The following is a 53757-nucleotide window of genomic DNA, read 5'->3' as shown; positions in this document are numbered from 1 at the left end:
AAAGTTCAATCTTTTGGGGCGCATCGTGTTGCCAATTTGCCAATTCCAACTTCAAATCCTCTGTATTTTTAGCGATAGATTGGACAAATAAATCTAAAAATTTCTTAATTTGCACACTTAATGCTTTATAATCTTTAACTAATTGCGTATCTGAATTTTGCAACTCTAAACGAAGCTTTTCTATGGGAAGTATCATCACCTCTTTGGTTATTTCAATGGATTTAGTCCCCAAAAGACGCTTCTCTTTTTGCGAAAAGCTAAAGGGTTTTTTCTCTAGCGCATTAAAGATTCTTTGCGCTAGTGTATCAAGCCATAAATCCAAGCTAATATACAAATCATTGAATATTTTTTGCTCTTTTTCTTGAGAGATTCCACAACTCGCAATATAGTGTTGCAAATTTCTCTGTAAAGTTTTTTTCAACATCAAATAACATTGGTTAATTTTATGATATTGCAAATGCAATAAAATGTGCATTTCACGCAATTTTTTAAGTGTGCTATAAGATTTAGCCAAATTTGCCTTAGGCTTAATGGTTGTATTTAAAAAATCAAAAATCAAAGGCATATTAGAATCTTGCATAAGTTTTACTGCATTTTGAGTGCTCAAAGAAAGGGTTTCTTGCTGAATCTTTCTTTCTAGCTCTTGATAAGTTTTACCCAAAGAATCTAATACATTTTGAGGGCTTTGAGAATCCTCACAAGCTTCATTAGAAACCTTTAATGCGAAGGCTTGAAGTGTTTGCGCAAAATCCAAAAGCGTGGTTTCAAAAAATTTCTGCGGAGTATTCAATCTTGCCTTTAACGCTAATTTCGCAGAAATAGGAATCACTGCAGAAAAAATCCCCTCAAACGCACTCTTAGCATATTCCAAGCTTGTTTGCACTTCTGTTTCATCTTTTAACCTATCTTTTTGATTCAAAACACAGAGGCTCTTTTGCGCAAAATGCGTAATAAACTCTTTAAGCAGTGCTTTTTCGCTATTTTTTCCAGCATTATCAATAAGCGTAAGCCAAATAATACCATCTACATTCTCCAAAATCTTAAGAGTGGTGCGTGTATCGTCTGAATTTTGAGAATTAAAACCCGGTGTATCTAAAAAATTAATTTCTTTTAATAATAAAATTGGGGCATAGAGACAAAAATAATTAATATTTTGAGAATTTTCACGCGATAGCTTGTGCAAAAAATCTATATTTTGCAACACTTTGCGCCCGTCTTTATAGAGAATCTCCAAAATATAATCCTCGCCATAGCAAATCTTGCACACCTTTGAAGTAATGGGGGTAACACCTGTTGGTAAAATATCCTGCCCTAAAAGTGCGTTCAAAAAAGTGCTTTTACCGCTTGAAAACTGCCCAACAATTGCAATCTGCATAGGTTCAACTTCTTTTTGCTGTAAATATTCAAAAAAACTTAACGTGTAATCGTTTGGATTCAAATGATTCTGACAACTCAAAATCAACTTTTGAGTGGGAGATTTTTGCGCAATTTTTGATTTTAAGTTTTCGCATTCTTTGATATATTGCTTAAGCATCGCTAACTCCTTTGGTAGCATAATCTTGCAAGGCACTAAAACACTGCAAAGATTCCTCCAAATCCTTTTCATACCGCATCAATAATGCTTCCTTTTGCGTTTTTTCTTCTGCGCTTTGTCGTGAGTTATGTAAAGCATTTTCTAAAATCTTGGCTTTATGTTCTAAATCCGAATTTAAAGTCCTCTCCAAATCCTCAAGTAATTTTTTAAAATTATCTGTTAATTTGGATTCTAAAACTTTGCTTTGCGCAATAAGGATTTCAAAAAACTCTAAAAATCCGTCCCTAAAGTCTAAATCCAATGCGTTCTTTAGTTCATTTTTTTGATTTTTGCCAAATTTTCGCACCGATTTTTCAATCCGATTAAGAATCTTGAGTGCAGTTTTTTTCAAAATGCTTTCATCAAAATAGAGATGAAAATTGCCCAAAGCACTAGAATCTTTTTCTTGTGGCTCTATTAATGCTTCAAACTGACTTTGTATTTGCGTGATTTTCTTATCTAAACTCTGTGTGCAAAAACGCAAAATATCACTCAAAAAATCTTTCAACCCCAAATCCAAGATTCTTTGCAATCTTTCATAGCTTGGCGTTTTACCTTTCTCATAATCATAAACAATATCGGCGAAAATCCGCTCACTTAAAAGGTTTTGCGAGTTTTCTAGCTTCTGATTCAATTCCTTTTGCAATGTGGCAAGATAATCTTGCAATTGTTTTGTTGCCCCATTAAAAGATTTTTTAGTTTCCTCAAATTGAACGAGGCTTTGCTCTTGTTGCAATTTCGCCTCTTGAATCAATCGTTGAATTTCACTCTCTTGAGAAAAAAGCAGACTTTTTTCTAAGGCACAAGCAGATTGAATCTTTTGAAACACTCTTATAAACCCTTGCGCACCCAAAAAGACTAAATCTTTTGCCTTTGTGCTATTGTTGCCTAGCAAAGTTTGATCAAGATAATTCACCAACGCATTAAAATTAGAGGATTCTAAACTAAACCCCAATTCTCGCGCTTTTTTTGGATTGGTCTGACAAAGCAATGCAGGATAACTTGCAAGAGCAATAAAATCAAGTCGTTGTAATAAAAGTCCTGCACTCTGCTTTGGCATACTTTGAATTAAACGCGACTCAATACTTTCTTTTGTGTAACTAAGGGCTGATTCTAAGTCTTTTTTCTCCAATAAATCTGCGTGTGTAAGCAGAATCAAAATCCTTGAAATATTTGCATTTTGTAAGGTGTTTAAAATAAAATCCACATCAATTTGTGTCGCACTTTGAGCAGCATTCATTGCGTGTATTAGCAAATCACAATCCAAAATATAGCTTTTTGTAATCTCTTCTCTCTGCACAATGGGGTCATCAAGTCCCGGAGTATCTACAATCTCAACTTTATTTTCTAAAAACTTCAGAGGGGTAAAAAGCGTAGTTTCTTTGATGAGATTGCATAATTTGCTTGGGTGGTTTGCTGAAGTGTATTTAGGTAATTCTTGCAGGGAAATTGCAAGGCTTTGTGTAGAATCTTGCACATATTTTTCTAGGGATTCCTTAAATTCCGCATTTGCCATAAGCTCACAAAGGACAGAATCCTCCATTGTGGATTTTAAATCCTCCCATTCTACTTTATTCCAAAAACTCACACGCGCACTAGGTACTTTGGAGTATTTAAGAAGTGTTAAACTTGCAGTTTCTGGAATCGTAGAGCTACCTAAAATCTCCTGTCCTAAAAGCGCGTTTAAAAGAGTGCTTTTCCCCGCACTTAAAACTCCCGTGATTCCAATAGAAAAATGCTGATTGCTAAGCTTATCCAATAAAGATTCCAACTCCTCTAAGCTTGGATTAAGATTTAATAAGTTTTGGGCGCACATTGTCTTTAAAACCTCTTTCCTTTTCTCCAACAACTGCAAACCATTCGCTAAAAAATCTTCCAAAAAATCCTTGTCAAAAGTTAATTTTTTGTCCTCTTTGGTTAAACTAGATTCCTTGATTTCTTGATGAATGATAAAATCTAAATGAATTTTTATTTGTTCAAAAAATTCACCTTTAGCAATCCCGTGTTGCTCTAACAAATCAAAATTTTCCAAAACTTTTTTTAATAAGTTTTGTATGAATTTTGGTTCTTTTAAAAAGGCTTTATGGATATTCAAAAGTAGAGTATATTGCACTTGCAAGATTCCTTTAAAACTCAAGGTTTTACAATATTTTTCACATAGATTTTGAAGTACGGGGCTTTGCCAAAATATATTAAATGTATGGCTATCAAGACTTAAGAAAATTGCTACAATCTCACTTGCACGCTCACTATCCAAAATATGCAGATTCCCTAATGGCACAATTTCTTTAAAAGTTGATTCAAAATATTCGCCTAATCCATTCATTTTACCTCCTTAAAAATCAAACGCATTTTATAAAAAATAAAAGCACTTAAAAACAAGATTCCACTTAAAAACAAACAAAGCACTTCCCAACCAAAGTGATTATAAAGATAGCTTGGCATTGTTGTCCCAATCGTACCTCCCGTGTAATAAAACGCAAGATACAAGCCATTGGTGATTCCCTTTTTCTCAACAGAAATAGAATTAACAAATGCCGATAGCACGGAATGCACGATAAACATTCCAACACAAATAACAAATACCGCAAAAAATAACCACCAAAAATTCTTGACTAACATTATCAAAGGTGCGATTCCAAAAATGATAAAACCAACAATAATTGCCTTTAAATCACCGCCTACAAATCTTTTAATACGTTCTACTAAAAGAGCGGTAATAATACCAATAATATACCCAAGATACAAAAAGCCAATTTGCGCTGGGGTAATCTCTGGATTGAGAGCTTTGATTTCAAAAGGCATAAAATTTAATGCGCCTTGAAAACAAAACAATACCAAAAAAGCCCCCATATACAAAATAGCGTATCGTTTATCTTTGAGCAATTCTAAAATAATCTTGGGAGTAATTTTCGCATTAGTCATTTGTGAGCTTTGAGGAATCCTAAAAGAGAGAATCGCAACAATTAAAGTTGTGATTCCAAGTGCGGCAAAAGTGAATTGCCACGAAGAAATAGAAGTAATAAATCCACCACCTACGCGCGATAATACGCCCCCAAACACGGTCGCTGCAACATAAATGCTGACATATTTTTGTATGTTTTGCGCATCAAGACGCATAAGTGTGGTTAAAGTCGCCGTCAAAGCCGCTGGAATTACCAATGCTTCAAGAAGCCTCAGAGATAAAAAAGTCTCATAATCTCTAGCAAAGCAGAGTAAGCACTGAAAAACTCCAATCAAGCACAGGGAGCTAAACAACACCTTTCTTGTATCAAATTTTTCTAGCAAATACCCATAAACTATTGGGGCAAAAGCAAGTGCAAGTAAGACAACTGAAGTAAAAAGTGTAACTTGTGCAATAGAGATTCCAAACTCTTCCATAAAAAGAGGCTGCATAGGCTGTGTAATATAAAGGCTAGAAATTGTTACCATAGCACTTAACATTACAACAAATAAAATATAATTTTTCACTCTTTTGGATTCCTAAAAATTTTTATAAAATTCTAAGGTAAATTTGCTTATTAGATTTTGAAAAGATAACGCTTTGAAGCCTGAAAGCATTTAAAGAGGAGTAGTTTATTGCGGAGTGTTTCGCTTTCTCTCACAAAACAGAATCCTCCTCTTAAAATCAATCCAAAGAGTAAAGAATCTTATAATAAAGCTTCTATTTTTTGTTCTAAATCTTTGATTTTACTTTTGTATTTTTCACTCTCTACGCGATACTGGGAATTTCTTTGCTTGAGGGCTTTTACCTCATTTCTTAAGGAAGTAATTTCATCGGTTAAAATATCAATATTTCCTAATGCCCTTTGAAGTTGTAATTGGTGTTTGCGGATTAAAATTTCAGCCTCTTGCAATGTAAGCTTCATCACAGCACTATTTTTTTCCTCTTTTTGTGCAATGCTTTTATAGAAGAAAGTTTTAACTACCATAAAGAGAACAAATAAAATAAATGCTGTTACAAACAACCATTTCGTGAATTGTGCTTCCATTTTATTTCCTTAAAATTATAATTTTCCTATGCGACAAGTGTGCCTACCACCTTCAAATACGCCTTCACAAAAACTTTTTAAAATCCATTCCACCATACCCTCACCCACAATACGCGCACCTAAACATAGCACATTGGCGTCATTATGCGCACGGCTCATTGCCGCACTATAAGGCTCATTACATAGTGCTGCACGAATACCTTTATGACGATTAGCAGCAATACTCATTCCAATTCCGCTTCCACAAATCAAAATTCCAAAATTTTTATCATTTTTCAAAACATTTTCACATAAAATATTCGCAAAATCTGGATAATCCACGCGGTTAGAATCCTTTGGTCCCAAATCCTCTACACTATGCCCCATTTTCTCTAATGTTTCAACCACAAAAGCCTTTAATGTAAATCCCGCGTGATCACTTGCAACAAAGAACGTCATCAAACTTCTCCTACAATAATAAATTAATAATTATCTGCACAGGTGCAAAAATAATATGCGATAAAGGTGTACTTAAGACAATCATCAATAAAACCATACCCACCATTGGAGGTACTCTATCAAACAACCTAGCAAAAAAATCACTCCTAAACATTAAACCAAGGTAAGCAAGGGCATTAGAACCATCTAAAGGAGGAATTGGAATCAAATTAAACACACCTAACACGACATTATAAATCAACAATTGCAAACAAAAATAAAGGACGAGCAAGGCAATAAAGTTTGGATTAGAAAAATATTCAAAAAAACCTCCAAAAATTCCACCATTAAAAAGATAAATCAATAAAGCGGCAAAAATTGCAAGAACAAAGTTATAAGCCACACCCGCCACAGAAACAGCAAATGCCCCAAAATAGCCCCCATTATAGATTACGCGGTCCATTCTAACAGGCACAGGTTTCGCCCAACCAAACAAAAAAGGCGCATTAAAAAGAAACAATAAGCTAGGCAAAAGGATAGAACCGACTAAATCAATATGAAGTAGTGGATTTAGCTTCAGGCGTCCTGCGTCTTTAGCTGTTGTATCGCCAAATTTTAACGCAACCAATCCGTGCATAATCTCGTGTCCAATGATTGCAACAAGTAATGCAACCACCATAATAGGAATCTTAAAATTTAGTGGCAAATCAAGCATTAATTGTTTCCTTGCGATTCTAATAAACCAACATTAAGATTTTGCATTTGTGATTCCAAAAATTCTATGCTTCTACCAATGCGATTCCAACGAATCTTAAAATCATCGTCCCAACTAAAATAAATAAACCAAGGCTTACCCACCACATATTTATAAGGAACTGCACCCCAAAAACGCGAATCGTTGGAGTTATTGCGATTATCCCCCATCATAAAAAACTCATCTTCTTTGACTTTTGCATAAAATCCAATCTCACCATTTTGTAACTGCACTTTTTCCATACCAAGCGACTCGCCTTGACTAGATAGAATCTCTAACTGATTAAAAGCATCGGGAAACACATCTAAATATTGCACTCCCAAATGCGATACCAAATAAGGGTCATAATAAAAAATCTTGCCCCTAAATTCTAAAGTATCTGTAGATACATCTTGATAAGCAGAATCGCTACTAAAATGCACCCAAAGCCCCTTGGAAGTATAAAGCACCTCATCACCTCCAACTGCTACATTGCGTTTCACATAATGGATTTTAGGAGCTTGTGGATAACGAAAAATCACAATATCTCCGCGTTTAGGACGCTCCCCTTCTATTAAATGCCCATTGCCATTAAAATCAGGCAATACTTTAAGCTCAATCCAAGGAATCGTGGGTGTTGGGATTCCATAAGCATATTTTTTTACAAATAAATTATCACCAATAAGCATTGTATTTAACATACTTCCACTAGGAATTACAAAAGCTTGTGCAACAAAGAAAATGACACCCAAAACAATAAGAATCGTACCAACCCAGCTATTCACAAAATTATAAAGCTTAGTCCAAATCCTTTTCATTACTCTTCTTTCCTTAAAAATATTTATTGCACATTAGAACGAAGCTTAGCAGATTTTAATGTATTTTGCAACAAAGAAGCAATCGTCATAGGTCCAACTCCTCCGGGCACAGGGGTAATAAACTCACACAAAGGAGCAACATTTTCAAAATCCACATCGCCCACAATTCTACCATCTTGCAATCTTGAGATTCCAATATCCACAACAATCGCACCCTCTTTTACCATATCTTTTGTAATAAGGTTGGGTTTGCCAACTGCCACACACAAAATATCGGCTTCTTTGGTGTGTTTGGCTAAATCTTGCGTATAAATATGGCAAAGCGTAATCGTGGCATTTTCATTCAAAAACAATGCGCCAAGTGGCTTACCAACGATATTACTAGCACCCACAATCACAACATTTTTGCCTTGCAATGGAATCTTATAATACTTCAATAATGTCAAAACTCCCATAGGAGTTGCCGGGACAAAGCTTTCAAGATTTGCAAAAACACGTCCCATATTAAAAGGGTGGAATCCATCAACATCTTTATGGGGTGCAATCGCTTCTAAAACGGCGGTTGTATCAATGTGCTTAGGAAGCGGTAACTGCACTAGGATTCCGTCAATATTCGGGTTTTGGTTTAGCATAGAAATGGTTTGGAGGAGAGATTCTTGCTGAATATTCTCGGGCATTTCGTGCGTGATAGAGTAGATTCCTGTGCGCTTACAAGCCTTTGCTTTCATATTCACATAGCTTTGAGAGGCAGGATCGCTTCCAACTAACATTACTGCTAAGCCCGGAGTAATACCCTTTTGGCTTAGAGATTCCACTTCTTTTTGAATCTCTTTTTCAATATTTTGTGCAAGAGCCTTTCCATCTAAAATCTGCATTCATAATACCCTTTAAAAAATAATTTTGTTATTATAGTAAAAAAAGTTTTTTAAAAGTTTAAGGAATTGCAAGTGCAAAAAGTATTTAAAATGATTTTGGTTTTAGTTAGCAGTTTTCAGATTCTTAATACAGAAGAAAGCTTCATCACAACTTTAGAATATGGCAAAATGCTCTATAACAACCCTCGCGGAATCGGCTGTGTAGAATGCCACGGACATTTTGGCGAAGGACAACAAATTGCAAATTATATCCATAAACGCAAAGGCAAAACTCTACAAGGTGCGCGTATCAATAATTTAAGCTTTGAAAGATTTGAAAATGCACTACAAAAAGGTAGAAAGATTATGCCAAAATATTATCTAACCTCAAGTGAAATAGAAGCAATTTACAAATATTTAGAATCCATTGAAAACACCAAAGCCACAGAATAAACTTTAATCTAATACTGCTTAAAATTGGAATTTTCTTGCAAACTAAAAAATAGAAAAAAGTAGAAAACCTCCCTTAAGATACTTGCGGCACTTAAGCAGTTTGGAGGCTCTGCTGTGTTCCCACCCTGAAGCATTATCCAAGCAGCCCATCGCACAAGTCTCAAGAAAGGCAAGTGGGATTATATTAGGTTTTTGCCAAAAATCAACTTAAGTTGTGCAATACATTAGGTAAGATTTTTTGTTTTTCAATACAATCTTAATGGCGAGATTCTACATTATGGATTGTTGCGTCATTTCATTCCTTGCAATGACGCAGTGGCTAAATTAAAGTGTGCAAGACTATAGATTACTTCATTTTGTTCGCAATGACTGCGCGGGATTCGTCATTGCGAGACTTTGCAGTGGATTCGTGCAATCCAACTTAGAACTTCCACTTAGATTAAACCTTGTAAAATTCTCTATACCATTGAATAAAGTTTTTGATTCCCTCTTGAATGCTTGTATTTGGCTTATATCCCAAATCACTAACCAAATCTTCCACATTCGCGTAAGTCGCTGGGACATCACCGGGTTGCAATGGAAGCATATTTTTCTTTGCCACCATTCCAAGTTCTTTTTCAATTGCCTCAATGAAATCCATTAATTTAACCGGATTGTTGTTTCCGATATTATAAATTTTATAAGGTGCTTTGGAGCTATGCGGATTAGGTGCTTTTCCACTCCATTTAGAATCCGATTCTGCATTATGGTCTATTACGCGCACCACACCCTCTACAATATCATCAACATAAGTGAAATCCCTTAGCATTTGCCCGTGATTAAACACATCAATCGCCCTGCCCTCTAAAATCGCCTTTGTAAATAAAAATAACGCCATATCCGGACGCCCCCAAGGACCATAAACCGTGAAGAATCGCAAACCCGTTGTAGGCAAGTTAAATAAATAAGAATAAGTATGTGCCATTAGCTCATTGCTCTTTTTACTTGCCGCATAGAGGCTAATGGGGTGATCCACATTATCGCTTGTGCTAAAAGGCATTTTTTCATTCAACCCATACACAGAGGAGCTAGACGCATAGGCTAAATGCTTGATACCAAACTGCCGACACGCTTCTAAAATATTCACAAACCCTATAATATTACTCTCTACATAGGCATAAGGATTCACCAAAGAATAGCGCACACCCGCTTGTGCTGCAAGATTGCAAACTTTATCAAACTTTTCATTTTCAAAAAGTTTAAAAAGATTCTCCCTGTCCTCCAATTTTAATTGGATAAAACGATAGTTGGGATATTTGCTACTTTGCACCAACGCATTTTCCGCAATGGAATCCTGCGTAATTCCTGCTTCTGCTAATCTCCCATATTTAATACGCACATCATAATAATCATTGATACAATCTAGCCCTACAACTTCATCTCCGCGTTCCAATAAGCGTTTAGCCAAGAATGAGCCGATAAACCCCGCCGTACCTGTTACTAAAATTTTCATTTTAATTCCCTACAAAAGTTTGAAGTAATTTTCTAAAAATACAGCATTAGCGATTCCATTAAATTTATGTCTTCCCAATTCTGCAAGACTCAATTCTATTGCATTCACCACCCAAGAAACTTCACTTATATCAATCATTCCCATATGGTTAATTCTAAAAATCTTACCCTTTAAATGATCTTGCCCACCTGCAATATTGACATTAAATTTTGTTTTTAAAGTTTTGCGCACCAAATCACTTTCCTCATCACAAACACAAGTCATACTCAAAGCCGGAACAGTCGGATAAATCTTAAGTCCTATACTTTCCATTGCCTTATCACAAGCAAGTGAGCGCGCTTTTGTCTGCTTGTAAATCGTATCAAATCCTATGCTTTTTGCCTTTTCCAAAAACGCGCAAAGCCCGATAATAATTGTTGTTGGCGCAGTCCAAGCAGTCGTATTTTTCACTTGATTTTTCAATTCTGTTTTGAGATTAAAATAGAATCCTATATTGCGTTCCTCAATTTTTTCTATTGCTTTTTGACTTAGCCCAATGATACTAAGTCCCGGTGGTAACATAAACGCCTTTTGTGAACCACCAATAAGGGCATCTACACAGCTTACATCTAGCTCCTCTACCCCCATAGCAGTAATCGCATCTACAATCACCATAATATTGGGATTAAATTCCTTGACAGCTTTCGCCAATATTTCATAAGAATGGCGCAAACCACCCGCACTCTCACACGCTTGAATACAAAATGCGTCAATATCGGGGTTTTGTTTCAAAGCCTCCAAGACAGAATCCAAACTTGCCGGTGTATCCCAAGTATTCTTAATTTCTACATTTGGGATTCCAAAGGCTTTTGCAATCTTACCAAACCTTTCCCCAAACTTTCCGCTATTCACACTTAAGAGTTTTTTTGCACACAAAGAAGTAACACAAGCCTCCATTGCTCCTGTTCCAGAGCTTGCAAGCATTAACACTTCAGGCATTTTAATCACTTCTTTTAAAAGTGTGCGGGTTTTTGCAAAAATTGCTTCAAACTCTGGTGTGCGGTGGTGAATGGTAGGCTCACTCATCGCAACACGGACAAATTCTGGCACAGGAGTAGGACCGGGGGTAAAAAGTAACATAGTTTATCCTTAAATTTTAAAAATCCGAGAATTATAACCAAAAATCTATTATATCTCTGCTTTCATTTTGTTATTGCAAGAAAATTTACAAAATTTTCGTAGCATACATTGCGTTAGCAATTTATCTGCACTTGCAAATAGAGCGTTTATTTTTTGCCATTGCAAGATTCTGTATTATGGATTGCTTCGTCGTTGCCTCGCAATGACAAAAGCCAAAGCGTCTGCCACTGCGTCATTACAAAATCTATAATGTGGGACCTTAGAAAAATAAGAATAGAATCTTAAACCAAATTGGATTCTATTCCTTCTTTTATTTGAGGGAGAGTGCGGGAGTCAATAGATTTAATCAGGGATTGGATTTCCTCATTATGCATGTCAGTCGTGTAGATTTTCTCACGCCCGATATAGAACAAAAGTATAGAAAGTTGGAGCAAAGTTAATTTACTTCTCTTACTTAAATTTAGCAATTTCATCTTTTATGCTATTATCCGAGTCTAAAAGGGATTCATAATTTTTCTTACTCTGTTCTATTGCTTCATCAAATTTGAATCCAAGCATAACAATGCGATAAAGATTAGGTTTGTATTTTCTCCAATTATATAGAGTGCTAACATCAATATCTAAATAATATGCCATATCTCGTTTAGTTTTTTTGGTCAAATGTTACCCTTAATTTTATAGCTTTTTTTCTTTCATTTTACATTAAATTTTGTTTATTCAAAACACTTGAAATATTCAATTTAATATTTAAAAAACATTTAATATTTAAATATTCTCTAAGACAAATTAAGGAAAAATACAACCTCAATTTATAAATTACGAGGAGGTATGGTGAGAAAGATTTTATTCACTTTAAGTTTCTTATTTTTGCAGAGTATCGTCTTTGCAAACACTATTGAGGATTATCGCAACGAGTTTTATCAAGAAATGCTTTTGGAATGCAATAATAAAGTTGGACAAGAAAAAGCAATGTGTCAATGTCAAGCAAACATTGCCACAAATGATGTTGTTAATAGCTTAACTGCTAAAGAAAAGGATTGGATAATCAACAATAAGGAATTGTCAGATGAGGTTTATAGAGAATTAGAAAATAAGATATTAATGACTGCAACACAATCTCTTAGCAATATGGATAATGCAATCCAATGTTCAAAATCTATCTATGTTGCGGATTGTGTTACCAATGGAGCATTTGGGTGTAACCATAGCAAGAGTTGTTGTGAATGTATGGTAGATGCGGCATTTGATAGTATGACTTATAAGGAAATGATGGAAACTAATCCAACACCAGAATTACAATCAAAAATACTTCAAGTCTTAAATGCTAATCACGCAAGATGTGTGAAAAATTAAAGGAGAAACAATGACGAGTGAAAGTTTATTCGCAGAGATTCAAAACAGGTTGCCTATAAAAGTGGGTTCTTATAGGAGGACTTTTATTAAAGGGCATAAATACTCTAATCCAATAATGAGTAATGAGGATATTTATAATAAGTTAGCACTTCTAAGCCCAGAGCAGTTACAAAAAGTGCATTATAAGATAAATATCCTTAAAGCGACAAAGCTTAAAAGTCCTGCTTTGGTATTTTGGGTTTATAATTTTTTGCTTGGTGGATTGGGCGTAGCAAGATTTGCCATAGGAGATAAGGCGTGGGGAATCTTTAGGATTGCGCTGACTTGCGTTTCCATAGGGTTTGGGTTATATACTGATCTTTTTTATAGTGAGACAATGGCTCTAGTTAGTCAGCTCTTAGACTGGGTAAATGTTGCGGCTTGGATAATGGATTTGATGATAGTTGGAGTTTTTTTAAGAAATCAGAATCTTGAAAAAGTGAATCAAGCCATAGAGGAGGTAAAAAATGATTCAAATTAATCATTTTATACAGGTTAAAGGTGGGGCGGATATTGGAAAAACTACTACAATCACTCGGTGTTTTTTGGAACTTTTAGAAAATGCCAAGATTAAGGATTTCAGATATATTGAGGGTGGAGATTTCGTAGCTGTGGTGGAGTATAAAGGCAATATCCTTGCGTTTGTCAGTGCGGGAGATATTGAAAGGGAAACAAAGAATTGCTATGAGATTCTTTGTGAAATGTTCCAAAGTGAGATTAAAGTCTGTATTTTTGCTACAAGAACAAAAGGATATGGGGTAGAGTATTGGCAAAAGATTGCAACACAAAATGGCAAGAAAAACTTTGATGAATCTTTAGAGAATCAGTGGTTTAATATATGTAATGAGAATGGAGAACAAGACGGCAAGAAAAAGAAAGAAATTACTACTCATCTACAAGAACAAACCAAGATTCTTGTGAATCTCATAGAACAATACTTGCAAGGAGGCGAACAATGAAAAAATTATTATCTATTGCGATTCTTTTTTGTGGGTTACTATTGAGTGGGTGCTTTGAATCTGCGCCAAAATGCAATGATGAAATAGCGGTTAGTCTTGTGAAAGAGATTTTGCTTGAAGATAAGTGGTTTCTTGTGGAAAATGGTTTAACAAAAGAAACCTTAATGGCAATGGCAATGGACAATTTCACTTTTGAAAAAATAGATATGGCAATGGGGTTAGGCTTTGTAGATTCTTTTAAGGATATTATTGATGTAAGAGATTACTCTCACAAGGCTACTCGCATTTCATTAGTAGATTTTATGACGACAGAAGTTAGCAAACAAAGCAAAAGTTCCTATTGCTCTGCAACATTAGAAATAGAATATCCAAAAATGCCACAAGAAATGAGACAAAAATTTATCAAAGGTATGTTGAAAGGTCCAATCTTTGATGGAGGGAAAGTAACACGAGAGATGGCTTATAGCACAAGATACACTGACGATAAGAAAAAGATTTATGTAGAACTCTTAGATCGTTGATTATGGAATAAGATTCCATAATCACAGAACTTTCTTACAATTCTGTTATTGCGTATTTTTACTCTCGTCATTACGAGACTTCGTCCGAGGTCGTGGTGTGCATTTGCATAAGCAACTCACCCGCTTTGAGCCACAGATCTATAGTCTTAAATTACTTTAAAACTTCCACTTCGTCATTGCGAGAAAATTTGAAAAATTTTCGTGGCAATCTATAATCTTAAACTGAAGTAAAATTATCAAAGGCGAGATTCTGTATTATGGATTGCTTCGGCTTTGCCTCGCAATGACAGAAGTGGGGAACGCAATGACGCGGTGGTTTGCTTTTTGTCCTTGCGAGATTCTGCGTTAGCGGAATCGTGGCAATCTTACTTTAATATTCATTCTGCTAACGCCATACACTCAATCTCCACCAAAGCATTTTTGGGCAATGTTTTGACTGCTACCGTGCTTCTAGCGGGTTTATGCTCTCCGAAAAATTCCGCATAGATTGCATTCACAAGCGCGAAATCCTCCATATTGCTTAAAAAAATCGTTGTTTTAAAAACTTGTTGCAAACTGCTTCCTCCCGCCTTTAAAACTTCGCTAAGGTTGTTTAGCACTTGTCTTGTTTGCGCTTCAATGCCCTCTACTAAGATTCCTTGCGGATTCAATCCAATCTGTCCTGAAGTATAAATCACACCATTTGCCTTAATCGCTTGGGAATAAGGACCAATCGCTTGGGGTGCATTTTGTGTTGCAATAATCTCTAACATTGCAATTCTCCTTTACTTTATTGTTTAAATGTTATAAAATTATAGCCAAATTTAAATTTTAAGGAAAACTTATGAAATCTATTTTGAGATTCCTACTCGCAACTTTTTGCATAAGCACACTTGCAAACGCAGATAACTTTGTTCAAGCTACCGCCCCCGCTGCTGAACCAAAAGTCGTTGTCAAAGTCCCCCCGCTCACACCTTTTGATGAAACTTTGCAAAGAGAAATGCGAAAATACCCTCAAGATTCTATGTTTTTTGTAGATGGCAAAACAGGTAAGATTCTCTCTGTAAATAAAACTCCAAGCGTAAAATCTAGCGGACCAAATCCGGGAAAATTTTATCCAAGAGAGGAAGTTAAACCCAATCAACAAATAGCTCCCTACAAGATACAAGAAGAGCGTATGGATTTATTGTAGGAATTTACAATGGTTGAAGTAGAATTTTTAGGACCGCTTGGCAATCAAACCTTTCAAAGTCAAGCAACAGACTTTCACGCGTTAAAACAAGAATTACAAGCGATTCCAGACTTGAAAGATTGGCTAAAGGATTGTGCCATTGCCTTAAACGATGAAATCGTTACTTCATTGGATACACCGATTAAAAATGGCGATAAAATTGTGCTATTGCCTCCGGTTTGTGGTGGATAAATGCAAACAAACATTGATGGATTAGAAATTTTTGAGGGTGCGCTCCATACTGCGGTAATTTATCAAAATTGGATTGATTCAAGCGCACAGGCGAATTTAGGGGCTAGTGCAATCTTTACCGGAATCGTGCGCTCCGAGAATGGTTGCGAGGGCTTGAGTTTTGATATTTATCCTCCGCTACTAGAGCAATGGTTTTTAAAATGGGCAAAAAAAGCCCTTGAAAGCGAAGTTGTGCTTAAAATGGCGCACAGCAGAGGCGATGTTTTAAACCACCAAAGCTCGTATATGGCAGGAATCTTTAGCTCACAAAGACGCGCAACTTTGGATATTTTTGAGGAATTTATTGAAGATTTCAAGCATCGCGCTCCCATTTGGAAATATGATTTGAAAAACGGGCAAAGAATCTATGCAAAAGAGCGCAGTCATAGACTACCCCATAGCGGAATCCTAAGTGATAACCATTAAATGAAAAACATAGAATCCAAAAAGGTATTTTAAGTGAAAGCCATCGCCTTTACAGGAAATTCCAATAGCGGCAAAACAACCCTTATTGAGAAGTTATCCCTACATCTAAAGGCGCAAAATAAACGCATTGCAATCCTCAAACACGACCCAAAGGATAAGGCAGTTTTAGACACAGAGGGCAAGGATTCTGCGCGTTTTTATCAAACGGGTGCTGATGTTGCAATCTTGGGCGCAACACAAACCACTTTGCGATTCCACCAAGCCTTAAGCATAGAATCGCTTGTGGAGCAATTTGCAGATTATGATTATCTTTTTGTGGAGGGCTTAAAAACCTTGCCACTTCCTAGAATCTGTGTCGCAAGGGATTCCTTTGATACGCGATTCTTGCCCTATATTCAAGCGATTGCCACAGACTCTAGTATTCCCAAAAGCAGCCTAGAATCTCACGCCCTACCCCTTTTAAACCTCAACAATATCTTAGAAATTTTAGAATGGATTGATACAAATATAAAGGAATCTTAAATGGTAGAAACAAGCAAAAAAAAGGCAAAAATCGGTATTTTAACCCTTTCAGATAGGGCAAGTGCGGGAATCTATGAAGATCTTTCAGGCAAGGCAATCCAAGAAACCCTCACGCAATACTTAATCACACCTTTTGAATGTGTTTATCGCGTGATTGAGGACGATTTTAAGAAAATTCAGCAAAACTTAATAGAATTAGCCGATAAGGAACAATGCGATTTGATTGTAACAACAGGCGGGACAGGACCAGCCCCGCGCGATGTAACGCCTGAAGCCACAGAAGCGGTTTGTCAAAAAATGCTTCCGGGATTTGGTGAGCTTATGCGCCAAGTGAGTTTGAAATATGTCCCAACTGCTATTCTTTCGCGCCAAAGTGCCGGAATCCGCAACAAAAGCCTCATTGTCAATCTGCCCGGCAAACCAAAATCTATCCGCGAATGCCTAGACGCTGTTTTTCCTGCGATTCCTTATTGCCTTGATTTAATCGGTGCAAGTTACCTAGAAACAAACGCGGAGATTATCAAGGCATTCCGCCCAAAGGCATAATGGCGTCATTGCGAGATTCTGCGCGTTAGCGGAATCGTGGTGTGCATTGCATAAGCAACTCACCCGCTTTGAGCTGCAATCTATAATTTTGAATTACTTTAAAGCTTCCACTTCGCCATTGCGAGAAAATCTTTGATTTTCGTGGCAATCCACACTCTCCACTTTGTCATTGCGAGAATGCATAGCATTCGTGGCAATCTATATTTTTTTATCTCGCCATTGAATATTTTTTGATTGATAAGATTATAGATTGCTTCGTTCGTTTCACTCTCTCGCAATGACGCAGTGGTTGGCTTTTAATTAATTCTATGATTATGGATTGCTTCAGCGTTGCTTTGCAATGACTGCGTGGGATTCGTCATTGCGAGATTCTGCGCGTTAGCGGAATCGTGGTGTGCATTGCATAAGCAACTCACCCGCTTTGAGCTGCAATCTATAATTTTGAATTACTTTAAAACTTCCACTTTGTCATTGCGAGAATGCGTAGCATTCGTGGCAATCTATATTTTTTTATCTCGCCATTGAATATTTTTTGATTGATAAGATTATAGATTGCTTCGTTCGTTTCACTCTCTCGCAATGACGCAGTGGTTGGCTTTTAATTAATTCTATGATTATGGATTGCTTCGGCGTTGCCTTGCAATAACAGAAAGGTTGTTCATTATTCTTAATAAAAGTTTAGGCTTTCACATTCAAAGTGAAATTAACAGAAAAATCCTCTTGCCTACCCTCTCTTTTTTCTCTCTCTTTGCGAATTTTCTCAAGCTCCTCTAACATTTTTTCTATGTAACTTTTCTCGCTAGATTCACTCTTGGAGCGACTAACAGCCCAACCACTCGTGCTACCATCGGCGTTAATCACAAATCCACTTGCTTCAATTTCGCCACCCAATAAGTTTTTTCTAACAGGATTCTTTGCAAGTTCATTCATATCATAAATCAACGCCTCATATTCCTCACGCGCCTTAGGATCATTCGCCATTTTTTGCAAGATATTTGGGTCAATGCTAATGTTGTTTAACCCCTTTGTGCCACCAAATTGAAGATTTGTATATTTCCCTACAAGTTCGCTTAGAAATGTATTTGTGTCTGTCTTGTTAGAATTTGTATCCGCCTCTACTTTGTTGGAATTTTGACTTTTAACATAGTCGTAAGCTTCTTGTGAAACCCAAGAATTACCGATTAACACCGCCATATTTTCTCCTTGTATAAAATCAATATTACAATATCGGCAATTCTAAAAAAACAAGAGAATATTTTGAGTTTTAAATAAAAAGGATAGATTAAAAAGTTTATTACGCTTTAAAAATCAAATAAAGATTCTAAAGCGTAAAGATACAAAGCATTATACTAATTCAACGATTGCCATTGGAGCGGCATCACCTACTCGTGTCCTAGTTTTAATGATTCTTGTGTAGCCACCATTTTTATTAACATATTTTGGCGCAATTTCTTTAACCAATTTTTTCACAGAATCTTTATGTTGCAAATGAGAGAAAACCAAACGATGTGCCATAGAATCATTTTTTCTTGCTTTTGTGATTAATTTTTCAAAATAACTTTGCAATTCTTTTGCCTTTGGCAGTGTAGTTTCTATTTTTTCACTCGCAATTAATGCAATAGAAAGATTTTTCAACAAAGCCTTTCTATGAGAGCTAGTTCTACCTAGCTTTCTATATCCGTGTCCGTGTCTCATTTATTTATCCTTTTAGTTAGAAAATTTTTTCTTAAGTAGGCTCATTAAATCTTCTGGAATCTCTTTACCAACAGGATAGCCCAATTCCTCTAACTTTGCGGTAATTTCATCTAAAGATTTTTTGCCTAAATTTTTGATATTCTTAATTTGATCTTCGCTAAGAAGTACAAGCTCACCCAAATACTTAATGCCAAATCTATCCAAACAATTAAAGCAACGTGCACTAAAATTTAGACTATCAATCGTTTGTAATAAAGTTTTAATTTCTGGGGAATCCTCATTCCCATTATTAATTTCTGGCACTTCAATATTTAACTCTGTATTAAAAATAGCCATTTGCTTATGCATAACACTCAAAGCGTTTTTGAAAGCTGTTAAAGGTGCAACTTGCCCATCTGTCTGAATATCAAAAATTACTTTTTCATAGTTTGGATCGTCTTCTACAAGCATATTTTCAGTGGCATAAGTTACATTTGTAACAGGTGTAAAATAAGAATCTAATGGAATAAAGCCATCTGGAACTTGATTTCTTATCTCCTCACTTGGCACATATCCAATTCCCCTGCAAATAACAACAGAAAAATTTAATACTGCATCTTCATTAATGGTTGCTAGATGAATATTAGGAGTAACAACATCTACAACATCATTTGCCAAATCTGCACCCGTAATGATTCTTGGACCTTTGAAGTTGTAATCCACACTAATATTTTCACCTTCATCTTTGCCTTTAAAACGAATTGTTTTAAGATTCACGATAAAATGTGATACATCTTCCACCATACCACGAACAGAGTCAAACTCGTGCGCCACACCTGAAATTCTCAAAGCAATAGGAGCAAAGCCAACAGAACTTCCAAGCAACAATCTACGCAAAGGATGCGCTAAGGTAATAGCATATCCTGACTCAAAAGGATATGCAACAATTTGAATTCTATTTGTGCCAACCTCTTTTACTTCAATTCTCGTTGGAACATGAGGAGAAGTTTTAATGCTTTTCATACTTAACACCCTCCTACAAATTATTTAGAATACAACTCAACAATGAGCCTTTCTTCAATTGGAATAACCACTTCTTCACGCTCTGGAAGACGCGTAAAGATTCCAAAGACTTTTTCTTGATCCACATCTACCCACGGAACAATTCCTGTTTGTTTTGTTAATTCAATTGCTCTTTGAATTTGTGGATTTTTTTTGCTTTTTTCGCAAATTTCTATTTTTTGTCCTACTCCAACAAGCGCAGAAGGAATGTTTAGTTTTTTGCCATCTACAAGAATATGTCCATGAACCACAAGCTGTCTAGCAAATCTTCTTGTTGTGGCAAATCCCATTCTATATACGACATTATCCAATCTTCTTTCAATGAGCTTTACAAGATTTTCCCCTGTATTTCCCTCTAAACGATTTGCTTCAACAAAAATGGAACGGAACTGCTTTTCAGAAATTCCATACATCATTCTTGCCTTTTGTTTCTCACGAAGTTGAATCCCATATTCTGAAATTTTTCCTCTTCTTTGTCCGTGTTGTCCCGGACCATAAGGACGCTTATCTAACGCGCTTTTCCCTGCTAATCTGCGCTCACCTTTTAATGCAAGGCTAACACCAAATCTTCTTTCAATCTTCTCAACAGGACCTCTATATCTAGCCATTCTCTCTCCTTACACTCTTCTTCTTTTTGGCGCACGGCAACCATTGTGTGGCAATGGTGTAACATCTTTAAACCATAGCACTTTAATGCCTTCAATACTTCCTAAGCTTTTTACTGCAGTTTCGCGTCCGCTTCCGGGACCTTGAATCTTTACTCCAAGCTCTTTGATTCCGTGTTCTTTTGCTTTAGAAACCGCATCTTCAACCGCTTGTTGCGCTGCGTAAGGAGTTGATTTCTTACTTCCTTTAAATCCCAATGCACCCGCTGTACTCCAGCAAATAACATTGCCCATTTCATCTGTGATAGTTACGCTTGTATTGTTAAAAGCGGCAGAGATATGAATAATCCCTCGCGCAATATTCTTTTTGACAACTCTTTTTTTATTTACATTTCTTTTAGCCATTATTCACTCCCTATTTTGATGCACTACCAACGGTTTTTCTCTTACCTTTTCGTGTTCTTGCATTGTTTTTTGTTGTTTGACCACGAACAGGCAATCCCTTACGATGTCTAAGACCGCGATAATTACCTAAATCCATAAGAGCCTTAATGTCCATTGTAACTTTTTTGCGCAAATCACCCTCTACGATATGATGAGCTTGAATTTCTTTTGCAATAGAAGAAACTTCATCTTCACCAAGGTCTTGAACCCTTTTGTCATAAGAAATATTTACAGCATTTAAAATATCTCTTGAAGTCTTTAAGCCAATACCATAAATATAGGTTAAAGCATATTCGATTCTCTTTTTCTTGGGTAAATCAACACCAGCAATTCTCGCCATTATTTTTCCTTTTATCCTTGTCTTTGTTTATGTTTTGGATTCTCGCAAATTACGCGAATCACGCCTTTTCTTTTGATAACCTTACATTTGTCGCACATTTTTTTGACAGAAGGTCTAACTTTCATAACTCACTCCTAACTTTTCAAGACAAATATCTTGTAAATACTTTGCATAAATTTAGAAAATAATCTAAAATTATCACTTTGGAATGTTCTAAATTGCTTTATCACTTCCTAGTAAATAGGCATTGAGTTTATAGTCCTCAAAGGCTTATCCAAATTCACCCAAACGACTATAACTGCAAAAATATTTTTGCAATAAAGTGCGGATTATATTTAAAATCTTATTAAAATCTACTTATACCTAAAAGTAATTCTTCCCTTATCTAAACTATAAGGCGTTAATTCTAATTTTACTTTATCGCCTTGTAGAATTTTAATATAGTGCATTCGCATACGCCCTGCAATATGACATAAAATAATATGCCCATTTTCAAGCTCTACACGAAAAGTTGCATTTGGTAAAGCCTCTTTTACAATCCCATCTACTTCAATCACATCATCTTTTGCCATTTATATTCCCTTTCCTTTGCTTATTCTAAAGACAAAATCTCTGCTTTTCCATTAATGATTGCAACCGTGTGCTCATAATGGCTTCCTTTTAACCCATCAACTGAAACCACACTCCAATCATCCTCCAAGGTTCTTGGCTCACCATCTTTTTGACAAATCATTGGCTCAATACAAAAAACCATTCCTTCTTTGATTTTGTCGCCTTGCTTGGCTTTTTTCCCCTCCAAATAGTTTGGAATCTCTGGTTCTTCGTGCGGCTTTCTACCGATTCCATGCCCACAAAAACCACGCAAAGGGACATAACCATAATCTAAAATGAATTGCTCTATTAAAGCACTCAATTCTTTAAAATGCATTCCCACTTTAATTTGGCTAATTGCAAAATACAAAGCGTCCTTAGAACACGCAATCAAACGTTGGTCTGCTTGTGAAATCTCGCCAACTCCGCAAGTAATTGCTGCATCACCATACCAACCATTTAATTGCGTTCCAATATCAAGTCCAACAATATCGCCAACTTGCAATTTATACTCATTTGGGATTCCGTGAATAATAACTTCATTGACTGATGTGCAAACCGAACCATTAAAACCATACAGACCCTTAAAGGAAGGAGTTGCACCACAAGAGCGAATCATATCCTCACCCATTGTATCCAACTCTTTAAGGGTAATACCGGGTTTAATTTGGCTTTTTAAATGGTTCAATGTTTTACCCACGATTCTACTTGCAGCCCTTAGAGAATCTATTTCAGCAGGTTTTCTAATCGCTATTGACATTACAATCCTACCGCACTTAATGTTTTATATTTATTCATATAAATTTGTGCTTCAATTTTGCGCATTGTATCCACTGCCACCTGCACAACAATCAAAACCGCAGTTCCTCCAAAATAAAAAGGCACACCGGAAGCTTTCACCAAAACCCAAGGCAAAGTTGCAATGATTGCTAGATATAAAGAACCCCAAAAAGTTAATTTATTAGCAACTTCTGTTAAAAAATTTGCGGTGCCCTCACCGGGACGAATTCCGGGTATAAAACCACCTTGTCGTTTAAGATTTTCTGAAATATCTTTTGCATTAAATACAATAGAGGCATAAAAATAGGCAAAAAATACAACCAACAAAAACATTAGCACATTATAAAAATAACCATTAGGATTCAAAAAATCTGCAATTTGCATTACAACACTATTTGATGAGCTTTGCAAGATTGTACTTGGAAACATTAAAAGTGCCGATGCAAAAATGGGTGGAATCACGCCACTTAGATTCATCTTGATTGGAATGTAATTCATGATTCTTTTATCTTGATTCTGCATTACTACTTTGCGAGAATAAGAAATAGGGATTCTACGCTCTCCCAACTCTATAAAAATAATACTAGCAACTGTTGCAATAATAATGACAGCAATAAACAATAACACCAACCAGCTAATTTGATTTGTATTCACAAGATTAAATGTCCCCGCAATTGCACTTGGAATCCCAGACACAATTCCCCCAAAAATAATCAAGCTAATTCCATTGCCGATACCTCTTTGCGTGATTTGCTCTCCAATCCACATTAACAACATTGTTCCACATAGCATTGAAAAGGCTGAAATAGCAATAAAGATATTCATATCAATCATAATTGCACCATTTGCTCCTGTCCCAAGACTTTTTAAGCCAATGGATACGCCCACTGCTTGAATCAATGTAATAACAACCGTTGTGTAACGAATGATTTGCATATACTTTTGCATACCATCACGTTCTTTTTTCATTTTGCCAAGATTGGGAAAGGTAGAAGCTAAAAGCTCCATAATGATAGAAGCTGTAATATAAGGCATAATCCCAAGTGAGATGATACTTAAACGTTCCACAGCATTACCACTAAACATATTAAATAATCCTAAAGCATTGGAAGCGTTGTTATCAAAAAAAGCCTTAATAACGGAAGTATCTACACCGGGAACAGGCACATAAGCTAATACGCGATAGGCTAAAAGAAAGCCTAAAGTAATAAGAATCTTATTGACGATAGTCTTACTCATTATTTATTTCCGCTTGTCGTGATTCTTTCATCTTTGATTTTTGATGCGAGATTCTTAGCTCCAGCACCGATTAGTTTGATTCTGCTTACATAACTTGAAATTTTATGAACCGATTTGATGGTTTCAAAAGTAATTTCACTTAAATTTGCAATCGCTTTAATGGATTCCACATTAATCACATAAGGTTTTACCACACGACTTGTAAAACCAACTTTTGGAAGACGTCTTTGCAAGGGTTGTTGCCCACCCTCAAAACCTCTTTTTTGTTTAGAGCCTGTTCTTGCAGTCTGACCTTTACCACCTCTTGTAGAGGTTTTACCCATACCGCTACCTTGTCCGCGCCCTACTCTTTTAATTTTTTTTACACTACCCTTCGCAGGTGCTAAATTCTCTAATGCCATAGATTTCTCCTTATGCTTTTACCTTAGAAAGTGCTTCAATGGTAGCACGCACAACATTATAAGGATTATTAGAACCTAATGATTTTGTCAAGATATCCTTAATCCCCGCCTTCTCCAAAACCGGACGAACTGAACCGCCTGCGATAACACCTGTTCCCTCGCTTGCTGGCTTTAGCAAAACAACACTTGAGTTGTATTTTTCTTGCACATCGTGCGCGATCGTTGTTCCTTTAATATTTACCTTGATGATATTTTTAAATGCATCGTCAATGGCTTTTTTAATCGCATCAGGAACTTCCTTTGCTTTACCCAAACCAAAGCCAACTAATCCCGCTTTGTTACCAACAACAACCAAAGCATTAAAGCGGAATCTACGCCCACCTTTAACAACTTTTGTAACACGTCCGATATTTACAACATATTCTTCAAATTCTTCTCTATTGATTTCCATATTTACCCCTAAAGATTAATTCCGTTTTCACGGAGAGAATCAGCAAAACTTGCAACAACGCCGTGATACAAATAGCCATTTCTATCAAAAAGCACTTCTGTAATATTTGCTTTTTTAAGACTATCTGCAAGAGCAGCGGCAACTTTTTTCACATCTTCTTTGTTGTTTTTTAAGCCCATTTTTTTGCCATCAACACTTGCCAATGTTACGCCCTTTGTATCATCAATAACTTGTGCATAAAAATATCTGTTTGAGCGAAAAATACTTAATCTAGGAGTGGTGGCACTTCCAAAAATCTTAGCACGGATTCTCAACTTTCTTTTAATTCTCAAACTTCTTTTCTTTTTAATAACTTTATTTATCATTGTTTATCCTTATTTTTTGGAAGTTTTACCAGCTTTGCGGATAATACGTTCATCAGTATATTTAACACCCTTTCCTTTATAAGGCTCTGGTGGTCTAAATTCTCTAATTTCCGCCGCAATTTGTCCAATTTGTTGTTTATCACAACCTTTAATGGTTACAAGATTCTTATCAACTGATATTTCAACCCCTTCAGGAATGTCATAATTAATAGGGTGAGAAAATCCAAGCGCAAGCTCTAAAACTTTGCCTTTTACAGCGGCTTTATAACCTACACCATTAATTTCTAACTGCTTTGTAAAACCTTCCGTCAAACCTACAACAATATTATTTGCTAAAGCCCTATAAGTCCCCCAATATGCTTTTGCCTGTGCGTTTTCTCCATTTAATGAAAAAGCTAATTCGCCATCTTTAAATGAAATACCCACGCGACCATAAGTTTCCAATTCTTTTGTAAGTTTGCCACCCTTAAAAACTATTTTGCTTCCTTCAATGCTCACCTGAACACTACTTGGAATGCTAATAGGTTTCTTTCCAACTCTTGACATTATATTCTCCTACCAAATACTGCAAAGGGCTTCACCACCCACATTTGCTTTATAAGCATCTTCATTTGCAATGACGCCTTTACTTGTGCTTACAACAATTGTTCCATAACCATTTTTAAAACGTTTCAATTCATTTCTACTTTTATAAACGCGTCTTCCGGGCTTTGAGATTCTAGTGATTTCATTAATCACAGAATGTCCTTTTTCATCGTACTTCAACACAACATTAATGGTTTGCTTTTTGTTTTGTTCCACAACTTTGAATCCCTCAATAAAACCCTTTGCTTGGAACACCTCTAAAATAGATACAACAATTTTCGCATAATACAAACTCGTTGTATCCAAACGGCGCATACTCGCATTTCTGATTCTAGTCAATGAATCTGCAATAATATCATTTACCATCTTATCCCCTTACCAACTTGCTTTTCTAAGTCCGGGTATTAAACCCTCATTTCCCATTTTACGAAGACAAACACGGCAAATACCAAAATCTCTATAGACAGAATGCGGTCTTCCACAAATAGAACATCGTGTATATGCTCTAACTTTAAACTTAGGCTTTCTTGCAGCCTTTGCAATCATAGACTTCTTAGCCATTGTTTCTTCCTTTCGCAAAAGGTAAGCCAAAGAGCTCAAGCAATTTAAACGCATCTTTATCATTTGTAGCTGAAGTTACAAATGTGATATTCATTCCATGGCTTACCATAATATCATCATACACTACTTCTGGAAAAATGAGTTGCTCATTTACACCAAAACTATAATTTCCTCTTCCATCAAACCCATTGCGTGGAACTCCTCTAAAATCTTTTACTCTTGGAAGCGCAATGACAATCAATTTCTCTAAAAAGTTATACATTTGATTGCCTCTTAGAGTAACCTTTACACCCATTGGCATTCCCTCACGCATCTTAAATCCCGCAACAGACTTCTTAGCAATCGTAATCACTGCTTTTTGTCCCGCAATCAGTGAGATAGTATCCGCAATATTTTGCATAATCTTTGTATCTTTTGCGTGCATACCCGCACCTACACTGATAACAATTTTCTCTAACTTTGGCAAAAGCATAGGATTTTTAATTCCCAATTCTTCTGCTAACTTTGGTTTAATTTCATTTTTATAGGCAGTCTTTAAAGCAAACATAAATTAGCCCTCCGCTTTCTTGACATTTGAAATATGTATTGGCATTTCTTTATCCACAAAACCACCCTTTGGATTCTTATCGCTTGGTTTCACGGCTTTTTTTGCCACTTTGCAACCCTCTACAATAACTTGTGAAGTTTTAGGCAACACGCGCAAAACTTTAGCTTTTTTACCTTTATCCTCTTTATCACCAGTGATTATTTCTACCAAATCACCTTTTTTAATTTTAAATTTCGCCATTATAATACCTCCGGTGCTAAAGATACGATTTTCATAAAATTAGCATAACGAATCTCTCTTCCAACAGGACCAAAGATACGCGTTCCAATAGGATCTCTTTTGCTATCCAGAATCACTGCAGCATTGTCATCAAAACGAATCAAAGCCCCATCTTCTCGGTGTAATTCTTTTTTGGTTCTAACAACTACCGCCTTAACAACTTGACCCTTTTTTACCTTTCCACTTGGAAGTGCTTTTTTCACAGAGGCAACAATCACATCACCCACCGTTGCATAACGTCTCTTACTTCCACCTAAAACTTTAATACACATAACCTCTTTCGCGCCGCTATTATCCGCAACATTTAATCGTGTAAAACTTTGAATCATAATTCAACTCCCACAGACACAACTTTACGAAGTGTAAAAGCTTTTCTTTTAGAAATTGGCTTACACTCCATTGCTTCAATTACATCTCCAACTTTTACGCTATTATTCTCATCATGCACGATATAGCGTTTAAATCTTTTTACAATTTTTCTATATTTTGGGTGTATAACGCGTCTTTCTACTAAAATCGTTACACTTTTATCGCCAGTTTTTGTAACAACCTTTCCAACAATAACTCTTTTATGCGGTTGCACACTACTCATACTTACGCCCTCCTTTTAGCATTCAGAGCTGTTTTAATTCTTGCAATATCTTTTTTGGCAACTCTTATTTCGCTTGAATTTGTAAGCTGCATTGTTCTTAGCTTTAAATTTAATTCAAACAAAGATGTCTCTTTTTCTTTTAAAAGATCTTTTAGCTCGTCAATGGTTTTTTCATTTATTTCAGTATATTTCATTTTCACCCTCTCTTGTTACAATTTTTGTTTTAAAAGGGAGTTTGCTTTGGGCTAGAGCCAATGCACTTCTTGCAAGAGATTCATCAACGCTTCCCATTTCGTAGATGATTCTACCGGGCTTAATATTCATCACCCACTTATCCACAGCACCTTTACCCTTACCCATTCTCGTTTCAAGAGGTTTAGCAGTCAATGGTTTATCTGGAAAAACACGAATCCAAACCATTCCTGTTCTCTTTGTCGCACGAGTCATTGCAATACGCGCTGCTTCAATTTGGCGAGAGTCAATTCTCCCGTGTTCAATTGCTTTAATTCCAAATTCACCAAACGCTAATGAAGTTCCACGAAACGCTTTACCGCGATTGCGACCCTTCATTTGCTTTCTATATTTTGTTCTTTTTGGCATTAACATAATTATTGCCCCCTTCGTTTTCTAGCTGGACGATTTGGTTTCTCTTCGCCCTCTTCGGTTTGCTTTTCTGATTGGATTCCTTTTTGTAAAACTTCGCCTTTAAAAATCCAAACTTTTACACCAATATTTCCATAAGTCGTCAAAGCCTCTGCAAAACCATAGTCAATTTTTGCTCTTAGTGTATGGAGTGGGATTCTACCTTCCATATACCATTCTGTTCTTGCCATTTCAGCTCCTGCCAAACGACCAGATACACGAACTTTAATGCCTTTTGCTCCTGATTTCATTGCAGCTTGCATTACTTTTTTCATAGCTCTTCTGAAAGCTACGCGTCTCTCAAGTTGTGTAGCAACACTTTCGGCAGATAATTGAGCATTACTCTGCGGTTTTTTAACTTCTTTAATATTAATAAAAATATCTTTATCCACTATCTTTTTTAGAGATTCTTTTAGTTTTTCAACATCCGCACCTTTTTTCCCAATGATGATTCCCGGACGCGCCGCAACAACTGTTACGCGCACTTTTTTAGCAGTGCGTTCAACCAAAATATCACTTACACCCGCATAATAAAGCTCTTTTTTCAAAAACTTTCTAATTTTATGGTCTTCTGCTATATTTTGTGGCGCACTAACAAATGAAGGAAACCATCTGGATTCCCAATTTCTATTAATACCAAGTCTTAGACCAATCGGATTAACTTTTTGACCCATTACTTATCCTTACTTTTTTGTGATACTTCTACAAAAATATGTGAAGTTGGTTTTCTAACTGGAGTTGCTCTACCTCTCGCTCTTGGTGTAAAACGTCTAAGCACAGGACCCGCATCCACTCTACAAGAGGAGACAATCACATTTTCAGCCTCATAACCACCATTTGCAACTGCTGATGCGATCACTTTGGAAATCACTTTTGCCGCTTTATTTGGCATAAATTCCAATGAAGCAATTGCTAATTCAGCATTCATTCCTTGCACTTCTCTCGCAATCAATCTTGCTTTTGTGGGAGATAAACGAATATATCTTAATAATGCTTTACTCATTTTATCCTCCCTTATTTACCAATTTTCTTTTGGACACTACCTTTGTGTCCTTTAAATGTTCTTGTGGGAGCAAATTCACCCAATTTATAACCCACGTGATTCTCTGTTACATACACAGGGACGAAAGCTCTACCATTATGCACATTAAAAGTAAATCCAATCATATCAGGCACGATTGTGCTTCTACGAGACCATGTTTTAATTGGTTTATTGTCTTTTGTCTCTTTTGCTTTCACAACTTTTTTCATTAAATGTTCATCAACAAAAGGACCCTTTTTTATTGATCTAGCCATTTACTTTCCTTATTTCTTTCTTCTTGAGATAATTAACTTATCACTTGCTTTCTTTCTTCTTGTTTTATAACCTTTAGCTGGCATACCCCAAGGAGAAACCGGATGCCCACTTGAGCCTGTTTTACCTTCACCACCACCGTGTGGATGATCTACTGGGTTCATTGCTGCACCTCTCGTTTGCGGACGCACACCTAAATAACGATTTCGTCCTGCCTTACCGATAGAAATATTAGCAAAATCCTCGTTTCCAACCGTTCCAATCGTTGCCATACATTCACCTAGAATGTAACGCATTTCTCCACTTGGCATTCTTAAGATTGAATATTTACCTTCTCTACCCATTAATTGCGCACTAGCCCCCGCACTTCTTGCAAGTTGTCCGCCACGACCGGGATACATTTCAATGTTATGCACTACCGTTCCAATCGGAATATTTTTAATTTTCATTGCATAACCCAAACGAATATCCAAACCACCTTCTGCAGAAATAATGGTATCACCTACACTTAAGCCACTTGGTTGAATAATATAACGTTTCTCACCATCTATGTAAGATACAAGTGCGATTCTGCAATTTCTATATGGATCATATTCAATCGCACTTACCTTACCCTCTACATTGAATTTATTGCGTTTAAAATCAATAATTCTGTAAAGTTTTTTTGCTCCGCCCTCTTTATGACGACTTGTAATTCTACCATTATTATTGCGTCCCGCATGCACAGGAAGTTTAACCAATAACTTTCTTACACTAGCTTTTGCAGTAATATTCTCCGAACTAAGGTTGCTCATAAATCTTCTGCTTGGAGTGTATGGTTTATAAGTTTTAATTGCCATTTTTTACTCCTTAAACTGCCAATGATTCAATTTTCGCGCCTTCTGGAAGCTTTACATAAAACTTCTTGAAGTCGTGTCGTTTGCCAATAACACCACGGAATCTTTTAACTTTTCCTTCTTGTCTTAAAGAATTGATAGACAAAGGCGTTACACCAAAGTATTCTTTAAACACTTCTTTGAGTTGCGTTTTGCTCAACTTCGGAGAAGTTTGCACTACAAGAACGCTTTGCTCTTGAAGTTTTAAAGATTTCTCTGTATACATAATGGATTTAATATCTGTAATACTTGCCATTCTTAACCCTCTTTAGTGATAGATTCAAAAAGCGATTTTTCAATCACTACAGACCTAAATGTTGCTACTAAATAAGCATTCAATTCAGCACCATCAATCAAATAACAATCTTTAATATTTCTAAATGCTAAAAATGTTTTTTCATCAAATAATGCAGAAACAAAAAGTGTATTTCTTTGATTTAACGCTTTAAATAAAGCGTAAGCATCTTTTGTTTTACCACTTTCCACTTGAACTTTATCCACGATAAATAAACTGCCATTGTTCGCTTTTTCCTGTAAAGCATATTGCAGTGCAAGTCTTTTTTGTTTTTTATTTACCTTTAAATTATAGTTTCTATTGTTATTTGGTCCGTGCACAACACCACCGCCTACAAAAACAGGCGAAGTAATACTTCCTGCCCTTGCTCTACCGCCACCTTTTTGGCTCCAAGGTTTCTTGCCACCACCACTTACTCTACCGCGAGTTTTAGCTGTTGCACTATTTGCGCGTAATGAAGCTAAAAACGATTTGATATACAAATAGAGATTATGTGAATTAATATTTTGATAACCCTCTGGCAATTGCACTTCGCCAGATCTTTTCAAGTTTTTGTCTAAAATAATTGCTTTACTCATTTTATAACCTTTATCTTACCAAATGCACCATTGAATCCCGGCACAGAACCTTTTAAGACAAGCACATTATGCTCTTTATCAAAAGAAACAATTTCATTTTGCACTGTTACTTTCTCATTACCATAATGCCCTGACATTTTCTTGCCCGGCTGAACGCGACCCGGCCACTCACGATTCCCAATAGAACCCGGAGCCCTGTGAAATCTACTTCCGTGCGCACCTGGACCACCTTGAAAATTCCATCGTTTCATTACACCACTAAATCCGCGCCCTTTTGTGTTGAAAGAAACTTTTACTCTTTTTGCGTTTTCTAAAGCGGATAAATCCAAATCGCCAACTTCTGCGTTATTTACCTCAAGCGTTGCAAATTTGTTATATTCTTTACCAAGATTGTATTTTTTTTGCTGACCTAAAATGGACTTATTAATACCTTTCCCTTGAGGATAAGCAATCAATGCTTTTCCGTTTTCTATAATTTCGCAAATTTTTGCCGACTTTACTTTTAATAAAGTTACGGGAATACTTGGTTTAGCAATCGTTCTGCTCATTCCAATTTTTTCTACTAAAAATTCCATTTACACCCCTTATTTACCCATTGAGCGGACTTCTACATCCACTTCTGGTGCCATATCTAATTTTGTTAGACCATCCACTGTATCTGGAGTAGCCGAAACAATATCAATGATTCTTGTATGCACTCTAATTTCAAATTGCTCTCTTGAATCTTTATTGATATGGGGAGATTTCAAGACTGTATAACGTCTTTTTTTAGTTGGAAGTGGTATAGGACCACGAATTTCTGCACCGGTTCTTTTCACAGCCTCCACAATAGAGACAACTGATCTATCAAGAACGCGATGATCATACGCCTTTAACTTAAGTCTAATTTTTTCCATATTAACTTTCCTTAACAAAGAACTCATCTCAACAAATGCCCAATTATTTATATAGCGGCATATTTGCACTGATGTATATTTTGGAAGCCGAAATTATACTAGACATTATTGTTTTTAGCAATATATTTTTTGATATTTTGATAATTTATTTCCTTTTAATAAGGACAATACGAAAATATTAAACCCAAAAAGTAATCAAGCAAAATCTCATTCATTGTAAAAATGTATATCAATGCCACTCTTTAAATACTATTGTTGATTGACGAGAGCAAATCCCATCTAACAACGATAGGTTATTTTGCTTTTACACAAATGACTTAAAAAGCACTCGGTGCATTTTGGATTCACCGCTTTACAAGTATAGCGTCCAAAAAGCACCATTGCTTGATGAAGCGTTGCGAGATTGTCTTTAAAGATTCTCGTCAAATCCTCCTCTGTCGCTAAGGGTGTGGTGGCATTACTTAACCCCAAACGATGAGACACGCGGAAAACGTGCGTATCTACGGCGATAAAATTTGCTCCTTTGGATTCTATTAAAACAACATTGGCGGTTTTTTGCCCAACTCCGGGCAAAGATTTCAATGCTTCGCGCTCTAGCGGAATCTCTCCATTATATTTTGTGCAAACTTCTTGTGCCATTGCTTTGAGATTCTTTGCTTTATTGTTAAAAAAACTGCAAGTCTTGATACATTCCTTAATAGAATCCAAAGGAGCATTGCCTAATGCTTTGGGTGTGGGGAATTTTGTAAAGAGTTCTGGAGTGATGAGATTTACTCGCTTATCTGTGCATTGGGCAGAGAGCATCACAGCAATGAGAAGTTCAAAATCGTTGTTAAAGTGCAATTCTGTTCTTGCGTTTTCAAAATGTTCTAAAAAAAGTGTTTTGATTTGTGTGGTTTCCTTTTTTGTTGCTTTTTTTGGAAATTTAGCTATTTTGGATTCTTTTTGTGCTGACTTTTCTTTCATTTTAGATTCCTTTAATTAAAGACTTCAAAAGGTGAAGTTACCACACGTTTTAAAACATTAAAAGGAGAAAGTAAAATATCTTGAACAGCTTGAGTATGCACTTGCGGATTTTCCAATGTGCCATCAACCTTAAAAGCAGTTGAAATTGTGCCATCTTTACCTAATAAAATATAATTTACCAATGGAATCTTATTGATGATTCCACTGAGGGATTTTGCAGTAATTAATTCCGCATTAAAATCAAGTATTTGAGATTCTACCTGCATAATCCCCCTCCCTTTAATATCAATAGAAGAACCTTTAAAATCCAAAGATTCAATCGCTAAAAACTCATCGTTTAAACCAAACTCAACCACGCCTTCATTTACATAATAGCCTTGATTATTAAATCCCGGCGTTTTCAAGCTCAATAAAGAAGGAATCGTATCTACAAAAGCCATAATATTTTGCAATATCTTTAACTCATTTAAAGAGGCATTAAGAAAAGTAATTTTGCCCATTAATGCCCCTTTGGGATTCGTATTTGCATTCATAAAAAAACGTCCATTGCGGACACCCTTTTTTTGTATAAGGGTATTTACAAACTCATCTCCAAATTCCTTTGCGTCCAAAGTTATAGAATTGCCAAATTTATAAAAGTCTGCTTGTCCATTTTTATGTTTTAAACTTGCTTTAATTTCTCCATTAACAAGAGTAATTTCAAAAGAATCTCCTAAAATCGTGCGTTCTTTGACAAACAGATTAGAATTTTGTCCTTCCACAAAAACAGGGGTTGTCTTGTTTTGAGAATTATCGGCAGAAAATTTATCTAAATCCAATCCTAAACTAAGATTCTTTAAACTTACCCTCTCGCCCTCTTTGTTGCTTTGTAAAACAAAAGTGTTATCTTTAGTTTGTAGAGTAAAGCCTTTTGGAGTATAATTAAAAAGTAATTCCATTGCGCTAATTGGCTGATTGTCTTGTTTGTTTCTCAAAATATCTTGCCCTGTGCGCAAAGAAATATCCGCAAAATAGTTTTCAAAATCCTGTGTGGTAACTTGCATTTTTCCTTCTTCTACTTTATATTCTTGCAGAATTTTAGAAAATGGCAAGATTGCACTTAGCTTCCCAAGATTAAAGAGGTAATTTTGTGCGAAAATTGCACTAAAATCAAATGTCGGTAAAGCAAAAACAATCCTTTCGTTTTGCGAAAAATCTACATTAAAAGGTAAAGATTGGTTGGTAACCTGCAAAACTTCAGGAGAGTTTTTAGAGAGCATAAGTGAAGCAATCAATAAATCTCCACCTATTATTTTCCTTTGAGTATCAATAACAAAGTTAGAGTCGCTTTGGAACAATTCTTGGTATCTCGTGTTTTTGGATTCCACCTTAACCAAATAATTTTCTAGCTGGACATTAATAATGCTAGACACTAAGGGAACACCATTGAGCAAAATTTCAATATCTTTGGATTTGAAAATCCCCTTTGCTGTTACATCTAATGTATCTAAATCCACCCCAACATACAAATCGGTTGCGATGTTTGCGCTAGCTGCACTAAGAGGCAAAGTGATTTCATAAGCATTTAAGAGTTTTAGAATTTCAGAATCCAATGCAGCATTAGTCTGAATATAAACTTGTAAGAGCGGATTCTCACTTGTAATATTTTTGATAGCCACTTGACTACCACTTGCATTATGGTTTTGATAGGTTGGATTAAGAGGATAAAACTCTAAAGAATTATTTTGAAATATTAGTTTAACCGATTCTGCGTGAGCTGGTGGAAGATGAGGGTGAAAAATCACTTCTGCATTATGCGCTTCTCCTGATACATAAAGAGAAGTAATAGAATCTTTAAGAATATTTTGACTCTTTAGAGGAATAGAAATAGAAAACTCATCAATACGTGCAGATTCCACACTATAATTATCAAAAATCCACTCCTCTACAAGCTTATTTTCAAACTTTGGCAATAAATCACGCAAGAATTTAATATCTACAAAAGTATCACTAGAGCCTTTAATGTCAATCTTTCTAAGATTGCTTTGGACTTGCAAATTAAGGCGCATATATGAATAATAGCTACTTTGATTAACAAAACTTAAATCGCCATTCATTTGCACATTTTGACGGCGCAAATCGTATTCTCCACTCCCGTGATAATAGATCCCATAAGACTTAAGATATAAATCTTGAATCCCAATAAGAACCTTGGAGGATTCTTCTTGCAGATTAATCTTGGCATAAATTTCTGGTAAATTTAATGTAAAATTATTTCCGTCATAATAAAGAGTTGCTTGATAGCCTTGAAAGTCAATTTTTTGAATATTAATCTTTTGAAAATATTGCAAAATAAGATGAATGCCTTTAACATATCGCATTTGCGTATTGATATTAAAATCATCAGAGGTTTTAGCTGTTTTTATTTTATTAAGATTTAAAGATTCTATTTCTAAAATCAGTTTTTTATCTAATCTTAGATAAAATCCTTGAATTTGCGTTCCGGCTAATCCGAAACTTTGAATCTTAATTCCATTATATAAAAAGGCATAAAATACGATGAATATCCCGAGCAAAAAGGCAAAAAATAAAGTAATTTTTAGTGTTTTAATAGATGGTTTTCTCATTGCACTCATTGTTTTGTGTTTTTATTTACAAACCCCGATAAATTCTAGTCGGGTAGTTTATATACCAAAAGGTGGAACGAGTGAAATTATAACATACTTACAAAAAAATGACTTTGATCTTTTAAACATTGATAAGCAAATTATCAGATTTTTTGGCTATCCACAAAGCGGTTGGTTAGATATTGGATACACTTACTTGAGTAAGGGGGATTTTCTCTACGCTCTCGCAAACGCAAAAGCTGCACTAGAGGAAATCACTTTAATTCCCGGTGAAACTTTATATTTTTTTATCAAAAATATTAGTCAGCAATTAAATCTAAATGAAAAAGCTTTGCATTTAGCCTATACAAATTATTCTCCAATGAGTGAGGGGGTGATTCTAGCAAACACCTACAAAGTCCCAAAGGGTATTAGCGAAACACATTTAATGTATTATTTGGTGAATACCTCTTTAAATGAACACAAGAAATGGGCAATTAAATTTTTAGGAGAATATGATGAAAGGCAATGGTTTAGATATATCATTATTGCTTCTATTATTCAAAAGGAATCGGCAAACGAAGAAGAAATGCCGCTTGTCTCTGCAGTGATTCGGAATCGTTTGGAAAAGAAAATGCGACTACAAATGGACGGCACTTTAAATTATGGACAATACTCTCATACAAAAGTTACGCCCGAAATGATACGAAATGATACAACCCACTATAACACTTATCGCTATGATGGAATCCCAAAAGCACCTGTTGGTAGCGTAAGCTTTAAGGCAATTCAAGCGGCAATATTTCCCGCAAATGTTGATTATCTCTATTTTGTGAGAAACAAAAATGGTGTGCATTCTTTTACAAAAAATTATGATGAACACTTAAAGAATTTTTCAAAGTAATAAAAAGCATTTAGAAAAAGTCAAAATATAAGATTAATTTAAGAAAAAATACTTGAAAATACTTTTGAACAAGTTTAAGCAAAAAGTTAAAGAAAATTTTGCTTTTTTGAGTAGCAATCTTGATTTTTTAATACATCTCAAGACAATTTAAGGATAGATAATGGAAAGAGTTAAAAAGGTTGGAATCATTGGTGCGGGTAATGTAGGCTCTACTCTAGCTTATATTCTCTCTGCTACAACACCTTATGAGATTATTTTGCAAGATAAGGATAAAGACCGCGCAAGAGGAATGTTGCTAGATATGTTCCAAGCTTCTTGTATTGGCACAAAATTTACAAAATTAGGTGTTATTACTTCGCCTCAAGATTTAAAAGGTTGTGATGTCATTGTAATTGCCGCAGGCTCACCGCGGTTACCGGGTATGAGTCGGAATGATTTACTTCTAGCTAACGCAAAAGTAATTAGTGAGATTTCTAAAAATATCAAAGAAAACTCACCGGAAGCAATCGTTGTTTTAATCACTAATCCGCTAGATGCTATGGTTTATACCGCCTTAAAAGAGACTGGCTTTAATCCAAAGCAGATTCTAGGAATGGCAGGTGTGCTAGATAGTGCGAGAATGGTAAGTTTCATTTATGAAAAACTGCAATGCGCTCCCGGGCAGATTATGGCACCTGTAATGGGCGGACACGGCGATGATATGGTTCCACTTCCTCGTTTCTCTATGGTGAATGGTGTGCCACTTTCTGAATTATTAAGTGCAGAAGAAATTGAAGAAGTTGTGCAACGCACACGAAATGCAGGAGCAGAGATTGTAAGTTGCCTCAAAAAAGGTTCTGCCTATTTTGCACCCGCAAGAGCGGCTGCAGAAATGGTTAGGGCTATTATGAGTGATAGCCATAAGATTCTGCCTTGTTCTGTTTTGTTACAAGGGGAATATGGTTATAATGATGTAGTAGGTGGCGTTCCAGTAGAGCTTGGAATACACGGGATTGAACGCATTGTGGAATTAAAATTGAACGCGGAAGAAAAAAGACAATTTGAACGTTCTATCAATTCGGTTAAAAACCTAATTGAAACATTAAAAAATGATTTTTTCTAAATCTATTTCAAGGAGGAAGACATTAAAAAACTTTAAAAAGTAGGCAATTACGCGAAATAGGTTTAAAATTTAGAATATAAGGAGTTCAATATGGGATTATTAAAAGCCCCAGATAACACACCGGTTTGGGTGAATGAAAATCGTTGCAAAGCTTGTGATTTATGTGTATCTGTTTGTCCAACAGGCACTCTTGCAATGCGTTTAGATGAACATAGAGTTTTAGGTAAAATGGTAGAAGTGCTTCACCCAGAAAGTTGCATTGGCTGTCAAGATTGTGAATTGCATTGCCCTGATTTTGCTATTGCAGTTGCAGATAGAAAAGAGTTTAAATTTGCAAAATTGACCGATGAAGCAAAACAGAGAGCTGAAGCCATCAAAGCAAATGGCTATATGGCTATATAAGGAGCAAGAAGTGAGTAGAGAATTAATTTCAAGCGGAAATGAATTAGTCGCACACGCAGCAATTGATGCGGGTTGTAAGTTTTTTGGCGGGTATCCTATTACGCCTTCTAGTGAAGTGGCTCACGAGATGAGCGTATTGCTTCCACGCGAGAATGGGAGCTTTATTCAAATGGAAGATGAGATTGCTGGAATCTCTGTTGCACTAGGTGCTTCTATGAGTGGTGTAAAGTCTATGACTGCAACTTCAGGTCCCGGAATCTCACTAAAAGCCGAACAAATTGGGCTTAGCTTTATGGCAGAAGTGCCACTTGTGATTGTCAATGTTATGCGTGGCGGTCCCTCCACAGGTCTTCCAACGCGTGTAGCACAAGGAGATGTCGCACAAGCAGCAAATCCAACACACGGAGATTATCAATCCATCGCATTATGTCCGGGAAGCTTAGAGGAAGCCTATACAGAGACATTCCGCGCATTTAATTTAGCAGAAAAATTTATGACACCCGTATTTCTCCTCCTAGATGAAACATTAGGACATATGCACGGAAAAGCGATTGTGCCAGACTTAAATAAAATGCAAGAAACAATCGTGAATCGCCGCACTTATAATGGGGACAAAAATTCTTATAAACCCTATGATGTGCCACAAGATGAACCTGCAATTCTCAATCCTTTCTTCAAAGGCTATCGTTACCATATCACAGGATTGCATCACGGACCAACAGGCTTCCCAACAGAAGACGCAGTGCTTTCTCAAAAACTCATTGATAGACTTTTCAATAAAATCTTGAGCAAAAAATCTGAAATTGTAACTTATGAAGAATACAAGCTAGACGATGCAGAAATTCTTTTAATTGCTTATGGTTCTACTTCAAGAAGCGCAAAAGAAGCAGTGGATAGATTGAGAGAAGAAGGCATAAAAGTTGGTTTATTCCGACCTATTACACTTTGGCCCTCACCAACCGAAGAACTTGCAAAATTGGGCAAAAAATTTAATAAAATCCTAGTTGCCGAGTTGAATAAAGGGCAATATGTTAAGGAAATAGAACTTGCAATGAAAAAAGAGGTTGCGTTATTAGCAAAAGCAAATGGGCGTCCATTATCCCCAATGGAAATTATGAGCAAAATTAAGGAGTTATAAAATGGCATTTAATTATGATGAATACTTAAGAGTGGATAAAATGCCAACACTTTGGTGTTGGGGCTGTGGTGATGGTGTCATACTAAAAGCAATCGTGCGTGCCATTGACAAATTGGGTTGGAATATGGACGATGTTTGTTTGGTAAGCGGAATTGGTTGTAGCGGACGCGTTTCTTCTTATGTAAATTGCAATACAGTGCATACAACACACGGAAGGACACTTGCCTATGCGACAGGGATTAAACTTGCAAACCCTACAAAAAAGGTGATTGTAGTGGGTGGTGATGGCGATGGTTTAGCTATTGGTGGTAACCATACAATTCACGCGTGTCGTAGAAACATTGATATTAACTATGTTCTTATCAATAACTTCATTTATGGTTTGACAAATTCTCAAACTTCCCCTACAACTCCGCAAGGAATGTGGACTGTAACCGCACAATATGGCAATGTAGATCCAACCTTTGACCCTTGCAAACTTGCCACTGCTGCAGGTGCAAGCTTTGTTGCAAGAGAATCTGTTTTAGACCCTAAAAAACTAGAAAAAGTCTTGGTAGAGGGATTCTCCAATGAAGGCTTTAGCTTCTTTGATATTTTTAGTAACTGCCATGTAAATCTTGGTAGAAAAAACAAAATGGGAGAGGCTATTGACACGCTCAAGTGGATTGAAAGTCGTATCGTTTCTAAGAAAAAATACGATGAATTAAGCGAAGAAGAAAAAAGTGGCAAATACCCAATAGGAATCCTACATCACGATACAAATAAAATGGAATATTGCAAAGCCTACAAACAAGTGCAAGAAAAAGCACAAGCAAAAAAAGGAGGTGCAAAATGAGAAGACAACTCCGTTTTACAGGTGTTGGTGGGCAAGGCGTTTTGTTAGCAGGTGAGATTCTAGCAGAAGCACAAATCAAAACAGGCGGATATGGTGTTAAAGCTGCAACTTATACTTCTCAAGTACGCGGAGGACCAACAAAGGTTGATATTCTATTAGACAAAGATGAAATCCTCTATCCTTATGCGAATGACGGGGAGGTAGAATATATGCTTTCCACCGCTCAAGTTAGCTATGACCAGTTCAAAGACGGCTTAAGAGAGGGTGCAATTATTGTAGTAGAACCCAATCTTGTAACTCCTAATGCAGAGGATAAAAAGAAATTCAAAATCTACCCGATTCCAATCATTAGCATTGCGAAAAATGAAGTAGGAAATGTCGTAACGCAATCCGTTGTGGCTCTTGCAGTAACCGTAACTCTCACACAATGCGTAGATAGAGACTTGGTTTATGACACAATGATTAGCAAAGTTCCTGCAAAAGTTGTAGAGCTGAATAAAAAAGCCTTTGAATTGGGCGAAAAATATGCCAAAGAAGCCTTAGCAAAAGGTTCGCTGTAAAATCTCCAGCCCTTTTGGGCGCAGGAGAGCTTTTATTGTCAAACACAATATTACCTTCAATCATCTCTTTATAAGGAATACTATGTCAAAAACAAATAAAAAGAGGGGGGGGGGGGGCAAAATAAATTAAAATCCTTTATTTAAAATAAAAAACTTTGGATACTTTCTCTTTTAAAAAACGCAAAACAACACCAAAAGATTAAAGATAGATTAGAAATTTTAGAAAATCAAAACATTCATTTAACCATTCAAAATCAACACTTAGAAAAGTCCATTCAAACCTTAAAAGAACAAAATAAAATCCTAAGCAATCAAAATGTTGCGACAATCCATTCTCTACACAAACTCACCCCACAAGCCTATCTGAAGCTTATAGAAATTCACCTTGCAGAACATTGCAATTTGAATTGTTTTTCTTGTTCGCATTTTTCTCAACTTTCTCCCAAACATTTTCCCTCTCTTGAGCAATTCAGTAAGGATATGCAACAATTAAACTCTATTACAAAAGGTTTGATAGGTAGATTCCATTTAATGGGTGGGGAGCCATTGCTAAACCCAAATTGCAAAGATTTCTTTGCAGTTACGCGCAAATTTTTTCCAGATTCTGCCATTTGGTTGGTTACTAATGGAATCTTGCTTGAAACCCAACCTCAAGAGTTTTGGGAATCTTGCAAAGAAAACAACATCGAAATTCACCCGACTAAATACCCCATCAAAATAGATTGGAATTTAATAGAAGCACAATGCAAAACTTATGGAATCCCTCTGATATTCTTTAATAATGCAAAGATAGAAAAAACCTCGCTAAAATTTGTCTTAGAACCAAAGGGAAATTGCAATCCATTGGAGAGTTTTACAAAATGTGGAATGGCGAATAACTGCATACAATTAAAAGAGGGTAAGCTTTATCCTTGCAATATTGCGGCAAACATTGAAATCTTTAATTCTGCTTTCAATCAAAACCTCCCTTTAAACACTTTGGATTCCATTGATATTTATAAGGCAAAAGATTATAGCGAGATTCTACAATTTCTAGCAAAGCCAATTCCTTTTTGTCGGTTTTGCAATCTTTCAAAATGGCAAAATATAGGAGAATGGAAAACTTCTAAAAAAGAAATTACAGAATATTTGGAATGAATTGTCCCTTTTTGTTTTGTGTTTTGCACAATTATGGATTGTTTCACTAGAGTCCGCAAAGACAGAGGGTCAGACTTTGCAAAAGGGATTTGCATTATGAATTTGAGCAAAATCTTTGCAGGAAAAACAATGAAAGCACAAAGTGCATAAATGATTTGTCTGCACTCGCGGTTTTACCTTTCTTTACACTCATTTAAAGACACTTTCTTTACTTCTGCCTGAATCGTTGCGCTATTATCTTGCAATTCCAAAATTGTATGTGGCGTAATTTCTGCTAAACATTGAATCTTTTTGCCATTGCGCAAGACACAAGCATAACCATTTTTTTGATAATTTTTAGGATTCTTGGATTCTAGTTGCATTTTAGAGGATTCTAGTTGCATAGACTTTCTTGCTAAAAGTCGCTGCATAGCTAAATGAATTTGAAGGTTTGGGCTTTGCAACCTTAAGGAATCCAAAGAGATTTTATGCTGGATTTTTTGCTCCAAAAACAAATAATAATTCTCAAGATTCTGCCTTACTCTATCTAATTCATTAAAAAAAGGATTCTTATCTAGCAAGAATGCTTGTTTTTGCAACCGATGAAACTTCATTTGAATCACTCTTGAAAACCTCTCATTTAGTGTATTCTCTATTGTGTCTAAATTCATCAGCCATTCATTTTTATCGGGCAATAAAATCTCCATAGCCGCTGAAGGAGTTGGGGCGCGTAAATCCGCCACAAAATCACTTAATGTAATATCTGGCTCGTGTCCAATCGCCGAAACAATAGGGGTTTTCGCACTAAAAATACTCTCAACCACCAAAGGCTCATTAAAAGCCCATAAGTCCTCTAAACTCCCACCACCCCGCGCCAAAACAATACAATCAAAACCTAAAGTGTCCGCAACAGCAATGTTTCTTGCGATACTCTCTTTTGCCCCCTCACCTTGCACAAGCGTGTTTAGCACAATAAATTCCACAAGATTCCACCGCTTTTGTGCAACGCGCAACATATCGTGCAAAACCGCGCCTGTATTGGAAGTAAGCAAGGCAACTTTTTTGGGAAACTTTGGAAGCGGCTTCTTGTTTTCAAAATAGCCTTTGCTTTTGTAGGATTCTTTAAGCTGCTCAAAAGCCAATGTGAGTTCCCCGATTCCACTTGGTAGCGCACTGATACAATTTAACTGATAATCTCCACGTGGCGGATAAACGCTGATTGCTCCTTGCAAAACCAAATTCATTCCCTCTTGAATTTGGAATCGCAGACGCGTAGCATTCCCACGGAACATTACACATCTTAAACTAGAATCTTTGTCTTTTAATGTAAAATACAAATGCCCACTTGAATGGTGTGTAAAATTACTCACTTCTCCACTCACGCTTACCTGCAAAAAGGTAGCTTCAAGCAGACTTTTTATCTGTGCATTTAATTCACTAACGCTTAAAGCTCTCATTATTCCACGAGCATAATCGCGAGATTCGCACTAATTTGTTGTCCTTCTTTTGCATAAATCTCTTTAATTTCCCCGCCAATCGTTGCTAAGACTTGGTTTTCCATTTTCATTGCTTCAACAATAGCCAAAACATCACCCTCTTTAATTTTGTCGCCCACTTTTACCTTAAGCTTCGTTAAATTTCCGGGCATTGGAGAAATGATATGTCCGGGGAGACTTGCTTGAGGCAAAGAATCTGTCTTTTTACTAGGGGATTTAGAATCTTTATCGCCCGATTCCACAAGCACTTCTTTTAAATCTCCATCAACACGCACGAAGAACGGACGCACATTTTCATCTTTCGCCCCACTTCCCTCAATCTTAATATTATAAGTCTCGCCGTGTAGATTAATCGTAAATTCCTTAGGTATTGGTGCATTTGCACCCTCAAAAGTCGTCAATGCTTCAGGTGCCAAACGATTCTCATTACGCTCATCTAAGAATTGTTTTGCGATTCCACCAAAAATAGCATATGAAATAATATCTGTCTCACTCTTTGCAAATCCTTGAGATTCCTCACGCGCCTTTTGTAGTTCAGGCTCTAACTTATCTGCTGGACGCTCAACAATAATTTCCTCTCCCTCAGCTTTAATGCGTTCAACCAATTCTTGAGTAATAGGGGCTGGTGTTTTACCATAATAGCCTTTAATGATATTTTTAGATTCTGTGGTTAGCGTCTTGTAGCGCGTTTGCGCTAGGACATTTAACACCGCTTGTGTGCCAACAATCTGACTAGAAGGAGTAACAAGTGGGGGATAACCAAAGTCTTTGCGCACATTTGGAATCTCTGCTAAGACTTCGTCCATTTTGTCTAGCGCATTTTGCTCCTTTAGCTGATTTGCCATATTAGAAATCATACCACCGGGAATTTGATTAACCAATACGCGTGTGTCAATTTGGTTATATTCTGATTCAAATTTTTTATATTTTCTGCGATTACGCTTCAAGGTTTCAGCAGCTCTTTCCATAATCTCTAAATCTAGTTTCGTATCCCATTGCGTATTTTGTAAAGTTGCAACAATGGATTGTGTGCAAGGGTGGCTTGTGCCTTCTGCTAATGCAGAGTTAGAACAATCCAATATGTCTATACCCGCTTCAATCGCTTTTAAATGCGAACCAAAAGCAAACCCAGCAGTAGAATGCGTATGCAACGCTAAAGGCAAACCAATCGCATTCTTTAATGCCTTAACAAGCTCAAAAGTGGCATTGGGCGTAATGAGTCCTGCCATATCTTTAATAGCCAAAGAATCACAACCGCGTTTTGCTAATTCTTTACCATATTCCACAAAACTCTGGATTGTATGCACAGGAGAAGTTGTATAACAAATTGCACCTTGCGCGTGTTTGCCTTGTTTTTTGACTTCCTCAATAGAAACTTCCAAGTTACGAATATCATTGAGCGCATCAAAGATTCTAAAAATATCTACACCATTTTGTGCAGATAATCTTATAAACTCACGCACAACATCATCGGCATAATGGCGATAGCCGATGAGATTCTGTCCGCGCAAAAGCATTTGGATTGGAGTGTTTTTAAAAATTTCCTTAAAAATTGCCAATCGCTCAAAAGGGTCTTCTTTTAGGTATCTCAAACAAGTATCATAAGTCGCTCCACCCCATACTTCCACACTATGGAATCCCACCTGCTCAAAAAGCTGTGCTGCTTCTACTAAATCCTCTGTGCGCATTCTTGTAGCTAATAAAGATTGGTGTCCATCTCTTAGGCTGTTTTCAGTAATTTTTATCATCATACAAACTCCAAACATTAAGTTTTAACTTTATATTATAACAGCAAATTATAATCTTTATAAGCAGATTGAGAGAATTTTGTATCAATTTTATACATAATGGTTATTTTTGTATCACATAAGGTTTGCAAAAATCACTGATTTATAAAACTAAAGCCACAAAATGGAGACATTTGCAACGACAGGAGACAATACGCAATAGACGCAATGCTAGGTGCTTTAGTTGCTCATTATAGCAAGGAAGCGAAGCGGAGAAACAATCCACAATCTTATACATAGAAACTTTCACAATGGAATCCCAAAAGGCAAGATTTCGCATTATGAATTACAGATAAACCCTACAAGCACTTAACACTCAACTCTTGCCTGTGTTTTAGAATATAAAATCATCAATTTTTCATTTTGCTTTGTGCTATTTAAATGAATCGTATTGGAATTTTTATCTTCCTCATTTTGTTTTATTTGTTGGTTATTTTCTAACTCCACAATCTCAAAAAAGCTACAAAAACTAAGTCCTTCATCAAGAAATTCCATTGGATTCTCCTTCTTAAATATTTTTAAAATTAAGAAGCAAATATCATTCCATTTTTATATTCTTGAATTGTAAAACGATTGCAACTATGGAGATAAAAAATTATATTAATATTTTCGCGGAAAAGAAAACCATAAAATCTGTTTTCTAAACATAATCCCAAACAATCACAATTATTGTATTAAATCCGACTCCAAAGCCTCTTGAGTCTTCGTAGCATTATTTTCCAAATTCATTAGCTCTTGTGGATTATCCACATCTACTAACCAATAAAACCTTTTCACCTCATCAGAAGCGGGTTTAACAATAGCAATTTGGTAGCCTTGTCGCAATTCCACCATTTCTACAACGCCCACTAAAATACCGGGATAAAAAATATTATCATAACCGCTTGTCTGCACAATTTCGCCTACTTCAATCTTAGGATACAAAGGAATATAATCCACAACAAAACCTTTGTTAATATCGTATTTTGCGATTCCATGAGACTTTTTATTGCCTACAACCACGCTGTAACTACATTTTTCATCGCCATTAAGAAATCCCTCCAAACGATGATCCTGCAAAATTGCAATTCCTGCTGCTTTGTTATCATCAAGAAGTCCAAAAATAGAACCATCTTGATAGATTTTATTGCTATTGTACTCCAACCAAATTTTTTTATAATCATTCATACGCGCAAACGAAATTGTCCGAACCGATGAAATCTCGGGGATATTCATAGCAAAAGGAGAATGCATAAAAGCCAACAAATCATTATGCTCAACCTTTAAAGCTTCAAGCAAATATTCTATTTGTTGTTTATCTCTTAAAGAATTTGAAAGTTGCTTGATTTGCTCCGCTTGATTAAAATGTCTTTGGATTATTTTCACTGCATTATTATTAAGATTCAAAATACCTACCTTAATGCTATCGCTTAAAAATAAAACCTTATTTTGCACTTCAGTAGATATTTTCATAGAAACAAATAAAGCAATGAATAAAAAAATAATCCAAAGAAAAGCTTTTTTCATTTATTTTCTTACAATCATTCTATTTCTTTTAATCTCTAGTGAATATTGTGCAATATTCACAAAAATTAAATTATTCATAAGACAGCTGCTGTAAAACATCAATTTCCTCTAATGCCTTACCTGTACCTTTTGCCACACAAAGCAGTGGCTCTTCACCTACATACACAGGAAGTTTGACGACATCAGAAAGATACTTATCAAGCCCACGAATCAATGCTCCACCACCTGTGAGAACGATTCCATTCTCCACAATATCTCCCGCTAAATCCGGTGGCATTTGTTCTAGCACATCTTTTAGGGCATTAGAAATCTCTTTTAAGGGTTCTTTCATTGCTTCGCGCACATCTTCACTTGTTAGCTCAATCGTATTTAGCAAACCACTGACTTGATCGCGTCCTTTTACTTGCATAACAAGAGGTTCGTCAAGGCTAACTGCCGAGCCAATTTGAATCTTAATTTCCTCTCCCGTGCGCTCACCAATCAATAGACTATACTTACGACGCACATAATCCACCACCGCCATATCTAGCTTATCCCCCGCAGTCCGCAAAGACTTAGAAATCACAAGCCCACCTAATGAAATCACGCCAATTTCAGTTGTCCCTCCACCAATATCTACAACCAAACTTCCTTTAGGCTCTTTAACAGGCAAACCTGCACCAATCGCCGCCGCCATTGGCTCTTCAATCAAAAACACTTCTCTAGCACCTGCGCTAATTGCAGATTCTCTGACTGCCTTACGCTCAACCCCTGTTAATCCATAAGGCACACAAACAATGATTCTAGGACGCATTAATGCTTTTCTGCGGTGTGCTTTCTCAATGAAATGGCGAATCATTTTCTCTGTCATATCAAAATCCGCAATCACCCCATCCTTCATTGGACGCACAGCCAAAATACTTCCGGGCGTTTTACCAACCATATCCTTTGCCTCGTGTCCCACAGCCAAAATTTTATTTTTTCCATAGCGGTCATTTTGTACTGCAACAACAGAGGGTTCATTGATAATCACCCCCTGCCCTTTAACTAAAACAATCGTATTTGCCGTCCCTAAGTCAATAGAAATATCGTGCGAAAACCATCCTATCACTCTATCTAATACCATATTCTCTCTCTTTATAGTGGATTTAAGCGCTTTTTTTGCTTATTTTTTTTTGTTTTACCAACATAGGCTTTGCTTGTTTTAAAACCGCCTCCTTAGTGATAATGACTTCATAACCTTTTAATTCCGGTAATTCATACATAATATCTAACATAATCTCTTCCATAATAGAACGCAAACCTCTTGCGCCTGTTTTTCGTGAAATAGCAAGATTTGCAATCTCCTCTAATGCTTCGTTTTGAAAAGTTAAAGCCACACCATCAAAGGCAAAGAGTTTTTTATATTGCTTTGTCAATGCGTTTTTTGGCTTTTGCAAAATCTCAATCATTGCTTCTTTTGTAATTTCCTCCAAAGTTGCAAACATATGCAAACGTCCAATCAATTCTGGAATTAAGCCAAAACTCACCAAATCATCTGGCTCCACTTGATTTAAAATATTTTCAATTTCTACCTTTTTGCTCTTTTGGTGATGGAATCCTAGACTATTCCCCCCGATTCTGCGCTCAATAATATCTTTTAGCCCGTCAAATGCTCCACCGCAAATAAACAAAATATCTTTGGTATCAATTTGGATAAACTCTTGATTGGGGTGCTTTCTGCCACCTTTTGGAGGGACATTCACCACGCTACCTTCAATAATCTTTAAAAGTGCCTGTTGCACACCCTCGCCCGATACATCACGCGTAATAGAGCGATTCTCTGAAAGACGAGAAATTTTGTCAATCTCATCAATGAACACGATTCCTTTTTGCGCCTTTTGGACATCGCCATTTGCCTCTTGAAGCAAACGCGTTAAAATATTTTCCACATCCTCACCCACATAACCCGCTTCCGTTAAACTTGTCGCATCGCAAATTGCAATCGGGATATTGAGAAATTTCGCCAAAGTTTGCGCCATCAAAGTTTTGCCACTCCCTGTTGGACCAATAAGCAAAATATTGGATTTAGCAATCTCTGCATCTTCCTCCTCCTGCTCTTTGGTTTGCAATACACGTTTATAGTGATTATACACCGCAACGCTAAAAACCTTTTTCGCCTTTTCTTGCCCAATCACATATTCATCTAAAACAGCCTTTAGCTCTTTTGGAGGAACAATGCTTAACTCTGTGCTATCAGAAGATCCCGATTCCTCCTCAAAATGCTGCTCACCTCCCATAAGCAAACTATAAGAAGCAATGATACAATTCTTACAAATACAAACATTGTTTCCAGCAATTAATGGATTCTTGTGAGATTCTTTGGTTTTACAAAAATCACAAACTCTTTCACTCATTACTTTTCCTTGTAAAAGGGATTCCCCTTGTAGATTGAATAATAAACTCACACATTTTTTGAACATTAGAATCTTTAATATTATCATTAAGGATTTCTTTTGCAATCTCTTTAATGGGGGCATTGCCAAAAAATAGACGCTTGTAAGCAGTATGAATTTTATCCACCTCGTGGTGTTCAAAATTTTTGCGCAACCGATGCAAATTTAATCCACGAATCACCGCACGATTCCCCTCTGCCATACAAAAAGGTGGAATATCTTGTGAGAGCGCACTCGCCCCTGCAATCATTGCATAATCCCCAATCTTTACAAACTGATGAATCGGCGTCAAGCCACCGATATTAATATGACTACCCAACTCAACATGCCCCCCAAGTGTCGCGCCATTTGCCAAAATACAAGAATCCCCAATAATACAATCGTGCGCAATATGCACATACGCCATTAGCAGATTATGATTGCCAATTATCGTTTTGCTGCCACCGCCTTCAGTTCCGGGATTTATCATCGTAAATTCGCGGATTTTGTTAAAATCGCCAAAGATTAGCGCATTAGGCTCATTATGATATTTCAAATCTTGCGGTTTTGTTCCCAAAGTTGCATTAGGGAAAATCTCATTGCCTTTACCCAAAGTCGTATTGCCAAGAATCGTAACATTATTGTAGAGCTTACAATCCTCGCCAATCTTGACATTTTTACCAATCACGCAATAATGCCCAATCTCTACATTCTCACCAATGCTTGCGCCTTCTTCAATAATAGCAGTCTGTGCAATTTTTGCTGATTTTGCTACACTCACTTTTGTGCCTTTTTCTCGGTATTATCTACTACCATTGCTTTTAATTCGGCTTCTGCTACGAGTTTATCCTCTACATAAGCATAGCCTTGCAAAACCCAGATTCCACCTTTGTGCTTAATGACTTCTAGTCTATACACAAGCTTATCACCGGGCGTTACGGGATTCCTAAATTTTGCCTTATCAATACTCATAAAATAGACAATTTTATCCCCTGTATTTTGTGCTTCCTCTCCAAACATACTTACAAAGGCTAATACACCTCCAGCCTGTGCCATTCCTTCAATGATATAGACGCCCGGATAAATGGGTTGTGTGGGAAAGTGTCCATTAAATACTTCTTCATTAATAGTAACATTTTTATATGCCTCAATTTTTTCATTTGGCGATATAGAAACAATCCTATCTACAAGCAATAAAGGATAACGATGGGGGAGAATCTCGCGAATTTTTTGCACATCATAAACCATTAAAAATCCTTAAAACTAAAAATTAAATTTTAACATAAAAATAAAACAAACTGAACCTATTTTTATCATAATGCCATTTTGCCCGGATTTAAAATATTATTAGGGTCAAAGGCTTTCTTTATAGCGCGGAATAATTGCATCTCCTCTTGAGAAAACGCAAGGTGCATAAAGGGTGCTTTGGAAAGCCCGATTCCATGCTCCCCGCTAAGTGTTCCCCCAAGCTCCACCGTGATTTTAAAAATCTCCTCAATCGCTTGATGTCCTTTCTCTAGTTCCTCTTGGTTACTGCCATCCACCATTACATTTGTATGCACATTGCCATCGCCTGTATGCCCAAAACACGGAATCACAACACCATATTTTTGTGAAACCTCCGCAATTCTCTCTAGCAACTCTGGAAGTTTAGAGCGCGGAACGGTAATGTCTTCATTGAGCTTTTTACTTCCATAAATGGTAATGCTAGGACTTGCATTTTTACGCGCGAACCACAAATCCGCTACTTCTTGTTCATTGTTTGCTTTGATAAACTCGCTCGCCCCATTTTCTAGGAACTTCTCCTCTACTTTTTTGATTTGGTAGTCAATTTCTTCTTGTAAATTTCCATCTACTTCTGTAATGAGAATCGCACCCGCTTCCTTTGGCAAACCTTTATGGAATTTCTCCTCCACCGCCCTAATACTAAGATTATCCAAAAATTCCATCGCAACGGGCGTAATTCCACTTGCCATTGTTTTATACACCGCATTCATCGCCATTTGGATACTTGGAAACACACCCATTGCGCTTTGCTTATACTTGGGTTTGCTTAGCAACTTCAGCGTAATCTCGGTAATTACGCCCAATGTCCCCTCACTTGCAATCAGAATCCCCGCAATGTTGTAACCCGCAACATCTTTAATTGTTTTTTTACCCGCGCGAATAATGTCTCCATTAGGCAACACCGCACGCAATGCCATTACAAAATCCTTTGTGATTCCATATTTTGCTGCACGCATTCCCCCTGCATTTTCACTCACATTTCCTCCAAGCGTGGAATAATGCTCACTTGCAGGGTCGGGCGGATAAAATAACCCTACCGCCTCTGCCGCCTTTTGCAACTGCATATTCACGACACCGGGCTGCACACGCGCAACCATATTTTCCATATCAATTTCTAAAATCTGATTCATATGTTTTTCTAAGGCTAGAATCACTCCACCTTGCACTGCAAGTGCGCCACCGGTAAAGCCACTCCCTGCACCGCGCGGAATCACAGGGATTAAGTGCGTATTGCAATACTTCAGCACTTGGCTCACTTCCTCCTCATTATGCGGAAACACAACACATTCGGGATATTTTCTTTCTTTGGTTGCATCATAACAATACGCGCTCAAATGCGCCTTGTCATTAAAGCAATCCTTTTCACCAACTATCGCTTTTAAATCGTTAATATTTTGTTCTGTCATTTCAAAAGCCTTTTAAAAAATATCCTTAATGGTATTCATAAAATAATTTGTGATTCTTCCAAAAAATGTCGCGTCCTCATCACGAATCTCACCCTTTACCAAGGCATCAAAATAAACATAATAATCTTGCGTTTTTACATCATTAAAAAGATAGGAAAACCACTCTTGGTTATTGCTTCCAATACGAGAGAAAAACGGCAACATACGCTCCTCTATCGGTGCGCGTCCGGTGATATAGTCTTTTTTAATAACGCTAAAAGTTTGACAATCCAATGCCTGTCCCTCGTTGAGATTCACCATATAAATAACACCTGCTGCATACTGCGCACATATCTTGCGAAAATCCCCCTTCACAGGTGCCGTATGTCCAACATCCATTAAATACGCTGCAAATAAATCCGGATGCAACCATTTAATTTCCGGATAAGCAGCTTTAATCTTCTCATATATATCCTGTGTTGGAGCAATCAAAAAAGCTCTGTCATTGAAACTACGAAAAATTACTTCATCGTTCTTTTGCGGCATTAAAATAGGTGTTGGAAATGCACTCTGCTCTAACCCCACAAAGGGTTCAAAGGCAATTTTGGCACGACCATTTTGAACCTCTATTACTGCAGCCTTTGCCACGATTCCAGAATGTTCTCTATCAAACCAACGCACAATCTCGCCACTCTCACCCACTTTCAAATCAAATGCCGGAACATACGCGTAATGCTTGGAATCTTCATCTAATTCAACAATAGGAACAATGATTTTATTTCCAAAGGGAGAAGCAAACACAAAAAGGTTAAAGACACAAAAAACAATATAATATTTCAATAATTTAAAACATTTCATAACCAAACGAGCCTTAGACTTAAAAGAATTTTAATATTAAAAAATTCTGAAATTATAATTTATTTTTGCTTAAAGCTTAGAAAATTTTATGGGTTTTATACGAAATTTTTATAAATTTTTGGCAAATATTTTGACCACTTTCAATGTTTAACCTAAAAAGTTGGAATCCTTTTTGCTTTGGCAATCTTTGAATTTCAATATTGGGCTTGAAAGGACATTGTTGTATATGACTATTAATCAGAACTTAAATTCTTTAGGTGGAATCTATAATAATGAAACAAATCGTCTTCTTAGCGAAAATGCACAATCCGCACAATCTATCAGCAAAATACAAAATAAAGAAACACAAGAAAAGGACAAAGACGGCTTTAATATAGAACGTATTACCTATGGTATGATTAGTTTGGAGCTTATGAATGACGATCAATATCTAGCGTTTGAGAGGGTAACTGCTGGTATGTCTCCTAACGAAAAAATCTCTGTTGCTCAAATGCTAACAAGAGCTGGAAACTTGAGCGCAAGTGTAGAACGTGTAGAACAACGCGAAAAAGAATCTCTAAACACAGAAAAAGAAAAAAAAGAATTGGGGTTATTTGGCATCACACAAAAGGGTTGGCAAGAGGTGGCACAAGAATTTCAAGACAACCTAAATCATTTAGACGGACTTTACACAAAAAGGTATGATAGAAACCTTACAAGCAACTACAATGATATTCTACGAAAAAACACCGAAGCTAAAACCCAACGAATTCTAAGGGAATTTAGCCACGCAATTTATAGTGGCAATGTGCAAATTGACACGATAAGCTAGATTTTAATAAATATTCTTGAATAGGCAATGCGGTATTTGAAAGGTGAAATCGTGCAATGAAAAGGCGATTAGCTTTTTGTCATTGCGAGACTTCGTAGGAAGTCGTGGCGTGTGTTGCGTCAAGCAACTCACCCGCTTCAGCGCAAATCTATAATACTGCACTTCTTTAAAGATTCCATTGCAAAAATTAATGTATGCTTGATTATGGATTGCTTCACTTCGTTCGCAATGACGCAATGGTTTGCTTTTTGTCATTGCGAGAAAAGCTTTAG

Annotated in this window: 75 protein-coding genes and 1 other RNA gene (1 of these 76 only partly in view); 19 read left to right on the top strand and 57 right to left on the bottom strand. The window is 36.5% G+C overall.

Annotation, left to right across the window (positions count from 1 at the left end; translation table 11 throughout):
• The 8 genes from BS85_RS0101875 to folD form a co-directional block, all read right to left on the bottom strand.
• A protein-coding gene (locus BS85_RS0101875; protein ID WP_026943312.1) for a dynamin family protein crosses the window boundary here: on the bottom strand, window positions 1-1534 show its 5' portion. It extends 509 nt beyond the left edge of the window; only the first 1534 of its 2043 coding nucleotides appear in the window; it begins with the start codon at window positions 1532-1534; its stop codon lies beyond the left edge, outside the window.
• Window positions 1527-3899 carry a dynamin family protein gene (locus BS85_RS0101870; RefSeq protein ID WP_026943311.1) on the bottom strand — a complete coding sequence of 791 codons (2373 nt, stop codon included), beginning with the start codon at window positions 3897-3899 and terminating at the stop codon, window positions 1527-1529. Before BS85_RS0101870 ends, BS85_RS0101875 begins: the two co-directional genes overlap by 8 nt.
• Window positions 3896-5044, bottom strand: a complete 1149-nt coding sequence (locus BS85_RS0101865; RefSeq protein WP_026943310.1) for an MFS transporter — start codon at window positions 5042-5044, stop codon at window positions 3896-3898. The genes BS85_RS0101870 and BS85_RS0101865 overlap by 4 nt, the downstream gene beginning before the upstream one ends.
• Window positions 5045-5223: 179 nt before the next feature.
• On the bottom strand, window positions 5224-5565 hold the full coding sequence (locus tag BS85_RS0101860) for a hypothetical protein (protein WP_026943309.1): 342 nt from the start codon (window positions 5563-5565) through the stop codon (window positions 5224-5226).
• Between the two features lie 15 nt (window positions 5566-5580).
• Window positions 5581-6003: a ribose 5-phosphate isomerase B gene (gene rpiB / locus BS85_RS0101855; protein ID WP_026943308.1), complete on the bottom strand. Its 423-nt coding sequence runs from the start codon at window positions 6001-6003 to the stop codon at window positions 5581-5583.
• A gap of 10 nt (window positions 6004-6013) precedes the next feature.
• Window positions 6014-6697, bottom strand: a complete 684-nt coding sequence (locus BS85_RS0101850; protein WP_026943307.1) for a site-2 protease family protein — start codon at window positions 6695-6697, stop codon at window positions 6014-6016.
• Window positions 6697-7533 (bottom strand): signal peptidase I, encoded by an 837-nt coding sequence (gene lepB, locus BS85_RS0101845; protein WP_026943306.1) that lies wholly within the window; start codon window positions 7531-7533, stop codon window positions 6697-6699. The genes BS85_RS0101850 and lepB overlap by 1 nt, the downstream gene beginning before the upstream one ends.
• Before the next feature lie 23 nt (window positions 7534-7556).
• On the bottom strand, window positions 7557-8408 hold the full coding sequence (gene folD / locus BS85_RS0101840; protein ID WP_026943305.1) for a bifunctional methylenetetrahydrofolate dehydrogenase/methenyltetrahydrofolate cyclohydrolase FolD: 852 nt from the start codon (window positions 8406-8408) through the stop codon (window positions 7557-7559).
• A gap of 72 nt (window positions 8409-8480) precedes the next feature.
• On the opposite strand from folD, the gene BS85_RS0101835 reads away from it, so the two are divergent.
• Complete coding sequence (locus BS85_RS0101835; RefSeq protein WP_245596260.1) at window positions 8481-8840, top strand: c-type cytochrome; 360 nt, start codon at window positions 8481-8483, stop codon at window positions 8838-8840.
• A 68-nt stretch (window positions 8841-8908) separates the two neighbouring features.
• Here the strand turns inward: BS85_RS0101835 and ffs are convergent.
• The 4 genes from ffs to BS85_RS0101820 form a co-directional block, all read right to left on the bottom strand.
• Window positions 8909-9006: signal recognition particle sRNA small type (ffs, locus tag BS85_RS11030), an RNA gene on the bottom strand.
• Between the two features lie 273 nt (window positions 9007-9279).
• Window positions 9280-10332, bottom strand: coding sequence for an NAD-dependent epimerase (locus BS85_RS0101830; protein ID WP_026943303.1), 1053 nt, complete (start codon window positions 10330-10332; stop codon window positions 9280-9282).
• A 9-nt stretch (window positions 10333-10341) separates the two neighbouring features.
• Window positions 10342-11451 (bottom strand): pyridoxal-phosphate-dependent aminotransferase family protein, encoded by a 1110-nt coding sequence (locus tag BS85_RS0101825; RefSeq protein WP_026943302.1) that lies wholly within the window; start codon window positions 11449-11451, stop codon window positions 10342-10344.
• 450 nt (window positions 11452-11901) lie between these two features.
• Window positions 11902-12111, bottom strand: coding sequence for a transcriptional regulator (locus BS85_RS0101820; RefSeq protein WP_026943301.1), 210 nt, complete (start codon window positions 12109-12111; stop codon window positions 11902-11904).
• 171 nt (window positions 12112-12282) lie between these two features.
• Here BS85_RS0101820 and BS85_RS0101815 point away from each other — a divergent pair, with 171 nt between their 5' ends.
• The 4 genes from BS85_RS0101815 to BS85_RS0101800 are packed head-to-tail and all read left to right on the top strand — an operon-like array spanning window position 12283 to window position 14323.
• Window positions 12283-12804, top strand: coding sequence for a hypothetical protein (locus BS85_RS0101815; RefSeq protein WP_034550951.1), 522 nt, complete (start codon window positions 12283-12285; stop codon window positions 12802-12804).
• A gap of 10 nt (window positions 12805-12814) precedes the next feature.
• On the top strand, window positions 12815-13324 hold the full coding sequence (locus BS85_RS10030; RefSeq protein WP_051604630.1) for a hypothetical protein: 510 nt from the start codon (window positions 12815-12817) through the stop codon (window positions 13322-13324).
• Window positions 13311-13802 (top strand): hypothetical protein, encoded by a 492-nt coding sequence (locus BS85_RS0101805; RefSeq protein ID WP_026943299.1) that lies wholly within the window; start codon window positions 13311-13313, stop codon window positions 13800-13802. The genes BS85_RS10030 and BS85_RS0101805 overlap by 14 nt, the downstream gene beginning before the upstream one ends.
• Complete coding sequence (locus BS85_RS0101800) at window positions 13799-14323, top strand: hypothetical protein (RefSeq protein ID WP_026943298.1); 525 nt, start codon at window positions 13799-13801, stop codon at window positions 14321-14323. The genes BS85_RS0101805 and BS85_RS0101800 overlap by 4 nt, the downstream gene beginning before the upstream one ends.
• Before the next feature lie 377 nt (window positions 14324-14700).
• Here the strand turns inward: BS85_RS0101800 and BS85_RS0101795 are convergent, their stop codons facing one another.
• Window positions 14701-15075, bottom strand: a complete 375-nt coding sequence (locus tag BS85_RS0101795) for a RidA family protein (RefSeq protein WP_026943297.1) — start codon at window positions 15073-15075, stop codon at window positions 14701-14703.
• Between the two features lie 71 nt (window positions 15076-15146).
• Here BS85_RS0101795 and BS85_RS0101790 point away from each other — a divergent pair, with 71 nt between their 5' ends.
• Genes BS85_RS0101790 through mog form a run of 5 tightly spaced genes read left to right on the top strand, consistent with a single transcriptional unit; the run spans window position 15147 to window position 17258 of the window.
• Window positions 15147-15494 carry a hypothetical protein gene (locus tag BS85_RS0101790; RefSeq protein ID WP_026943296.1) on the top strand — a complete coding sequence of 116 codons (348 nt, stop codon included), beginning with the start codon at window positions 15147-15149 and terminating at the stop codon, window positions 15492-15494.
• Window positions 15495-15503: 9 nt separating this feature from the next.
• Window positions 15504-15725: a MoaD/ThiS family protein gene (locus BS85_RS0101785; RefSeq protein WP_026943295.1), complete on the top strand. Its 222-nt coding sequence runs from the start codon at window positions 15504-15506 to the stop codon at window positions 15723-15725.
• The gene (locus BS85_RS0101780; protein ID WP_026943294.1) at window positions 15726-16190 is read left to right on the top strand and encodes a molybdopterin synthase catalytic subunit; all 465 of its coding nucleotides are present in this window, start codon (window positions 15726-15728) and stop codon (window positions 16188-16190) included.
• 33 nt (window positions 16191-16223) lie between these two features.
• The gene (gene mobB / locus BS85_RS0101775) at window positions 16224-16712 is read left to right on the top strand and encodes a molybdopterin-guanine dinucleotide biosynthesis protein B (protein WP_026943293.1); all 489 of its coding nucleotides are present in this window, start codon (window positions 16224-16226) and stop codon (window positions 16710-16712) included.
• Complete coding sequence (gene mog, locus BS85_RS0101770) at window positions 16713-17258, top strand: molybdopterin adenylyltransferase (protein ID WP_026943292.1); 546 nt, start codon at window positions 16713-16715, stop codon at window positions 17256-17258.
• 25 nt (window positions 17259-17283) lie between these two features.
• Here the strand turns inward: mog and BS85_RS12010 are convergent, their stop codons facing one another.
• From BS85_RS12010 to BS85_RS0101605, 33 genes are all read right to left on the bottom strand, one after another.
• Entirely contained in the window at window positions 17284-17406 is a 123-nt protein-coding gene (locus tag BS85_RS12010) for a hypothetical protein (RefSeq protein WP_281173559.1), read from the bottom strand.
• A 530-nt stretch (window positions 17407-17936) separates the two neighbouring features.
• Complete coding sequence (locus BS85_RS0101760; RefSeq protein WP_026943291.1) at window positions 17937-18452, bottom strand: DUF6033 family protein; 516 nt, start codon at window positions 18450-18452, stop codon at window positions 17937-17939.
• 150 nt (window positions 18453-18602) lie between these two features.
• Window positions 18603-18953, bottom strand: coding sequence for a 50S ribosomal protein L17 (gene rplQ / locus BS85_RS0101755; protein WP_026943290.1), 351 nt, complete (start codon window positions 18951-18953; stop codon window positions 18603-18605).
• Between the two features lie 12 nt (window positions 18954-18965).
• Entirely contained in the window at window positions 18966-19955 is a 990-nt protein-coding gene (locus BS85_RS0101750; RefSeq protein WP_026943289.1) for a DNA-directed RNA polymerase subunit alpha, read from the bottom strand.
• Between the two features lie 20 nt (window positions 19956-19975).
• Entirely contained in the window at window positions 19976-20602 is a 627-nt protein-coding gene (gene rpsD / locus BS85_RS0101745; RefSeq protein ID WP_026943288.1) for a 30S ribosomal protein S4, read from the bottom strand.
• Between the two features lie 9 nt (window positions 20603-20611).
• Window positions 20612-21004 carry a 30S ribosomal protein S11 gene (rpsK, locus tag BS85_RS0101740; protein WP_006801841.1) on the bottom strand — a complete coding sequence of 131 codons (393 nt, stop codon included), beginning with the start codon at window positions 21002-21004 and terminating at the stop codon, window positions 20612-20614.
• 10 nt (window positions 21005-21014) lie between these two features.
• On the bottom strand, window positions 21015-21383 hold the full coding sequence (gene rpsM / locus BS85_RS0101735; protein WP_026943287.1) for a 30S ribosomal protein S13: 369 nt from the start codon (window positions 21381-21383) through the stop codon (window positions 21015-21017).
• Between the two features lie 11 nt (window positions 21384-21394).
• Window positions 21395-21508 (bottom strand): 50S ribosomal protein L36, encoded by a 114-nt coding sequence (rpmJ, locus tag BS85_RS0101730; protein ID WP_005022299.1) that lies wholly within the window; start codon window positions 21506-21508, stop codon window positions 21395-21397.
• A gap of 228 nt (window positions 21509-21736) precedes the next feature.
• Window positions 21737-21955: a translation initiation factor IF-1 gene (gene infA / locus BS85_RS0101725; RefSeq protein WP_026943286.1), complete on the bottom strand. Its 219-nt coding sequence runs from the start codon at window positions 21953-21955 to the stop codon at window positions 21737-21739.
• Window positions 21956-21975: 20 nt separating this feature from the next.
• Entirely contained in the window at window positions 21976-22734 is a 759-nt protein-coding gene (gene map / locus BS85_RS0101720) for a type I methionyl aminopeptidase (RefSeq protein WP_026943285.1), read from the bottom strand.
• Window positions 22734-23993, bottom strand: coding sequence for a preprotein translocase subunit SecY (gene secY / locus BS85_RS0101715; protein WP_026943284.1), 1260 nt, complete (start codon window positions 23991-23993; stop codon window positions 22734-22736). The genes map and secY overlap by 1 nt, the downstream gene beginning before the upstream one ends.
• Window positions 23993-24394: a 50S ribosomal protein L15 gene (gene rplO / locus BS85_RS0101710; RefSeq protein WP_026943283.1), complete on the bottom strand. Its 402-nt coding sequence runs from the start codon at window positions 24392-24394 to the stop codon at window positions 23993-23995. The genes secY and rplO overlap by 1 nt, the downstream gene beginning before the upstream one ends.
• 10 nt (window positions 24395-24404) lie before the next feature.
• On the bottom strand, window positions 24405-24845 hold the full coding sequence (gene rpsE / locus BS85_RS0101705; RefSeq protein ID WP_026943282.1) for a 30S ribosomal protein S5: 441 nt from the start codon (window positions 24843-24845) through the stop codon (window positions 24405-24407).
• Window positions 24846-24853: 8 nt separating this feature from the next.
• Entirely contained in the window at window positions 24854-25210 is a 357-nt protein-coding gene (gene rplR / locus BS85_RS0101700) for a 50S ribosomal protein L18 (RefSeq protein WP_026943281.1), read from the bottom strand.
• Between the two features lie 9 nt (window positions 25211-25219).
• Complete coding sequence (gene rplF / locus BS85_RS0101695) at window positions 25220-25756, bottom strand: 50S ribosomal protein L6 (protein WP_026943280.1); 537 nt, start codon at window positions 25754-25756, stop codon at window positions 25220-25222.
• A gap of 9 nt (window positions 25757-25765) precedes the next feature.
• The gene (rpsH, locus tag BS85_RS0101690) at window positions 25766-26161 is read right to left on the bottom strand and encodes a 30S ribosomal protein S8 (protein WP_026943279.1); all 396 of its coding nucleotides are present in this window, start codon (window positions 26159-26161) and stop codon (window positions 25766-25768) included.
• Window positions 26162-26170: 9 nt separating this feature from the next.
• Window positions 26171-26356, bottom strand: coding sequence for a type Z 30S ribosomal protein S14 (locus BS85_RS0101685; RefSeq protein ID WP_026943278.1), 186 nt, complete (start codon window positions 26354-26356; stop codon window positions 26171-26173).
• Complete coding sequence (rplE, locus tag BS85_RS0101680) at window positions 26349-26903, bottom strand: 50S ribosomal protein L5 (RefSeq protein ID WP_026943277.1); 555 nt, start codon at window positions 26901-26903, stop codon at window positions 26349-26351. The genes BS85_RS0101685 and rplE overlap by 8 nt, the downstream gene beginning before the upstream one ends.
• Window positions 26904-26906: 3 nt before the next feature.
• Window positions 26907-27143, bottom strand: a complete 237-nt coding sequence (gene rplX / locus BS85_RS0101675; protein ID WP_026943276.1) for a 50S ribosomal protein L24 — start codon at window positions 27141-27143, stop codon at window positions 26907-26909.
• Window positions 27143-27511: a 50S ribosomal protein L14 gene (rplN, locus tag BS85_RS0101670; RefSeq protein ID WP_026943275.1), complete on the bottom strand. Its 369-nt coding sequence runs from the start codon at window positions 27509-27511 to the stop codon at window positions 27143-27145. The genes rplX and rplN overlap by 1 nt, the downstream gene beginning before the upstream one ends.
• The gene (rpsQ, locus tag BS85_RS0101665; RefSeq protein ID WP_026943274.1) at window positions 27508-27774 is read right to left on the bottom strand and encodes a 30S ribosomal protein S17; all 267 of its coding nucleotides are present in this window, start codon (window positions 27772-27774) and stop codon (window positions 27508-27510) included. The genes rplN and rpsQ overlap by 4 nt, the downstream gene beginning before the upstream one ends.
• Window positions 27775-27776: 2 nt before the next feature.
• Window positions 27777-27968 (bottom strand): 50S ribosomal protein L29, encoded by a 192-nt coding sequence (gene rpmC / locus BS85_RS0101660; protein WP_026943273.1) that lies wholly within the window; start codon window positions 27966-27968, stop codon window positions 27777-27779.
• On the bottom strand, window positions 27955-28380 hold the full coding sequence (gene rplP / locus BS85_RS0101655) for a 50S ribosomal protein L16 (protein ID WP_026943272.1): 426 nt from the start codon (window positions 28378-28380) through the stop codon (window positions 27955-27957). The genes rpmC and rplP overlap by 14 nt, the downstream gene beginning before the upstream one ends.
• A gap of 2 nt (window positions 28381-28382) precedes the next feature.
• Entirely contained in the window at window positions 28383-29090 is a 708-nt protein-coding gene (gene rpsC, locus BS85_RS0101650) for a 30S ribosomal protein S3 (RefSeq protein WP_026943271.1), read from the bottom strand.
• On the bottom strand, window positions 29090-29419 hold the full coding sequence (rplV, locus tag BS85_RS0101645) for a 50S ribosomal protein L22 (RefSeq protein ID WP_026943270.1): 330 nt from the start codon (window positions 29417-29419) through the stop codon (window positions 29090-29092). The genes rpsC and rplV overlap by 1 nt, the downstream gene beginning before the upstream one ends.
• An 11-nt stretch (window positions 29420-29430) precedes the next feature.
• Window positions 29431-29712 (bottom strand): 30S ribosomal protein S19, encoded by a 282-nt coding sequence (rpsS, locus tag BS85_RS0101640; protein ID WP_026943269.1) that lies wholly within the window; start codon window positions 29710-29712, stop codon window positions 29431-29433.
• Between the two features lie 9 nt (window positions 29713-29721).
• Window positions 29722-30549 (bottom strand): 50S ribosomal protein L2, encoded by an 828-nt coding sequence (gene rplB / locus BS85_RS0101635; protein WP_026943268.1) that lies wholly within the window; start codon window positions 30547-30549, stop codon window positions 29722-29724.
• A 10-nt stretch (window positions 30550-30559) separates the two neighbouring features.
• Window positions 30560-30841 carry a 50S ribosomal protein L23 gene (locus BS85_RS0101630; protein WP_026943267.1) on the bottom strand — a complete coding sequence of 94 codons (282 nt, stop codon included), beginning with the start codon at window positions 30839-30841 and terminating at the stop codon, window positions 30560-30562.
• A gap of 2 nt (window positions 30842-30843) precedes the next feature.
• Window positions 30844-31458 carry a 50S ribosomal protein L4 gene (gene rplD, locus BS85_RS0101625; RefSeq protein WP_026943266.1) on the bottom strand — a complete coding sequence of 205 codons (615 nt, stop codon included), beginning with the start codon at window positions 31456-31458 and terminating at the stop codon, window positions 30844-30846.
• Window positions 31455-32033, bottom strand: a complete 579-nt coding sequence (gene rplC, locus BS85_RS0101620) for a 50S ribosomal protein L3 (protein ID WP_026943265.1) — start codon at window positions 32031-32033, stop codon at window positions 31455-31457. The genes rplD and rplC overlap by 4 nt, the downstream gene beginning before the upstream one ends.
• 9 nt (window positions 32034-32042) lie before the next feature.
• A complete protein-coding gene (rpsJ, locus tag BS85_RS0101615; RefSeq protein ID WP_026943264.1) occupies window positions 32043-32354 on the bottom strand; it encodes a 30S ribosomal protein S10 in 312 nt (103 codons plus the stop codon).
• A gap of 279 nt (window positions 32355-32633) precedes the next feature.
• Entirely contained in the window at window positions 32634-33320 is a 687-nt protein-coding gene (nth, locus tag BS85_RS0101610; protein WP_084310123.1) for an endonuclease III, read from the bottom strand.
• An 11-nt stretch (window positions 33321-33331) separates the two neighbouring features.
• Window positions 33332-35926: a YhdP family protein gene (locus BS85_RS0101605; protein ID WP_026943262.1), complete on the bottom strand. Its 2595-nt coding sequence runs from the start codon at window positions 35924-35926 to the stop codon at window positions 33332-33334.
• Between BS85_RS0101605 and mltG the strand changes: the two genes are divergently transcribed.
• The 7 genes from mltG (at window position 35859) to BS85_RS0101570 (ending at window position 41983) form a co-directional block, all read left to right on the top strand.
• Window positions 35859-36809, top strand: a complete 951-nt coding sequence (gene mltG / locus BS85_RS0101600; RefSeq protein WP_026943261.1) for an endolytic transglycosylase MltG — start codon at window positions 35859-35861, stop codon at window positions 36807-36809. The genes BS85_RS0101605 and mltG overlap by 68 nt on opposite strands.
• A gap of 160 nt (window positions 36810-36969) precedes the next feature.
• Window positions 36970-37911, top strand: a complete 942-nt coding sequence (locus BS85_RS0101595) for a malate dehydrogenase (protein WP_026943260.1) — start codon at window positions 36970-36972, stop codon at window positions 37909-37911.
• A gap of 90 nt (window positions 37912-38001) precedes the next feature.
• The gene (locus BS85_RS0101590) at window positions 38002-38313 is read left to right on the top strand and encodes a 4Fe-4S binding protein (RefSeq protein WP_026943259.1); all 312 of its coding nucleotides are present in this window, start codon (window positions 38002-38004) and stop codon (window positions 38311-38313) included.
• Window positions 38294-39451: a 2-oxoglutarate synthase subunit alpha gene (locus tag BS85_RS0101585; RefSeq protein ID WP_211246890.1), complete on the top strand. Its 1158-nt coding sequence runs from the start codon at window positions 38294-38296 to the stop codon at window positions 39449-39451. Before BS85_RS0101590 ends, BS85_RS0101585 begins: the two co-directional genes overlap by 20 nt.
• A 1-nt stretch (window position 39452) precedes the next feature.
• Entirely contained in the window at window positions 39453-40286 is an 834-nt protein-coding gene (locus tag BS85_RS0101580) for a 2-oxoglutarate ferredoxin oxidoreductase subunit beta (protein WP_026943257.1), read from the top strand.
• Window positions 40283-40846 carry a 2-oxoglutarate:acceptor oxidoreductase subunit OorC gene (locus BS85_RS0101575; protein WP_026943256.1) on the top strand — a complete coding sequence of 188 codons (564 nt, stop codon included), beginning with the start codon at window positions 40283-40285 and terminating at the stop codon, window positions 40844-40846. The genes BS85_RS0101580 and BS85_RS0101575 overlap by 4 nt, the downstream gene beginning before the upstream one ends.
• A gap of 159 nt (window positions 40847-41005) precedes the next feature.
• Window positions 41006-41983 (top strand): 4Fe-4S cluster-binding domain-containing protein, encoded by a 978-nt coding sequence (locus tag BS85_RS0101570; RefSeq protein WP_026943255.1) that lies wholly within the window; start codon window positions 41006-41008, stop codon window positions 41981-41983.
• Window positions 41984-42156: 173 nt separating this feature from the next.
• Here the strand turns inward: BS85_RS0101570 and xseA are convergent, their stop codons facing one another.
• A complete protein-coding gene (gene xseA / locus BS85_RS0101565) occupies window positions 42157-43419 on the bottom strand; it encodes an exodeoxyribonuclease VII large subunit (RefSeq protein ID WP_026943254.1) in 1263 nt (420 codons plus the stop codon).
• A complete protein-coding gene (oadA, locus tag BS85_RS0101560) occupies window positions 43419-45206 on the bottom strand; it encodes a sodium-extruding oxaloacetate decarboxylase subunit alpha (RefSeq protein ID WP_026943253.1) in 1788 nt (595 codons plus the stop codon). Before oadA ends, xseA begins: the two co-directional genes overlap by 1 nt.
• A 223-nt stretch (window positions 45207-45429) precedes the next feature.
• Here oadA and BS85_RS12005 point away from each other — a divergent pair, with 223 nt between their 5' ends.
• Complete coding sequence (locus BS85_RS12005; RefSeq protein WP_273212813.1) at window positions 45430-45558, top strand: hypothetical protein; 129 nt, start codon at window positions 45430-45432, stop codon at window positions 45556-45558.
• On the opposite strand, the gene BS85_RS0101555 is transcribed toward BS85_RS12005, so the two are convergent.
• From BS85_RS0101555 to BS85_RS0101520, 8 genes are all read right to left on the bottom strand, one after another.
• Entirely contained in the window at window positions 45555-45740 is a 186-nt protein-coding gene (locus BS85_RS0101555; protein ID WP_026943252.1) for a hypothetical protein, read from the bottom strand. The genes BS85_RS12005 and BS85_RS0101555 overlap by 4 nt on opposite strands.
• Window positions 45741-45911: 171 nt before the next feature.
• The gene (mreC, locus tag BS85_RS0101550; RefSeq protein ID WP_026943251.1) at window positions 45912-46751 is read right to left on the bottom strand and encodes a rod shape-determining protein MreC; all 840 of its coding nucleotides are present in this window, start codon (window positions 46749-46751) and stop codon (window positions 45912-45914) included.
• Window positions 46752-46821: 70 nt separating this feature from the next.
• A complete protein-coding gene (locus tag BS85_RS0101545; protein ID WP_026943250.1) occupies window positions 46822-47856 on the bottom strand; it encodes a rod shape-determining protein in 1035 nt (344 codons plus the stop codon).
• A 22-nt stretch (window positions 47857-47878) separates the two neighbouring features.
• Window positions 47879-49126 (bottom strand): ATP-dependent Clp protease ATP-binding subunit ClpX, encoded by a 1248-nt coding sequence (gene clpX / locus BS85_RS0101540; RefSeq protein ID WP_026943249.1) that lies wholly within the window; start codon window positions 49124-49126, stop codon window positions 47879-47881.
• Window positions 49119-49925 (bottom strand): acyl-ACP--UDP-N-acetylglucosamine O-acyltransferase, encoded by an 807-nt coding sequence (gene lpxA / locus BS85_RS0101535; RefSeq protein WP_026943248.1) that lies wholly within the window; start codon window positions 49923-49925, stop codon window positions 49119-49121. Before lpxA ends, clpX begins: the two co-directional genes overlap by 8 nt.
• On the bottom strand, window positions 49922-50392 hold the full coding sequence (fabZ, locus tag BS85_RS0101530) for a 3-hydroxyacyl-ACP dehydratase FabZ (RefSeq protein ID WP_026943247.1): 471 nt from the start codon (window positions 50390-50392) through the stop codon (window positions 49922-49924). The genes lpxA and fabZ overlap by 4 nt, the downstream gene beginning before the upstream one ends.
• A gap of 65 nt (window positions 50393-50457) precedes the next feature.
• The gene (gene glcD, locus BS85_RS0101525) at window positions 50458-51837 is read right to left on the bottom strand and encodes a glycolate oxidase subunit GlcD (RefSeq protein ID WP_026943246.1); all 1380 of its coding nucleotides are present in this window, start codon (window positions 51835-51837) and stop codon (window positions 50458-50460) included.
• Between the two features lie 12 nt (window positions 51838-51849).
• Window positions 51850-52674, bottom strand: coding sequence for a plasminogen-binding N-terminal domain-containing protein (locus BS85_RS0101520; RefSeq protein WP_026943245.1), 825 nt, complete (start codon window positions 52672-52674; stop codon window positions 51850-51852).
• Window positions 52675-52900: 226 nt separating this feature from the next.
• Between BS85_RS0101520 and BS85_RS0101515 the strand changes: the two genes are divergently transcribed.
• A complete protein-coding gene (locus BS85_RS0101515) occupies window positions 52901-53485 on the top strand; it encodes an HP1233 family protein (RefSeq protein WP_026943244.1) in 585 nt (194 codons plus the stop codon).
• 3 nt (window positions 53486-53488) lie between these two features.
• Here the strand turns inward: BS85_RS0101515 and BS85_RS10025 are convergent.
• The coding region (locus tag BS85_RS10025; protein WP_034550942.1) for a hypothetical protein at window positions 53489-53757 on the bottom strand (269 nt) is incomplete at its 5' end.

It is taken from the genome of Helicobacter rodentium ATCC 700285, assembly GCF_000687535.1.
GTDB lineage: Bacteria > Campylobacterota > Campylobacteria > Campylobacterales > Helicobacteraceae > Helicobacter_D > Helicobacter_D rodentium.
Note: the sequence above shows the minus strand (reverse complement) of the source record. Positions and strands in the feature narration are given on the sequence as shown.

What these genes read in the sequence shown, in the direction of transcription:
- rpsQ (WP_026943274.1), bottom strand. Translation starts at nt 27,774, where the DNA reads ATGAGTAGTGTGCAACCGCATAAAAGAGTTATTGTTGGAAAGGTTGTT.
- BS85_RS0101760 (WP_026943291.1), bottom strand. Translation starts at nt 18,452, where the DNA reads ATGGCGGTGTTAATCGGTAATTCTTGGGTTTCACAAGAAGCTTACGAC.
- BS85_RS0101795 (WP_026943297.1), bottom strand. Translation starts at nt 15,075, where the DNA reads ATGTTAGAGATTATTGCAACACAAAATGCACCCCAAGCGATTGGTCCT.
- BS85_RS0101605 (WP_026943262.1), bottom strand. Translation starts at nt 35,926, where the DNA reads ATGAGAAAACCATCTATTAAAACACTAAAAATTACTTTATTTTTTGCC.
- BS85_RS0101575 (WP_026943256.1), top strand. Translation starts at nt 40,283, where the DNA reads ATGAGAAGACAACTCCGTTTTACAGGTGTTGGTGGGCAAGGCGTTTTG.
- secY (WP_026943284.1), bottom strand. Translation starts at nt 23,993, where the DNA reads ATGAGTAAGACTATCGTCAATAAGATTCTTATTACTTTAGGCTTTCTT.
- BS85_RS0101630 (WP_026943267.1), bottom strand. Translation starts at nt 30,841, where the DNA reads ATGGCAAGTATTACAGATATTAAATCCATTATGTATACAGAGAAATCT.
- rplC (WP_026943265.1), bottom strand. Translation starts at nt 32,033, where the DNA reads ATGGAATTTTTAGTAGAAAAAATTGGAATGAGCAGAACGATTGCTAAA.
- xseA (WP_026943254.1), bottom strand. Translation starts at nt 43,419, where the DNA reads ATGAGAGCTTTAAGCGTTAGTGAATTAAATGCACAGATAAAAAGTCTG.
- nth (WP_084310123.1), bottom strand. Translation starts at nt 33,320, where the DNA reads ATGAAAGAAAAGTCAGCACAAAAAGAATCCAAAATAGCTAAATTTCCA.
- rpmC (WP_026943273.1), bottom strand. Translation starts at nt 27,968, where the DNA reads ATGAAATATACTGAAATAAATGAAAAAACCATTGACGAGCTAAAAGAT.
- glcD (WP_026943246.1), bottom strand. Translation starts at nt 51,837, where the DNA reads ATGACAGAACAAAATATTAACGATTTAAAAGCGATAGTTGGTGAAAAG.
- BS85_RS0101860 (WP_026943309.1), bottom strand. Translation starts at nt 5,565, where the DNA reads ATGGAAGCACAATTCACGAAATGGTTGTTTGTAACAGCATTTATTTTA.
- BS85_RS0101785 (WP_026943295.1), top strand. Translation starts at nt 15,504, where the DNA reads ATGGTTGAAGTAGAATTTTTAGGACCGCTTGGCAATCAAACCTTTCAA.
- clpX (WP_026943249.1), bottom strand. Translation starts at nt 49,126, where the DNA reads ATGAGTGAAAGAGTTTGTGATTTTTGTAAAACCAAAGAATCTCACAAG.
- infA (WP_026943286.1), bottom strand. Translation starts at nt 21,955, where the DNA reads ATGGCAAAAGATGATGTGATTGAAGTAGATGGGATTGTAAAAGAGGCT.
- BS85_RS0101850 (WP_026943307.1), bottom strand. Translation starts at nt 6,697, where the DNA reads ATGCTTGATTTGCCACTAAATTTTAAGATTCCTATTATGGTGGTTGCA.
- BS85_RS0101555 (WP_026943252.1), bottom strand. Translation starts at nt 45,740, where the DNA reads ATGGAATTTCTTGATGAAGGACTTAGTTTTTGTAGCTTTTTTGAGATT.
- rplF (WP_026943280.1), bottom strand. Translation starts at nt 25,756, where the DNA reads ATGTCAAGAGTTGGAAAGAAACCTATTAGCATTCCAAGTAGTGTTCAG.
- rpsE (WP_026943282.1), bottom strand. Translation starts at nt 24,845, where the DNA reads ATGGAAATCAATAGAGAAGAATTTGAAGAATATGTTGTAAATATCGGA.
- BS85_RS0101595 (WP_026943260.1), top strand. Translation starts at nt 36,970, where the DNA reads ATGGAAAGAGTTAAAAAGGTTGGAATCATTGGTGCGGGTAATGTAGGC.
- BS85_RS0101590 (WP_026943259.1), top strand. Translation starts at nt 38,002, where the DNA reads ATGGGATTATTAAAAGCCCCAGATAACACACCGGTTTGGGTGAATGAA.
- rpsS (WP_026943269.1), bottom strand. Translation starts at nt 29,712, where the DNA reads ATGGCTAGATCAATAAAAAAGGGTCCTTTTGTTGATGAACATTTAATG.
- BS85_RS0101830 (WP_026943303.1), bottom strand. Translation starts at nt 10,332, where the DNA reads ATGAAAATTTTAGTAACAGGTACGGCGGGGTTTATCGGCTCATTCTTG.
- rpsD (WP_026943288.1), bottom strand. Translation starts at nt 20,602, where the DNA reads ATGGCTAGATATAGAGGTCCTGTTGAGAAGATTGAAAGAAGATTTGGT.
- mog (WP_026943292.1), top strand. Translation starts at nt 16,713, where the DNA reads ATGGTAGAAACAAGCAAAAAAAAGGCAAAAATCGGTATTTTAACCCTT.
- rplE (WP_026943277.1), bottom strand. Translation starts at nt 26,903, where the DNA reads ATGTTTGCTTTAAAGACTGCCTATAAAAATGAAATTAAACCAAAGTTA.
- rpiB (WP_026943308.1), bottom strand. Translation starts at nt 6,003, where the DNA reads ATGACGTTCTTTGTTGCAAGTGATCACGCGGGATTTACATTAAAGGCT.
- BS85_RS0101545 (WP_026943250.1), bottom strand. Translation starts at nt 47,856, where the DNA reads ATGGTATTAGATAGAGTGATAGGATGGTTTTCGCACGATATTTCTATT.
- BS85_RS10030 (WP_051604630.1), top strand. Translation starts at nt 12,815, where the DNA reads ATGACGAGTGAAAGTTTATTCGCAGAGATTCAAAACAGGTTGCCTATA.
- rpsH (WP_026943279.1), bottom strand. Translation starts at nt 26,161, where the DNA reads ATGGTAAATGATATTATTGCAGATTCATTGACTAGAATCAGAAATGCG.
- BS85_RS0101790 (WP_026943296.1), top strand. Translation starts at nt 15,147, where the DNA reads ATGAAATCTATTTTGAGATTCCTACTCGCAACTTTTTGCATAAGCACA.
- rplR (WP_026943281.1), bottom strand. Translation starts at nt 25,210, where the DNA reads ATGATAAATAAAGTTATTAAAAAGAAAAGAAGTTTGAGAATTAAAAGA.
- BS85_RS0101580 (WP_026943257.1), top strand. Translation starts at nt 39,453, where the DNA reads ATGGCATTTAATTATGATGAATACTTAAGAGTGGATAAAATGCCAACA.
- BS85_RS0101825 (WP_026943302.1), bottom strand. Translation starts at nt 11,451, where the DNA reads ATGTTACTTTTTACCCCCGGTCCTACTCCTGTGCCAGAATTTGTCCGT.
- lepB (WP_026943306.1), bottom strand. Translation starts at nt 7,533, where the DNA reads ATGAAAAGGATTTGGACTAAGCTTTATAATTTTGTGAATAGCTGGGTT.
- rplP (WP_026943272.1), bottom strand. Translation starts at nt 28,380, where the DNA reads ATGTTAATGCCAAAAAGAACAAAATATAGAAAGCAAATGAAGGGTCGC.
- BS85_RS0101800 (WP_026943298.1), top strand. Translation starts at nt 13,799, where the DNA reads ATGAAAAAATTATTATCTATTGCGATTCTTTTTTGTGGGTTACTATTG.
- rplD (WP_026943266.1), bottom strand. Translation starts at nt 31,458, where the DNA reads ATGAGTAAAGCAATTATTTTAGACAAAAACTTGAAAAGATCTGGCGAA.
- BS85_RS0101870 (WP_026943311.1), bottom strand. Translation starts at nt 3,899, where the DNA reads ATGAATGGATTAGGCGAATATTTTGAATCAACTTTTAAAGAAATTGTG.
- BS85_RS0101585 (WP_211246890.1), top strand. Translation starts at nt 38,294, where the DNA reads ATGGCTATATGGCTATATAAGGAGCAAGAAGTGAGTAGAGAATTAATT.
- rpsC (WP_026943271.1), bottom strand. Translation starts at nt 29,090, where the DNA reads ATGGGTCAAAAAGTTAATCCGATTGGTCTAAGACTTGGTATTAATAGA.
- map (WP_026943285.1), bottom strand. Translation starts at nt 22,734, where the DNA reads ATGTCAATAGCGATTAGAAAACCTGCTGAAATAGATTCTCTAAGGGCT.
- fabZ (WP_026943247.1), bottom strand. Translation starts at nt 50,392, where the DNA reads ATGGTTTATGATGTGCAAAAAATTCGCGAGATTCTCCCCCATCGTTAT.
- rplQ (WP_026943290.1), bottom strand. Translation starts at nt 18,953, where the DNA reads ATGAGACACGGACACGGATATAGAAAGCTAGGTAGAACTAGCTCTCAT.
- BS85_RS0101520 (WP_026943245.1), bottom strand. Translation starts at nt 52,674, where the DNA reads ATGAAATGTTTTAAATTATTGAAATATTATATTGTTTTTTGTGTCTTT.
- rplV (WP_026943270.1), bottom strand. Translation starts at nt 29,419, where the DNA reads ATGAGTAAAGCATTATTAAGATATATTCGTTTATCTCCCACAAAAGCA.
- rpsJ (WP_026943264.1), bottom strand. Translation starts at nt 32,354, where the DNA reads ATGGAAAAAATTAGACTTAAGTTAAAGGCGTATGATCATCGCGTTCTT.
- BS85_RS0101805 (WP_026943299.1), top strand. Translation starts at nt 13,311, where the DNA reads ATGATTCAAATTAATCATTTTATACAGGTTAAAGGTGGGGCGGATATT.
- rplO (WP_026943283.1), bottom strand. Translation starts at nt 24,394, where the DNA reads ATGGCATTAGAGAATTTAGCACCTGCGAAGGGTAGTGTAAAAAAAATT.
- BS85_RS0101750 (WP_026943289.1), bottom strand. Translation starts at nt 19,955, where the DNA reads ATGAAAAGCATTAAAACTTCTCCTCATGTTCCAACGAGAATTGAAGTA.
- rplB (WP_026943268.1), bottom strand. Translation starts at nt 30,549, where the DNA reads ATGGCAATTAAAACTTATAAACCATACACTCCAAGCAGAAGATTTATG.
- BS85_RS0101685 (WP_026943278.1), bottom strand. Translation starts at nt 26,356, where the DNA reads ATGGCTAAGAAGTCTATGATTGCAAAGGCTGCAAGAAAGCCTAAGTTT.
- oadA (WP_026943253.1), bottom strand. Translation starts at nt 45,206, where the DNA reads ATGATAAAAATTACTGAAAACAGCCTAAGAGATGGACACCAATCTTTA.
- rpsM (WP_026943287.1), bottom strand. Translation starts at nt 21,383, where the DNA reads ATGGCGAGAATTGCTGGTGTTGATTTACCCAAGAAAAAGAGAATCGAA.
- BS85_RS0101780 (WP_026943294.1), top strand. Translation starts at nt 15,726, where the DNA reads ATGCAAACAAACATTGATGGATTAGAAATTTTTGAGGGTGCGCTCCAT.
- rplN (WP_026943275.1), bottom strand. Translation starts at nt 27,511, where the DNA reads ATGATTCAAAGTTTTACACGATTAAATGTTGCGGATAATAGCGGCGCG.
- rpsK (WP_006801841.1), bottom strand. Translation starts at nt 21,004, where the DNA reads ATGGCTAAAAGAAATGTAAATAAAAAAAGAGTTGTCAAAAAGAATATT.
- BS85_RS0101515 (WP_026943244.1), top strand. Translation starts at nt 52,901, where the DNA reads ATGACTATTAATCAGAACTTAAATTCTTTAGGTGGAATCTATAATAAT.
- mltG (WP_026943261.1), top strand. Translation starts at nt 35,859, where the DNA reads ATGAATATCCCGAGCAAAAAGGCAAAAAATAAAGTAATTTTTAGTGTT.
- folD (WP_026943305.1), bottom strand. Translation starts at nt 8,408, where the DNA reads ATGCAGATTTTAGATGGAAAGGCTCTTGCACAAAATATTGAAAAAGAG.
- rplX (WP_026943276.1), bottom strand. Translation starts at nt 27,143, where the DNA reads ATGGCGAAATTTAAAATTAAAAAAGGTGATTTGGTAGAAATAATCACT.
- rpmJ (WP_005022299.1), bottom strand. Translation starts at nt 21,508, where the DNA reads ATGAAAGTTAGACCTTCTGTCAAAAAAATGTGCGACAAATGTAAGGTT.
- mreC (WP_026943251.1), bottom strand. Translation starts at nt 46,751, where the DNA reads ATGAAAAAAGCTTTTCTTTGGATTATTTTTTTATTCATTGCTTTATTT.